Consider the following 56,119-nt stretch of genomic DNA (forward strand, 5'->3'; position numbering starts at 1 on the left):
GCAATGGGGCCAGCCGACGCCATGGTAACCGACAGGCAGGCGGCTTACAACCGGTGCCACCGCCCATGGTCTACCATGCGGGGCTTGGCCGCCGGCACGGAGCCGGAAGGCATAAAAACAAAGGGAACCATGGACTCCGCAATGACCACCACAGAAACCTATTTGATCGCCATGGCGCTCATCTTCGCGGTGCCCTACCTGATCTGGCGGGTTCTCAGGACCGACTACTACGCGCCGCTGGTGGTGGTGCAGATGATCGCCGGCATTTTGCTGGGCCCGGGCATCCTGGGCAAGGTCTACCCCGACTACTACGCCTTTGTCTTCAGCGCGCCGGTGGTGCAGTCGCTCAACGGCATTGCCTGGTGGGCCGTCATGGTCTTTGTCTGGATCGCCGGCATCGAGCTGGACCTCAAAAAAACCTGGGAACACCGGCGCGAAAGCGGCATCACCGCCGGCCTGGCGCTAAGCACACCGCTGGTGTTGGGCTGCGTCGTGGCCGCAGGCATGCTGATGTACCCAGGATGGCTGGGCGCGCAAGGCATGCCCTGGCAGTTTGTGGTGGGCGTCGGCATGGCCTGCGCCGTCACGGCGCTGCCCGTGCTGATCCTGCTGATGGACAAGCTCGCCATCCTGCGCCAGCCGGTTGGCCAGCGCCTGATCCGTTACGCCAGCCTCGACGACATCGCGATCTGGGGCGTGCTGGCGCTGATCCTGATGGACTGGAAACGGGTGGGCACCCAGGTCGGTTTTCTCGTGGCGTTCGGCGTTGTGAGCTACGCCTTCCGCAAGCTCATGGTGTGGTTGCCCGAGCGTGACCGCTGGTACGTCGGGTTGATCTGGCTGATCGTCTGCGCCTTCGGTGCGGAATGGGCCGGGCTGGACTACATGATCGGCGCTTTCCTGGCCGGCGCCGTCATCGACGGCGAGTGGTTCGACCAGGAACACATGGACCTGCTGCGCCATCATGTGCTGCTGGTGATGATGCCGGTGTTCTTCCTGAGCGCGGGGCTGCGCACCAACTGGTCCGTCGGCGGAGAGGCCGTTTTTATCGCCGCGGCGGTACTGCTGGTGGCTTCAGTCGGCGGCAAATTGATGGGCACTTACATCGCAGGCAAAGTGCTGAAGTGGGCGCCCGGTGAAGGCTCCATCATCGGCTGGCTGCTGCAGACCAAGGGCCTGATCATGATCATCTTTGTCAACATCCTGCTGAGCAAGAAAATCATCACCAACGAGACCTTCACCGCCCTGCTGTTGATGGCCATTGCCAGCACCATGCTGACGGTGCCGATGACGGCACCCCGGCTTCAGCGCATGAAAGAGATCATCTTTCGCTCGAAGTAACCGGCGTAATCGGAGTAATTGGCCTTCTGGCGGCCTTCCAGCGGGCCAGCACGAACTCCAGCGCCAAAACCAGCAGGAATCCGCAGGCATAGGCCAGCACGTCCATCCAGTCGGCTACCGAACCCAGCAGAATCTTCAGCACCCGGTTCTGCACGTGCCAGCCATTGACGCTGGCCACATACTGGGCCAGCTCCACGAAGCAACCCACCGCAAATGCCACCAGCGCCAGGCCGCGGGTGTTGGCCTTGATCACGGTCTTGAGCAGAAGGTACACCCACACCACTGCCAGCACGTCGCCGACAAAACCGCGCACCCAGAGGTGGTGCGACCACACGGTTGCGATCAGCACTTCAATGATGAAGACAAGGATTGCCCAGAGTGCTGCTTCGCGGTCAAAGCGCAGCTTCACGCGGGAAGCGCCCGTCTCAGTCGGGGACATGGATGCGCGCCTTCACATGCTTCAGGTTGGCCACGATGGTGAAGGTCATGACCACCAGCAGCGACCAGGAACTCCATTTGCCCACATGGACAAGGGACCAGGCGCCCAGCTGGTTGGGGTAATGCCAGAGGCTGAAGAACGTGCTGATGTTTTCCGCCACCCAGATAAAAAACCCGATCAGCAAAAAGCTCAGCAGCAAGGGCATGCTCCGGTCCCGGTCATAGGGCCGGAAGATCACCGTGGACCTGGCGTACAAGCCGCCCAGGCAGGCGGCGATATACCAGCGGTAGTCGCCCAAAAAGTGGTGCGTGAAAAAGTTACCGTAAATCAGCACCGCAATCACCACACCCATCCAGTAAGGCGGGTGATGCCGGATGCGCAGGTCAAACAGTCGCCATGCCTGGATGATGTAGCTGCCCACCGCCGCATACATGAAGCCGGAAAACAGCGGCACGCCAAACACCTTGGTATAGGCAAAGTCCGGGTAGCTCCAGGACTGGATGGACCCGGAGGTCTTGAAGACCTCCAGCGCAAACCCCACCACGTGAAAGAGGCAGATGGCTTTCAGCTCATCCAGGGTTTCCAGCTTGGCCAGCACCATCCAGCCTTGAATCAGCAGCGCAATCAAAAGCAGCAGGTCGTAGCGCGGAACACCGGCCACACCGGCCCGCGGCACCAAAAACACCGCCGCAAAGAACAAGCCCGCAAAGAGGCAGGCCCTGGCTTCCTTGAGGCCGAAACAGCCAAACTCCACCAGAAAGCGGCGAAAGCCCGACAGGCCCGCGTGAGATTTCGTCTGGATCAGCCAGTTGTCCAACGCAAGCAACGCCATCGGCATCTACCTTTTTTTGATTGTTTTTAGCCGGTTTGTTTCGGCGACCGCTGCGATTCTACGTTCGCGGAACTGATACGAATATCGGCATGCCTGCAGGCACAAAAAAGCCCGGGCACACCGGGCTTGACGCAAAGGGGCGGCAGGAAGCCCGCTTAAATCGCCACCAGCTGCCGTACGCCGTTGGTTTCCATGTCCTTGCCCTGCCCACGCGCAATGAATTCACCGCGCTCCATCACCAGGTAGTCGTCGGCCAGTTCCTGCGCGAAGTCGTAGTACTGCTCCACCAGCAAAATGGCCATGTCACCGCGGTCGGCCAGCATGCGGATCACGCGGCCGATGTCCTTGATGATGCTGGGCTGAATACCTTCGGTTGGCTCGTCAAGAATCAGCAACTTGGGTTTGGCCGCCAGAGCACGCGCAATGGCCAGCTGTTGTTGCTGCCCGCCCGACAAGTCACCGCCGCGCCGGTTCAGCATCTGCTTGAGCACCGGAAACAGCTCATACAGCTCGGCAGGAATCGGCGTGCTGGCGCTTTTGTAGGCCAGGCCCATGCGCAGGTTTTCTTCCACCGTCAGGCGCGCGAAAATCTCGCGGCCTTGCGGCACAAAGCCCATACCTGCACGGGCGCGCTCATACGGCGTGTTGCCCTGGACAGGTTTGCCGTCGAATTCAATCGTGCCGGTCTTGATGGGGATCAGGCCCATCAGTGATTTGAGCAGCGTGGTCTTGCCCACGCCGTTGCGGCCCAGCAGCACCGTAACCTTGCCCAGGTGAGCGTCCAGGCTCACGTCCCGCAGGATGTGGGAGCCGCCGTAGTATTGGTTGATGTTTTTTACAGTTAGCATGCGCACGGTACTCCCAAGCCAGTGACCGCGTGGAACCGGCTTCGCCGGGCCACAGAGGTCGCCCCCCAGTGGGGGGAGGCGGCAAAGCCGCATCGGGGGGCGTCTTTATCTGCCAAGATACACCTCAATAACCCGCTCATCCGCCTGCACCTGGTCCAGCGTCCCCTGCGCCAACACAGAGCCATCACACAGCACAGTCACGATCTCCGAAATCGTCTTGATAAAGCTCATGTCGTGCTCCACCACCATCAGCGAATGCTTGCCCTTGAGCGTTAAAAACAGCTCCGCCGTACGCGCCGTTTCTTCATCGGTCATGCCCGCCACGGGCTCATCAAGCAACAGCAGCTTCGGGTCTTGCATCAGCAGCATGCCAATCTCCAGCCACTGCTTTTGCCCATGGCTCAGGTTGCCCGCCATGCGGCCCACGCTGTCGGCCAGATGAATCGTCACCAGAATCTCGGCCAGGCGGTCGCTTTGTGCCGAGTCAAGCTTGAAGAACATCGAGTGCTTCACGCCCTTGTTGGTCTTCAGCGCGAGCTCCAGGTTTTCAAACACCGTGAGCTGCTCAAACACCGTGGGCTTCTGGAACTTGCGGCCTATTCCCAGCTGGGCGATCTCGGCTTCCTTGTGGCGCAGCAGGTCTATCGTGCTGCCAAAAAATACCGTGCCTTCATCGGGCCGGGTCTTGCCGGTGATGATGTCCATCATGGTGGTCTTGCCGGCGCCATTGGGGCCGATGATGCAGCGCAGCTCGCCAGGCGCAATGTCCAGGCTCAGCTTGTTGATGGCCTTGAAGCCGTCGAAGCTGACGCTCACATCTTCCAGGTACAGGATACGGCCGTGGGTAACGTCTACCTCACCGCTGGCGTGGGCAATGCGGCGGCCACTGGCGCTGCGGCCACCGGACTCGGTGTTGATCTTTCCAGCTTCGAGTGCAGCCAGGCGTTCTTCAATGCGGCGCGCGCCCTGTTCAAGAAGGTCGGGGGTCATTTCGCACCGCCTTTGCGTAGCTTCTTGACCAGGCCCACCACACCATCGGGCAGGAACAGCGTGACGCTGATGAAAAGTGCCCCCAGAAAGTACAGCCAGAATTCGGGATACGCCACCGTCAGCCAGCTCTTGGCGCCATTGACGATGAAGGCGCCCACAATCGGCCCGATCAGGCTGGCGCGTCCTCCCACTGCGGCCCAGATGGCAATTTCAATTGAGTTGGCCGGGCTCATTTCGCTCGGGTTGATGATGCCGACCTGCGGCACATACAGCGCACCGGCCACACCGCACATGATGGCCGAAATCACCCAGATGGTGAGCTTGTAGCCCAGCGGGCTGTAGCCCGAGAACATCACACGCGTTTCAGCATCGCGAATAGCCTGCAGCACGCGGCCAAACTTGCTGCCCACTAGCCATTTGGCAAACAAAAAGAAGCCCAGCAGCGTGAGGCCCGTCATGATGAACAGCGTCATGCGCATCGACGGCGTGGCTATCGGGATGTTGAGAATGCGCTTGAAGTCGGTAAAGCCGTTGTTGCCGCCAAAACCGGTTTCATTGCGAAAGAACAGCAGCATGGCCGCAAACGTCATGGCCTGGGTGATGATGGAAAAGTAAACGCCCTTGATGCGCGAGCGAAACGCAAAGAAGCCAAACACAAACGCAATGATGCCCGGCACCGCCACAATCAAAAACAGGGTGGCGGCAAAGCTGTCGCTGAAGGTCCAGTGCCAGGGCAGTGTCTTCCAGTCAAGGAACACCATGAAGTCAGGCAGGTCGCTTTTGTAATTGCCGTCACGGCCAATCTGGCGCATGAGGTACATGCCCATGGCGTAGCCGCCCAGCGCAAAGAACACGCCGTGCCCCAGAGAGAGGATGCCGGTGTAGCCCCAGATCAAGTCCATGGCCAGCGCGCAGATGGCGTAGCACATGATCTTGCCCAACAGCGCCACGGCGTAGGTGCTCATGTGGAACATGCTGCCTTCGGGCACCCACAGGTTGAGCATGGGTGCAATGGCGCAGACGGCGATCAGCGCCATCATGAAGGCGCTCCAGCCACCGCGCGTGAGCAGCGGGCCTTTGGCCGGAAGGATGACAGGCATAGGTTTAAACACAGACTCGGTATTCATGACGTTTTGCCAATTCGAGGGTAGCCGTGGAACCGGCTTTGCCGGGCCACTGGCTGCGCCCCCTTGAGGGGGAGGTGCCGCAGGCGCTTCGGGGGCGTACTCATACTTCCGCACTGCGGCCCTTCATCGCGAAGATGCCCTGCGGCCGCTTCTGGATGAAGATGATGATGAACACCAGCACAGCAATCTTGGCCAGCACGGCGCCCGTCCAGCCTTCCAGGAATTTGTTGAGGATGCCCAGGCCCATCGCGGCATACACCGTGCCCGCCAGCTGGCCCACGCCGCCCAGCACCACCACCATGAACGAATCCACGATGTAGCCCTGGCCCAGATCCGGCCCCACGTTGCCCACCTGGCTCAGCGCGCAACCGGCCAGGCCGGCAATGCCCGAACCCAGCGCGAAGGCATACGTGTCAACACGGGCAGTGTTCACCCCCATGCAAGAGGCAATCGGCCGGTTTTGCGTGACGCCGCGCACAAACAGGCCCAGCCGCGTGCGGCTGATCAGCCAGGCCACGCCCAGCAGCACCGCCACGGCAAACACAATGATGACCAGCCGGTTGTAAGGCAGTGAAAGGTTGCCCAGCACCTGCACGCCGCCGCTCATCCACACCGGGTTTTCAACACCCACGTTTTGCGCGCCAAAAATCGAGCGCACCAGCTGCTGCAGCATCAGGCTGATACCCCAGGTGGCCAGCAATGTCTCCAGTGGCCGGCCATAGAGGAAGCGGATCACGCTGCGCTCCAGCGCCGCGCCCATCAGCGCCGAAGCCATGAAGGCCACCGGCACCGCAGCCAGCAGATACCAGTCAAATGCGCCGGGGAAGTATTTCTGGAACACGCCTTGCACCACGTAGGTGGCGTAGGCGCCAATCATCATCAGCTCGCCGTGCGCCATGTTGATGACGCCCATCAGCCCGTAAGTGATGGCCAACCCCAGCGCCACCAGCAGCAAAATGCTGCCCAGGCTGATGCCGCTGAAAATGGCGCCCAGCTTGTTGCCCCACTCCAGTGAGGCCTCAACTTTGGCCAGCGCGGCCTGCAGGGCCACCTTCACGTCGGCGTCCGCCTCGGTGCCCAGGCGCTCTATCAGCACCGTCTTGGTATTGGGGTTCTTGCTGCCGGCCAGCTGCGCGGCGGCTTCCAGGCGCTTGGCCTTGTCGGTGCTGCCCAGCATGATGGCGGCGCGCATCAGCTCGAGCTGGTTCTTCAGCTCAGGCACGGTTTCAGCCGCGTAGGCTTTTTCAATCAGCGGCAGGCGCGCTTCGTCGTTGTCGCCGCCCAGCGTCTTGATCGCATCGCGCCGCTGCTTCTCGTCTTTGGAAAACAGCTTCAACGCAGCCAGCGCGTTGTCGATCTCGCTGCGCATCAGGTTGGGATTGATCACGTCTTCGGCATCAGCCGGCAACGGCACCTCAGCGCCAGTGATCGGGTCAAAGGCCTTGTCGTCTTTCACAACAAAGACTTTGTCACCCTTGGTTTTCACCGCATCGTCAGACAGCGCCTGAATGAACGCAGCCGTCTTTTCGTCAGCCTTGGCGGCGGCCTTGCCCAGGGCCTCGACACGTGCCTCCGTCTCGCCAATTGACATGCCTTTTACCTCCTCAGGGCTTAAGGCATGGGCGCGAGCAGCTATCAAAAGCGTAGCAAGAAAGAGTAGGCGGAGAAGTGGGTAACGGAGCATAGGGGAAAGAACCTGTAGGTTGGGCACAGCACGCAACCGTGTTGCGCCCAGACTGCAACTTCCTGAGGGGCACCGGTCTTCTCCATGCAAGAGCAAGAACCGGACCTAAGACACCACAAAGGTGTCAAGACTGGAAGAAGCGTAGCGAGCGGACCGAGGTGGGGTTCGAGGAGCGGAACCGTACACCAGTACGGTGAGCACCACAGAGCCCCAGATCGGTTCGCGCAGTAGCTTCTTACTTCTTGACAGGCTCGTCGGGTTTCTTGTCGTTCCCTTCAATGTATGGGCTCCATGGCTTGGCCTTCACAGGACCAGGCGTCTTCCACACTACATTGAACTGGCCGTCGGCCTTGATTTCGCCGATGAAGACCGACTTGTGCAGGTGATGATTTTTCTCATCCATCTTGCTGACGATGCCGGAAGGCGCGTTGAAGGTCTGGCCGGCCATGGCGGCGATGACCTTGTCGGTATCGGTGGACTTGGCCTTTTCAACAGCCTGCTTCCACATGTTGATGCCGATGTAGGTGGCTTCCATCGGGTCGTTCGTCAAAGGCTTGTCAGAGCCAGGGAGCTTCTTGGCTTTGGCATAAGCAGACCACTTCTTGATGAACTCGGTGTTGGCCGGGCTCTTGATCGACTGGAAGTAGTTCCAGGCAGCCAGGTGGCCGACCAGCGGCTTCGTGTCCACGCCGCGCAGTTCTTCTTCACCCACGGAGAAGGCAACCACTGGCACGTCTTTGGCCTTCAGGCCGGCATTGCCCAGCTCTTTGTAGAAAGGCACGTTGGAGTCACCGTTGATGGTGGACACCACAGCCGTCTTGCCGCCTTGCGAGAACTTCTTCACGTCAGCCACGATGGTTTGGTAATCGCTATGGCCGAAGGGGGTGTATTTCTCGTCGATGTCTTTGTCAGCCACGCCCTTGCTCTTCAGGTAAGCGCGCAGGATCTTGTTGGTGGTGCGTGGGTACACATAGTCGGTGCCCAGCAGAACCCAGCGCTTGGCGCCGCCGCCGGCCTTGCTCATCAAATAGTCGACCGCAGGAATAGCCTGCTGGTTAGGCGCCGCGCCCGTGTAGAACACGTTCTTGGAGAGTTCTTCGCCTTCGTACTGCACGGGGTAGAACAGCAGGCCGTTCATTTCTTCAACCACTGGCAGCACCGACTTGCGGGAAACCGACGTCCAGCAGCCGAAGATGACGGAAACTTTGTCCTGGCCGAGCAGCTGCTTGGTTTTTTCAGCAAACAGAGGCCAGTTGGAAGCCGGGTCAACCACCACGGGCTCGAGCTTCTTGCCCATCACGCCGCCCTTGGCATTGATCTCTTCGATCGCCATCAGCACGGTGTCTTTCAGGGTCGTTTCAGAAATTGCCATGGTGCCCGACAGGCTGTGCAAGATGCCAACTTTGATGGTGTCCTGGGCAAAAGCCGGCATGGCGCCAAGGCCAGCCAGTGCGACTGCGGCGGTCATCGCCTTGAGGGTAAATCGACGTTGTTGCATGTGAATCCTCGCTCCGGTAGATAGGTAGGTGAATCGCGTTTCGCTGCGCCAAAACCAGGGGAAACCAGGGCTTTTACACAGCGATGAACCGATTCTGGGGACCGGAGGGGGATTGGGGAATACGCCGGGTGGCGTATGCGGGGTGGCCTTTATGCTGTGGGGTGCCGGTGAGGGCCGGCATTACAGGGAGGTCACTGCGCCCGCTGACCTCTCTTCCATATCAAACTAAAAAACGAGGACTCTCTTATATGAACGCGCTGGTTTCCCGCTCTTCACACCTGGTCATCCTTGCCTTAACCGCCGCAAACCTCGCAGGGTGCCAGACCACCCAGCCTGGCCCAGGTGCAAGCAACCCCGAGCCCAAGATTGTTTCCGTCACCCGCGTAGGAGGAAAAGGCATCCCCAACGGCCGGTCAGATTCAACGGCGCCCTATCTGCGCGTCATCAAGTTGCAAACCGCCACCGACCCTGGCTACGGCTACTCTGCCGCAAACGCCATCAGAACAGGCCCTTACGGCACCCGGCTTCATCTTATGTACCTCAACTCGTTGCGCGGACCAAAAGGCGAACCCATAACATACGAGCGCCGGGGCGCCTGCTGCGAATACGAGGACAAATCGATCCCGACGGGTAGCGGGCTCCCCTCAGGTGGCGGGCTGCTGGATGTCTATGACATTCAGGTTGACGGAGGCAGCAAGACCGTCACAATTTACGTGGACATGTATCGAGCGGGACCGCCGCAACTGCCGGTTGGGTTTACGGCTCGGTAGTGATTAGTCTGCTGAATCCAGCAAGCCAGGCATCGAGGCCGCTGCCCATGGTTAGATGCCCGTGAAGCAAACCGAGTAACGAGTTAACAACAGGCACCAATCGGGGATCAACGAATGAAATTCGTACGCTACGGGCCTGATATTCCCGAACGTCTATTGCAGTTGCATGAAGATGGGCGAGTGGTATTCTTTTGCGGCGCTGGAATTTCCTACCCGGCGCGACTCCCTGGCTTTGGCGGGTTGGTGGACATGCTGTACGCGGAGCTCACCGTCATCCCTAATGCCGTGCAGTTAGCAGCCATAAAGGCGGGTCAGTTCGACACAGCTGTTGGACTGTTAGAGGCAGGGGTGATGGGAGGACGGGAGATGGTGCGCCGTGCGATGGCTTCGGTACTCAAGCCAGATTTCGCAGCGCCCAACGCCATCGCTACGCATGAAGCCTTGCTAACGTTGAGCCAGAACCGGACTGGCCGGACGCGGCTCATCACAACAAACTTTGACCGTCTTTTTGAGCACTTGATCGACTCCCAGTCGCTCTCGCTGCAAACCTATCAAGCCCCATTGCTTCCGGTGCCTAAAGCAAGGTGGGACGGCTTGGTCTATCTGCATGGCCTGTTATCAGCCGCGCCAACGTCGGCAGAGTTGGACCGCTTGGTGATTTCTAGCGGGGACTTCGGTTTAGCGTACTTAACGGAACGCTGGGCAGCACGTTTCGTAAGTGAGTTGTTTCGCGGCTATACGGTTTGCTTTGTCGGTTACAGCATTAATGATCCGGTTCTGCGGTACATGATGGATGCGCTGGCGGCAGACCGGTTGCTGGGAGAGTCGCCACCAGAGATGTTCGCGTTTGGCAGCTATACGAACGGAAAGGAAATTGACAGAGCCAACGAGTGGAATGCCAAGAATGTCACCCCAATTTTGTATCGTGAACGAAGGGGCCACGACCACTCCTATCTGCACAGCACGCTTCGCGCTTGGGCTCAGACATATCGCGACGGGGTTCGCGGCAAAGAGAGAATTGTTGTGGAGTGTGCGATAGGGCGCCCCCTCGCGGCGACGAAACAGGATGACTTTATCGGCCGCATGCTGTGGGCGCTAAGTGATCCGCATGGCTTGCCCGCCAAGCGATTTGCGGAACTGGACCCGGCACCGTCGCTTGACTGGCTCGAACCCCTGAGTCAGGATATCTATCGCCATGAGGATTTGGGACGTTTTGGTGTTCCAGCATTGGTTAATGCCGACAAGAAACTCGAGTTCAGTTTTACTCGACGCCCCGCACCTTACACAAAGGCGCCGTGGATGGCGTTATCTGATAGCGGGAACCGGGGCAGCGAATGGGATGCGCCAATGCATCACCTCGCTTGCTGGCTAGTGCGACACCTTGATGATCCGAAGCTGCTACTGTGGCTCATCAAACGCGGCGACAGGTTGCACCACCAGTTGACATGGCTCGTAGAGCGGCGCCTCAACGAGTTAGCCAAACTTGAACGCTCGAGTGATGCGAAGGAACTTGCGCGTATTCGCAACACCTCTCCCAGAGCAATTCCCCGAGCCGCAATGCGCACGCTATGGCGTTTATTGCTGAATGGGCGCGTAAAGGCCGGGACGCATAGCTTCGATCTCTACAGATGGAGAGAACAATTTAAACGGGATGGGTTAACTGCTAGCGTGCGATTCGCGTTAAAGGACGCCTTAGCGCCCTGTGTTGTGTTGCGCGAACCGTTTCACTGGTCCGACGAAACAGTAGCGAACGACGCTGCAGACGAAGTCAAGAATATCGTTGACTGTGAGTTGGAGCTGGCATCGGATCACGTGCATTCTGCATTGAGCGACATCCGTGAGGATCGGGCTTGGCTGGATGCTCTGCCTCACTTGCTGCTGGACTTTAATGTGCTTCTGCACGACGCACTGGATCTGATGCAGGAGTTAGGCGATGCAGATGAGCGGCGAGATCACAGCTATTCTCACCAACCCTCTATATCCAAGCATCCGCAGAACAGGAACTTTCATGATTGGACTGCGCTAATAGAGTTAGCTCGTGATGCTTGGGTTGCGACTTCGTCTCGTGCGCCCGAGCAAGCTCGAGCTGTGGCCGAAACATGGGCGCACGGGCCCTATCCTGTTTTTCGTAGATTGTCATTCTTCACGGGTACGCACGTTGATGTCATTCCACCGACGATGGCTTTGCGCTTCCTCGTCAATGATGAGAGTTGGTGGTTATGGTCAGTGGAGACTCAGCGTGAAGCCCTGCGTTTACTCGTTGCTTTAGCGCCAGTGCTAGCCCGAGAGTCGCTAGATAAGTTGGAAGCGGTCATTCTCATTGGACCGCCGCGCGAGATGTTCCGAGACGACATTGATGCCGATCATTGGATGCATCTAGCTAATCGGGAGATATGGCTAAGGTTGAAAAAGCTGGCGCTTGCCGGCGCCGTCTTGGGGGAACTTGCGCGCTCCCGGCTGAGTGCGCTATCCGAAGCGAATCCAGTTTGGGATCTTGAGGGAGATGAGCGCGAGGAGTTTCCGTTCTGGATGGATAGCGGCTGGGTAGGCAATCGAGACCCGTGGAGGACCTTCACGGCAGTGCCGCGCAGTCGTCGAGGCGTACTTGACTACCTGTTGGCGCACCCCGAGCTAGCGCCAAACGAGCAGGATGACTGGAGACAACGATGTTCAGAAAGCTTTCAAGCGACCGCGTATGCGCTGTATCAACTAGTGAAACGTAAGGGAGCCTGGCCTGTTGAACGTTGGAGAGATGCGCTCCAAGCGTGGTCAGAAGAAAAGCTACGAACGCCCTCGTGGCACTTCATGGCTCCGCTCTTGGCCATAGCGCCTGAATCGCTGCTCCAAGCGACAGCCCACGGGGTGGGTTGGTGGCTGCAGTCAATTGGGAAGACGTTTGAAGGCCACCTTGATCAATTCGTGACGCTAGTCACACGCGTCCTTCAACTTGAGTTCGATGTCGACGACAAGATCGATGAGCCAGTCTTTCATGCCATCAATCATCCTGTGGGCCACGTAACAAACGGTCTTCTAGATTGGTGGTATCGCGATGAACTCGAAGACGGTCAACAGCTACCGCAGGAGCTTAAATCTATATTTACCGACTTGTGTGACACAACTAATGCCAGCTTCGTAAATGGAAGAGTATTGCTGGCGACGAACGCGATTACTTTGTTCAGAGTGGACCCGGACTGGGCTGCGCGATATCTACTCCCGCTGTTTGACTGGAGGCGGTCTGCAACTGAAGCGCGCTCGGCGTGGGAAGGTTATTTATGGTCACCGCGCCTGTATCGGCCGATGATGCAGTTCCTTAAACCCGCCTTCCTAGACACGGCAAATCACTATGAGCAACTTGGGAAGCACGGCAGCCAATACGCATCGCTTCTGGCGCTCGCTGCACTCGATCCCGGCGATACGTTCAAGAGCGCAGAGCTAGCCAGTGCAGTTCGTTCATTGTCGGCAGAGGGCCTGCGCGATTTGGCTGAGGCGCTGGTCAAGGCAGTCGAAGGCACTGGCGACCGGCGCGAAGAATACTGGAGAAACCGCGTTAGCCCTTTTTGGGACAAAGTCTGGCCCAAGGCACGGGATCGAGCCCAAAACGTCGATGGCTCATCAGTCGCAAGACTCTGCATCGCGGCTGGTGGTGAGTTTCCTGCGGCGGTCGAGCTGCTGGGAAATTGGCTTAGCAAGATTGAGCATCCTGACTATGTCATTCACCGCCTACACGAAGCGGACCTCTGCACCTCGTTTCCGGAAAGTGCACTGCAGTTTCTAGACCTCATTCTTTCCGAACAGTCATCTTGGCTTCCACCGGCACTGCGACAATGCTTGAACGCAATCCTGCAGATATTGCCGAATTTGCGCCAAGATCGACGCTTCATGCGGGTGGATGAAATAGCGCGGAGAGCTGGCCTTTGAAATCGAACAGCCGACGTGTGTGCACGAAGAACCAGTGTTCTTCAGACGGCTCCCAACCGCACCACAGGCAGGGGCCGCCTGGATCCCGAGGCAGAAGGACCGGGCGAAAGCCTCCTCACCCCCGCAGCACAGATTGCATCCATTCCTCAAACAGCCGAATACTCCGCTCCTCCCGCCGCTGAGGCGGATAAGTGAGGAAATACGCGTTCCCGCTATCGACCTCGATATCAAAGGGCTTCACCACTTTCTGTGAGGCAATCAGGTCGGTAAACAAGGCGGCGTCTGCAATCGCAACGCCTAGGCCACGCTCTGCGCTTTGCACGCACATGTCCACCGTATCAAACAGCTGCTCACGCGCGCCCTGCAGATCGGGCACGCCAGCGCCTTGCAGCCATGTCAGCCATTCGTGCCGGTTGGCTGTGGCATGCAGCAGGGTCTCGCTGGCGAGATCGCTCGGCTCGCGCAGGCTGGCGGCTAGCTGGGGCGTGCACAGGGGCACGAGCCGTTCGCGCATCAGCGGCACCTCGACCAGGTGGGGCCAGCCGCCTTTGCCATGGGCAATGATGGCGTCGGCATCGGTGTTGCTGAAGTCGGGTGCGTCCGTCCAGTGGGTGGCTACGCGAATCTCCAGCCCGGGCAGTTCGGCCTGCAAGGCCGGCAGTCGCGGCAAGAACCACCTGACAGCCATGGTCGGCGGAAACTGGATTCTGAGGACATCGCTGCCGCGCCGCACGCGCGCGCTGGCTTCAGACAGCATCTGCATCGCTTGCCGCACCGGCGCAATCAGCTCCTGACCTTCGGCCGTCAGCGTCAAGCCGCGGGCCTGCCGCACGAAGAGTGGGCAGCCGTAGTATTCCTCCAGCAGCTGAACTTGCCTGCTCACTGCGCCCTGTGTCAGGTTGAGCCGGGTGGCCGCGCCTGTGAAGCTGCCGCAATCAGCTGCAGCCAGAAATGCCTGCAAGGCATACAGGGGTGGCAAGGCCGGCATGGCTCAGGCGTGAGAGGCGGTGTTGTTCATCTGACCAGTTTATCGTGGCGGCCCGCCGTGGGACTACCCAATAGCAGCCATGCGTGCCGCACATGGCTGCCCCCAAAAACTTTCGTTGGTGCTTGGTCGCTTGCGCTCCTACGATGGGCCCCCTATTCACTCCAACAGATCGCCCCAAGCCATGGTCATCAGCTCGAACGCACTCGCCTACATAGACGTCATCAACAAATACTTGGCCCTGCTGGCCGCGGGAGACGTGCGGGGCATCGTGTCGCTGTTCAGCCCGCAGGGCATGGTGCACTCACCCTTCCTGGGCGTGCAGCCGGCGGGCGCGTTCTTCGACCAGTTGAAGGCAGCCACGCGGCGCAGCGTGCTGGAAGACCCTGAAGTGTTCGTGAGCGGGGTCGGCTCGCGCCGGGCTACCGTCTGTTTTACCTACCAGTGGGAGCTGGCCGACGGCTCGCACGTGAGCTTTCGCTGCGTTGACCTTTTTGATTTCGACGAACAAGGTTTGATTGAAACCATGACCATCATTTACGACACAGCGCCCATACGCGCGGAAGTGGGCGACAAGTACCGCCGCGTGGAAATCCCTTGATTCACCCCTGATTCCCCCCTGATTCATTCACCCCAACCTGAGCAAAGGAGCACTCCCATGTCACTTGTTCGCGTACAACATGTCTCGATCTCGCTCGACGGTTTCGGCACCGGCGAGGGTCAAAGTCTCGATGCACCGTTCGGCCATGCCGGTGAACGGCTGCACGAGTGGATGTTCGAAACCCAATGGGGCCGCCGGATGATCGGCCAGTCTGGTGGCACATCCGGCGTTGACGATGCCTTCTTGCGTCTTTTTGACCAGGGCATTGGCGCCGAGATCATGGGTTCCGGCAAATACGGCTACCCGGGCTGGCACAAGAACCCGGAGTGGAAGGGCCACTGGGGCCGCAACCCGCCCTTTCACACACCGGTGTTTGTGCTGACCCATCACACACGCCCGCCCATCGAGATGGAAGGCGGCACCACCTTCCACTTCATCGACGCATCGCCAGCAGAAGCAGTCGAGGTGGCGCGCAAGGCTGCGGGCGGCAAAGACATACGCCTGGGCAGGGGCCCGACCATGCTTCGCGAATTTCTCAAGGCCGTGCTGGTCGACCACATGCACATCGTGGTGGTGCCTATCGTGCTCGGCCGCGGTGTGCGGCTTTGGGACGGCCTGGAGGGCCTGGAGAAGAACTACAACATCGAGTTCGTCTCAACACCCGTCGGCGTCACGCATATGACCTTCACCCGTGCGGTGAGTCATTGATCACCCATTCCCTCTAAACCAACCTCAAAGGAGAGCCACCATGCCCAAGATGATTTTTGTCAACCTGCCGGTGAAAGACCTCGCTGCTTCGACGCGCTTTTACAAGGCAATCGGCTGCGAACAAAACATGCAGTTCAGCAACGAGCAGGCCGCGATGATGGTCTGGTCGGAAACAATCAGCTTCATGCTGCTGACGCACGACTACTTTGGCACTTTCACTACGAAGCGCATCGCCGATGCGCAGCAGACCTGCGAAGTGTTGCTGGCCCTTTCACGTGACAGCCGCGAAGACGTAGACGCCATCACGCAAGCCGCGGCGGCTGCCGGTGGCAAAGCCGATGTTCGCCCACCGCAGGACATGGGCTTTATGTATGGCCGCGCCTTCCAGGACCCGGACGGCCATGTGTTCGAGCCGGTGTGGATGGACATGGCGGCGGTGAACGCCACCGCTTAAGGCTGCTGCCTAGGTCTCACGTACCGGCCTACGTAGCCGGACTTTGTCGAATTCTCCAAACCCGCTCGTCGTAACAGGTAAGCAAGCGAAAAAGCCCCATGGGCCTCTTTTCTGTTTCGCTTGTTTCCCTGTTTATTAACCCAAGGAGAAATCGATGAAGTTCCTGCACACTCTTTTCGCCCCGTTGCTCAGCGCCGCGGTGGCGGTTGCCACCATCGTCCCGGTCGCTTCGCACGCCCAGGACAGCAAGCCGGTCAAGACCGGCTACCTCAAGGTTAATGGCGTCAACTACCACTACCAGGTCCACGGCAAGGGCGAGCCGCTGCTGCTTTTGCATGGCGGCCTGGGCGACTTCGACATGTTCGGGCCGGTGCTGACGGCGCTGGCCCAAACCCGCCAGGTCATAGGTGTTGACCTGTACGGCCACGGCCGCACGGCGCTGACAGAGCGGGCCATGAGCGTGGTCGACATGGGCGACGACATGGCGCAGATCGTGCAGCAGCTGGGCTACGGGCAGGTGGACGTGATGGGTTATTCGTTGGGCGGCGGTGTCGGCTTTCGCATGGCGGTGCAACACCCCGAGCGCGTGCGGCGCCTGGCGCTGGTGTCGGCCGGCTACGCACAAGACGGCTTCTTCCCGGAAATGCTGCCGATGCAGGCGCAAGTGGGGGCGGCCATGGCCGACATGATGAAGGACAGCCCGATGTACAAGTCCTACGCCGCGGTGGCACCGCGCCCGCAGGATTTCCCCAAGCTGCTCGACCAGATGGGCGCCTTCATGCGCAAGCCTTATGACTATGCAGAGGACGTGAAGAAGCTGGCGATGCCGGTGATGCTGGTCTTTGGCGACAGCGACATGTACCGCCCGGAGCACATCATGAAGTTCTACCAGCTGCTGGGCGGCGGGCTAAGGGACGCGGGCTGGGGCCGGGAGCACATGGCGAAGAACCGGCTCGCGATATTGCCGGGGTCCACGCACTACGACCTCTTCCTGGCACCTGGCCTGGTGCCGACGGTGCTGCCTTTCCTTGACGGGAAGGAAAATACGGCCAGGTGGGGACAGCAGGGCGAAGCTCGCAAGTAAGCGGTGGTGAGTCCTGTCGCTGGCAAAGGGCTCTATCTGTACGGCGCTACCGGGGGGGACGAGCACTTCAGCTATCCCTGCACCGGGCCCACGCACACAAGCCATGAATAAAAAGGTATACGTTCCGCCTGTGTAACCACCGCACAAAGACAACCAAAGACGACTCGCCCAACGCCGCCAACACTGGCAAGATCAGCACACGGCTGGCGGGGCAAAAAAGCAAAACTTACACACCCCGGCTGCCGTGAAGCCAATGGAATACGGCGCAACGCCAAACAGGCGCGCCGCAATCCCTGCTACCCCGCAAAGAAGGCCTTCTTGAAGACCTCCCCAAGCGAAGGCAAGGTGGATTTCCGTAAGCCAAATAATAGGTAGAAGCCCCACTCCCGCCTCCCTTCTGGCCGCGCTGCGCTCAAGGGAAAATCACTGATATTGCTGTTGCCCACACCCTGCCCCGCTCACGGAAGAATTCCCTCTCAATGACGCCCATCCTGCCAGCAGACACCGGAAGCGGCCATCGATGAGTTCGTGCGAGGCCTGGGTGAGCACGCAGCTGGCCCGCACATTTATACGGAATGCGCGGCCTGCGCTGCATGCGGGCGTGCTCGTCATTCTGGTGGTGGTGGTGATGCTGCACGGGCATGTGGCCCCCTGGGACCTGTGGGTGTGGGTGGCGGCCGCGGGCTCGGTGACGCTGCTGCGTTATGCCATCGTGCATGCTTACCTCCACCGCCTGGCGGAGGCCGACGGGGTGGCGCTGCGGGAATTCATGTCGCTCTACGGATGGGCCTGGCCCTTGAGCGCGGTGATCTGGGGCTCGCTGATGTTTGTGGTCTACCGGGCACCTGTCGAGATGCAGATGGTTTGCATGCTGATTCTGTCATGCATTGCGGCGGTTTCGGTGGCTTCGTCCCCGCCGAATTTGCACATCTTCTCGGCGTACTGCAATGGCCTGGGCGCCTCGGTAATGGCGGCCCTGGCCTGGCGCACAGACCTGACGGAGGGCGCGCCCTGGGTGCTTGACACCGGCGCCGGGATGGGGGTGGTGCTGGTCTTCCTGTGGGTGGCCCATGTAACGGGCCGGCGCATGCACCGGGCCCAGCACATCAGCCTGGAGCGGCAGTTTGACCGCCGGGAACTCATCAAGGCGCTTGAGGAGCGCAAACAGATCCTGGCTGGGGCCGAAGCCGTACGCAGCCGTTTTATTGCCAGCGCCGCGCACGAGCTGCGCCAGCCGGTGCAGGCATTGGGCCCATATGCCGACTGGCTGACCAAAGAGCCGGAGTTTGCGGTGCAAATTGCGCGCAAGATTTCTGATTGCACGCACAAGATCGACGAAATTTTCGAGTCGCTGTTCAGCCTCGCGGGGCTGGACCCGGAGTCGCTGAGCGTGCACCTGCAGCCGGTGGACCTGCGCGCGTTGATCCACACGCTGGCGGGCGAATACACGCCGATGGCGCACGAGAAGCACCTGCGCCTGCGCACGCGGGCCGCCGCGGGGCGGGTGCTGTCAGACCCGGTGCTGCTCACGCGGCTGGTGGGTTGCCTGCTGTCCAATGCATTGCGCAACACGCATGGCGGCGGTGTGTTGCTGGCCGCGCGGCCGCGCCAGGGCAAGTGGCGCATCGAGTTGTGGGACACAGGCACGGGCATTGCCCTTGAACGCCAGCAGACTTTCTCTGAAGGCATTCCGCAGCAGGACATGGCCGAGGGTTTTGGGCTGGAACTGGCGGCCATTTACCGCCTGAGCCAGCTGCTGGGGCACCCGGTGGGCATGACGGACCGCCGGGGGCGCGGCAGCGTCTTCTGGGTAGAGCTGCCCCGGTATGAGGAGGCTGAGAAGAGCGGAAATGCTCCCCGGGGGCCTACACCTCCACCGCAGGTAGCGCCTTCCGCAACCGCCCGGGCGAAACGCCATACAGCTGTTGAAAGTGCCGGATGAAATGCGAGGCGTCCGCAAACCCGCATTCATAGGCGATGGTGCTCACCGGTGAATCGGTTGAAGTCAGCAGCCACCGGCCGTATTTGAGCCGGGAGTTGCGATAAAACTCCGAAGGCGAAGCGCCCGTTTCTGCCAGAAAAACCCGTTCAAGTTGCCGGCTGCTGGAATCCACAATTTTGGCGATGACGGAAATTTCAAGCGGCGTGGTGATGTTCTTTTCCATCAGCACAATCGCTTGGCGGAGCTTGTCGTTGTCGGCACAGACATAACCCAGGGCGCGCCGGCGCGCGACGTGCGAGATGGCGGATTTTCGGGTTACCGTCATCTGGTGCACAACCTTGGCGGCACGGTCCGGGCCGCAGTGCAGGCGAATCAGCTCGGTGGCCAGCTCGATGATCGAGATACCGCCCGCGCAGGTGATCCGGTCGCCGTCGAAGACGTAGTCGCAGTTGGTGGTGAAGGGTAGATCGGGAAAGGCTTCTTTCCAGTCATTGACATGGAAGGGATGAACACAGGCCATTCGGCCTTTCATGAACCCATGCCGCGCGAGCGCAAAGCTGCCGGTGCAAATGCCGATCAATGGCACACCGGTTTTTGCGGCATGGTTCAGAAACTTCACACCTCGAGGGTCGGCCGTTTTCATGAAGGGCAGCAAGCCCCCGATCACAGCTACGTAATCAAAATTGCAGTCCGACGAAGCCGCGGGCAGCGTGGCCACTTCGACGCCGCAGCTGGAGGCCACGGTCTCGCCGGCGGCGCTGAGCACCGCCCACGTGCAGCGAAGCTGCCGGCTCTGGTCGCCCAGGTCTGCGGCGTGGCGCAACGCATCGCACAGCCCCGCCAGCGACAACAGGGGAAAACGCGGGCACAGAAAAATACCGACCCGCAGTTCCACACCGGTTTTGGGAGGCGTTTTGGCCTTGGCCGCGTCAAGCCGGTCCACCAGCTGGTTGCCCTCATCCTGTACGCCGGCCGCCCTGTTGGTCTTCGCGGGTGCACGCTTTACGCGCTTTGCCGCCGCAGCTTTGGGCGCAGAAGTGCCCTTGGTTGGTAATTTTCCCGAATGTCGCATACGTTCAATTTACACGCCAAAGCTTCCTATGACAAGTTGACGGCGCTTCATACCATCCACCCCGTCAGTGAGAGTTTCGTTAAACCACCATCAGGAGTTTTCATGAAAAAAACATTCGCCGCACGCCTCTTGTGCATGCTTATCGCCGCGGGGGCGGTACTGCCGGCTGCCAACGCCCAGGCCTTGCAAACCGTTGAAAAAGACGCTTTGAAGATCGCCTTCACCGGTGACATGCCGGGCACGGGCTACCAGGACGGCGCCATGATCGGCTACGACGGCGAGATCCTCCAGCGCGTGGCCGAGGCCGTCAAGCTCAAGGTCAAGCCCGCCCTCATGGAATGGTCGGGCACCATTGCTTCGGTGCAGGCCAAACGTGTCGACGTGATGGCCGGCACCATGGGCTGGACCGAGCAGCGCTCGAAGATCATGACCCTGAGCGACCCGATCCATTACTTCAAGAACGGCATCACCCAGTCGAGCAAGACCAACTGGTCGCACCTGAAGGACCTGGAAGGCAAAAAGGTCGGCACGATCACCGGTTTTTCGTTCATTCCGGAGCTTCGCAAAATCACCGGCCTGCAACTGACGATGTATGACACATCCGACGCGGCAGTGCGCGACCTGCTGGCCGGCCGTATTGACGCCGTCATCGGCGACCCGCCCGTGATGCAGTACGCCATTTCGCGCAACCCGCAGTGGAAGCTCAAGTTCAACGCTTTTGTTGACAACAACCCGGACTACCCGCTCCTCACCGGGCTGGGCCAGGTGGTGTTTGGCCTGAACAAGGACAACCCGGAACTCGCCAAGGCCGTGAATGCGGAAATCGCCAAGCTCTGGCAGAGCTGTGAGCTCAAAAAGATCGGCGGCAAATACGGCCTGGTGCAGGACGTCTGGTATGTGCCCGTGGGCCAGAACTTCCGCGCCGGCGTAGACCGCCCTGCCGACTGGAAACTGCCGTCCTGCAAGTAAGCCCTTAGAAGCATGGATACAGGCGAACGTGTGTGTGCACATGCGTTTGCCTGCATCAAAAAACTGAACCCCATGAACAACACACTGCTAAAAGTCGACGGGCTGAAGAAAAGCTACGGCCCGCTCGAAGTGCTCAAGGGAATTTCCTTTGACCTGAGTAAAGGCGAAACCCTGTCGTTGATCGGCCCCAGCGGATCCGGAAAATCGACCTGCCTGCGCTGCCTGAATTTTCTGGAACAGCCGGGCGAAGGCTCGGTCGTGCTTGACGGTGAACGGATAGGCCAGGTGCCAACCCGGCACGGCGGGTTCCGCTTCATGAATGACCGCGAACTCGCGCCGCAGCGCCGCGAGATCGGCATGGTGTTTCAGTTGTTTTATTTGTGGCCGCACCTGAACGTTCGCGACAACGTGGCCCTGGGCTCCATCAAGGCCGGCGGCATGTCGAAACCCGAAGCCTATGAACTCGCCGACGCCATGCTGGAGAAGGTTCACCTTTCCAGCAAGGCAGATGAATACCCGGAGCGATTATCCGGAGGGCAACAGCAGCGCGTGGCCATTGCCCGGGCCCTGGCCCAGCAGCCCAAGCTCATTCTTTTTGACGAGCCGACTTCTGCGCTTGACCCGGAGCTGGTCGGCGAGGTGCTCACCGTGATTCGTGAGCTGGCCGAAGAGGGCCGCTCGATGATCCTGGTCACACACGAAATCCGCTTTGCCAGGGACGTGGCCGACCGCGTGATCTTCATGGACGGCGGCCACATTGTTGAGCAGGGCCCCGCTGTCGATGTCATCAACAACCCGCAGCTGGAACGCACCCGCAGCTTTCTGGGCCAGGTGGCTGACAACCCGGGGCTGGCCAGGTGATGGAACAGCTTGGAATTTTCGGGGGCATCCTCGCCGTGCTGGTGGGTGGCGCAGTCACTGCCGCGGTTGTGGCCCTGGGTGCTTTCGTCATTGCGCTGGCGGGCGGAATGCTGCTGGCAATGACAGTCACTTTCGCGCGCTTTCGTTTGCTGAAGCTGGCCATTGCCACCTACATCGAATGGATGCGCAACGTTCCGGCATTGGCCCACCTCTTTGTGATCTATTTCGGGCTGGCGGCTGTGGGCATACGGCTCTCGCCGCTGGTGGCAGCGATTTTGGGCCTGGGGCTGGTTGGCGCAGCGGTGTTGTGCGATGTATTTGTCGCCGGGCTCAAGTGCCTTCATGCCGGCCAGCGCGAGGCCGCCCTTTCGGTCGGAATGACACCGCGGCAGGCGCTGATTCACATTCTTCTTCCACAAATGCTGCGGGTGACGTGGCCATCCCTCGGCAACTACACCAGCCAGTTGCTCAAAGACACGTCTATCGCTTCTGCGATTGCCGCGCCGGAAATCATGTTTTTTGCCAGGAACCTGGTGACCTCTACTTTTGAAACCACTTTGATCTACCTTGCCGCCATGCTGTTGTATGCGGCCATGGTGCTGCCGGTCAGCTGGGGATTTGCCAAGGCCGAAAGCCGCATGGAGAGCAAGCGATGAACAGCTTTTTTGCAGTCTTCCTGCAATACTGGCCCGAGTGGGCGCCCCGCCTTGCCGAGGCGTCCAAAGTAACGGCAAAGCTGTCATCTGCGGGCTTTGTGATGGCGTTGCTTTTGGGTGCCGCCCTGGCGGCCATGATTCGCAGCGGCCGGCCGGCCCTGCGCTTTGCCGCCAACTTCTTCATCCAGTTCGTGCGCACCGTGCCCCTGCTCGCGCTGCTGCTGGCGCTCTACTTTGCGCTGCCACCGCTCGGGCTCACGCTGCCGGGCTTCTGGGCCGGGGTGATCGGGCTGGGCCTGCACGGTGCGGCGTATGTTGCCGAGATTTTGCGCGGAGGCCTGCAGTCAATTCATCGCGGGCAGCGCGAAGCAGCCCTGGCCGTTGGACTGGCGCCGCACCAGGTGTTCATGCATGTGGTGTTTCCCCAGGCGCTGCGCGTCATGCTGCCTCCGCTGCTGAACACCTATGTGGCGCTGTTAAAAGACAGCTCACTGTGCGCATTGATCGCCACGGACGAACTCATGCTGACGGCGCGGGCCATGTCCAGCGAGTTCTTCCTGCCCCTGCACATCTTCCTGCTGGTGGGCGCCTTTTACTTTGCCATTGCTTTCCCTTTGTCAATGCTTTCGCGCGCGCTGGAAAAGCGCCTCTCGCGCGGCCGGCGGGTGATGGGTGCTGCATGACCGACACCGCCCATACCTCCCATATCTCCAACACCCCGCTTGCCTACGCCTCCATGGAGCAGACGCTCGAAGCGCTTGCCAGCGGAGAGACCAACAGCGAAGCGCTGGTCGAAAACCAGCTCTCGCGCATAGACGCCTTTGACGCCAAGCTGCACGCCTATGTAGACCTCTATGCAGATGAAGCCTTGCAGGCCGCGCGCGGCCTGGACAAGCTCAGGCAGGCCGGCTTCACGGTGGGCCCGCTGCACGGTGTGACCATCGCCGTCAAGGATCTTTTTGAAATTAAAGGCCATGCCATCACCGCGGGTTCCAGATCGCTCCCGCCGCGCACCTCCACCATCACGGCGACGGTGGTCGACCGGTTGAGGGCAGCCGGCGCCATCGTGCTGGGGAAAACACACACGGTGGAATTTGCCTTTGGCGGCTGGGGGACCAATACCTCCATGGGCACACCCTGGAACCCCTGGGACCTTGAAACCCACCGCGTGCCCGGCGGCTCCAGCAGCGGCTCGGCCGTGGCGGTTTCAGCGGGCATGGCCAGCGCAGCGCTGGGCACGGACACCGGCGGCTCTGTTCGCATTCCGGCCGGGCTCTGCGGGCTGGTGGGGTTGAAGACGACGCATGGGCTGATCAGCCGCTACGGCCTGATTGACCTGTGCCCCACGCATGACACGGTGGGCCCCATCACACGAACCGTGAAGGATTGCGCGACGCTGCTGGACGTGCTGGCGGGGCCTGACCCGCAGGACGCGGCATCCCGCTTTTCGCCCTCGCGTTCGGTTTCAAAAGAAATTGAAAAAGATGTCAGGGGAATGCGGGTCTGGACCCTGCCCAGAGCTGAGCGCGAAGACGTAGACCCGGAAGTCCTGAAGGCTTATGACAGGTCTCTTTCCGTGTTCACCGGGCTTGGCATGACGCTGGTGGACAAGCCGCTTCCGCAAAGCCTGGCGCAATCCATGCGCATTGCGGGCAGCCTGATGAGCGCCGAAGGTTATGCCAATCTCGGCCCGCTTTTTGAGCGCAATGAGCTGAAGTTTGACCCGAACATCAAGCGGCGGATCATGCTGGGCCGGGACATCGGCGCGGCCCAATACATCAGCCTGCTGCGCGACCGCGAGTCTGCGAAAGCCGCGATGCTGGACGCCATGGACGGCGTCGACGTTTGTGTATTTCCGACCAATGCGATCACCGCCATACCGGTGAGCGAGGTTGACGAGCTGGCCACGCCGCTGTCGCGTTTCGGCCGTTTTGTGAACCTGCTTGATTTGTGCTCGGTGGCCGTTCCTGCGGGGCTTTCTGCCACCGGCCTTCCGGTTTCCATTCAAGTGATCGGGCGGCCCTTTGCCGAACCCACGATATTGCGCGCAGCGTTTGCGTTCGAAAAAGCCACGCCGTGGAACCGCCTGCATCCCGCAGGCCTTGAGCTGGAGCGCTGAAGGGCTGCACTGCAGCGTGGTGGGCCGCCGTCGGTTTTCGCCTACAAAAATCAGCGCCAGCCTCGCTGGAGTTCCTTTTGAGCCTTGCTGAAAATGCATTGATCATGCCCAGCACTGCGGCTCACCTTCCCGACAGCACGTCCCCGGCAGCCGCAACGTCGCTGTGGCCGCGCATCCGCCGCTGGGTGTTTCCTGCGCTGGGCATCGTCGTCCTGGGTTTGCTGGTTTCCCATGCCCACAAGGTGGACTGGGAAGGCGCCTGGCAGACGCTGCGGCGCTACTCGCCTCTTTTGCTGCTTGCCGTGCTGGCCCTGGCCACGGCCAGCCATGCGCTGTATGGCTGCTTTGACCTGATTGGCCGGCAGCATACGCGCCACAAGCTGCCGCGCCTGCAGACCTGGGCCATTGCGGTCACCAGCTACGCCTTTAACCTGAACCTGGGTTCGCTGGTCGGCGGGGTGGCGCTGCGGGCGCGACTGTATGCGCGGGCGGGGCTGGACGAGGCCACCATTGCGCAGATCGTGGGCCTGAGCCTTGCGACCAACTGGCTGGGTTATGGCCTGGTGGCGGGGAGCCTTTTTGCCGCCGGCGCCATTGCGCCGCCCAGCCAGGCGCACATTGGCGCCGCGGCGCTGCGCCTGCTGGGCGTGGTGATGGTGCTGATTGCACTGGGCTACGTGGTGGCGTGCGCGTTGGCGCGCGGGCACGTGTGGCGGGTGCGCGGGCGGCGGCTGAAGCTGCCTTCTGCGCAGCTGGCCCTGGTGCAGCTGGGCATTTCAGCCAGCAACTGGGCGCTGATGGGCGCGGCCATGTATATGCTGCTGGGCCAGCAAGTGCCCTACACCACGGCACTGGGCGTGCTGATGGCGGCATCCATCGTGGGGGTGATCATGCCGATCCCCGGCGGGCTGGGTGTGCTGGAGGCGGTTTACCTGGCGCTGCTGTCGGGCAGCGTGCGCCAGGGGGCGCTGATGGGTGCGGTGCTGGCCTACCGCGCGCTTTACTACCTGTTGCCGCTGGCGGGCGGGCTGGTGCTGTATGCGCTGCTGGAGCGGTATGCGTCAACCCACGCTGAAGCCCATTAGCCGAGGTACCGCTTGGTGATCGACATGGCGGGCATGACGGTTGTTGCCCTCCCCTGAATTGCTATCAATAACGTAGCTGCTTGCGCCCGGTCATAAAGGGCTGCAGGCCAAAATGATGCCAAATCGGCCCGGCCAGGCACCGCGCGCACTACCTGAATATGCGCGAGCCGATCAGCACGCCCAGCTTTCGGTAGCTTTCCCACTGCGCTTCGTCAAAGAACTGGTCAAACGTGGTTTGCTGCGGGAACGACGGCTTTTTGGTCTGGTATTCAAACAGGTCAAGGGGCGCGCCCTTGATCAAACGCGGCTTGAGCACCAGCAAAATACTTTCAGAGGGCTTGCCCGGCTGGCTGCTGGCATAGCGCACGCGGTAGAGCAGCGCACACTTTTCGTCGAGTGGCGCCAGCGGATCGGTTGCCGGTCGCAGTTCAGATTCGTCGCGGGCGAAATAAGGCGCCAGTGTGGCGGCATTGGGTGCAAGCCGGGGCACCGCGCCTGGCCCGACACATTCAAACTCGGCCCCGAAATCGATGCGTGCCAGGCGCATCAGGTTGGCAAGGTCTTCAAAGCTGTAGTTCGGGTCTGCGCCGCAATCGCAGCAGACGATGAAGTCCACCCGCCTGCGCAGCAGCTCGAAAACGCCGGTGTTCTCAAAGTGCCCGCCGTCGCTCAGGTACCAGTGCGAGCCGTCCGTGCCCAGGAAGCGGGCGCGCAATTCGCGCTGCAGGTAGGTCTGGTTGCGCCACAGGGGGAATGGCGTTTTGGGGTCGGATTTTCCGGAGTTCCACCACCAGCCGAGGCGTATGTTGGTGATGGTGAAAAGCATGGCCTGCCCCAGCGAGGTGCCGCGGCCCAGCCCTGTCGAAAACGCCGCGCCGGACACACCCACCCATTGGCCGATGGACAGCTCGGGCGGCGCCCGCCTGGCGGCTTTGGCTTGCATGCCTGCGAAATTGCCGGTCTTTGCATTCCAGAGCCTGCCGTCCACGGTGACGCCCGCAGGCGTGACAGCCAGCGGCAGGCCCTGCCTGTCCCGCTGGGTCAGCTGGTCGCCGGTGCCCGTGGTGGCATTGATGGTCACGTTGATGAGGTGGGCCGGGCCCAGGTGGTCGTTGCGGTAGTAGGCCTCGCGCGTGAAGTCGTCGCTCGCATCGGCTTCGGTCACGTCCATCCTGGGGCGTTCCGATTCAAACCGTGCCTTGTTGGACGCCCCCAGGTAGGCACGCGTGAGGCGCGCACCGTACATCACCTGCAGGCTCGACAAATTGATGAACCCCAGAAAGTAGCCCGCCACCGCCACAGCCAGGAGGCAAAAGACAATGGAGATGACGGGGTAGAAGTATTGCCAGACCCATGATGAATCCTGGCCAAAACGGACCGTGGTGAACATGGATTCAATCATCAGCTGCCCGAGCCCCGGCAGCGGCGGCTGCATGCCAAACAGCAAGGCCGCGGCCGCGCAGTTCCAGGCCACGGCCAGCAGCAGCGCCAGCGCCAGCCCGACCGCGCCAAGCAGGGTGTTGAGCGGCAGCCTGCTGAGCAGGCCGTCTTTTCCGGGCTGGGCCAGCACCGGCGCAAACTGCTTCACGGCCGCCACCAGGGCCGCGACCACGCCGGCCACGCTGAAAACAGTGAGCGGTGTTGACTGGCTTGTCGCCAGCCAGAGATACAGCGTCTGCCCCGCGGTTTCAATCAGCGCCAGCACGGCAACGATGAATGCGTACGTCAATACCCTGGAGAGCCACCGTGTGATGCGGTTGCGAAACAGCCCGGGTGATTGCTGTGGAAGGTACTTCGCCACAAAAAACACGCCCAGGGAAAAAGCCAGGATGACATCGATCAGCACCAGCAGCAAAACAGGCACCGGAACAGCCTCAAACAGTGACCCGGCGCCGGCGGCCGGCGGCGCTACCTGGCTCCAGAGGACACAGGCAGCCAGCACACCCGCGGCCAGCAAGCCGGCAGCCGCAAGCGCCGGTGCGGGAATGGCCGGCAGAGGCGCTTTCTTTGCGCCGGCTGTACCGGCACCGGAAGGTGAGGTGTCCTGGTCGAGCCAGTAGGCCGCGCCGCACGGTATGACCGCAAGCACGAGCCAGATGCCCAGCACCCCGAACCACGGGCTGAGCCAGATGTCTCCGCCCTTCAGCGGAGGCCTGGGCTGCATCATGGATTCCAGCGCAAGCCCCAGCGCATGAAACCCCTCCCATGGAATCTGCAGGCTGCCGTAACGCAGGGCAAACATCAAAAGGAAAATGGTCAGCAAGGTCACGCCGATCACGTAATGCACCGCACACAGGTTGCGGATGGCGATGGCGATGTCGTAGAGAAAGTCACCGGTGTTGTTCGGTGCCAGGTAACGCCCGTTTTCACGCAGCCAGCGCAAGGGGCGGTCGGGCATCTGGGTGAGCGCGGTCTGGACCTTGCTCAGCCTGCCGGGCGGGTCGGTCGCGAGTGCTTCGTAGGCTTCGATGGCCAGCACTTCGGGTGCGGGCGGCGCAGGAGGTGCATGGGTCGCCGCAGGTGTGAGGAGATCGCGGGGGCGAAACAGGGCCGAGAAAAAACTGCCGGTGTACCCGCCTCCGCTGACGGTGGAAAGGAAGTCAAAGCGGGCCAGTAGCGGCCAGGGCTTTTGCCTGTCGTTAGCGCCTCTTCCCGGGCCGCTTCCCGGGCCACTTCCCGGACCACTTTCTCCCGGCAGGTTGAACCCGGCTTTTGCCAGCGCCTGCAACACGCCAAGGCAAAAGGTGGCGCTGCGAATGCCGCCGCCGGACAAGGCCAGGCCCCACAACTCCCGGGGCGCCGTGCCGCTGGCATAAATAAAACTCCGCCGGAAATCAATGGCCTTGCGCTCTTCTTCTTGCGCCCCCTCCTGCGCCTGTTCCTGCGCCTGTTCCGGTGTGAGTGGGTTTCCAGTGCCTGGCTCGGTCATATCTCGCCTCCTTGGGCAAACAACACAGCTACCGCATGGGCTTTGAAGACGGCTCCGGCGTTGCCATGAAACGCGACGCCCTGCAAAGACTCAGACGAGCTTAGGCAGACGGTGCGGGAAAGACAAGGCTCTTATTCCCACAAATCGTATCGAAGCAATGCGCAGGGGGTGGCGCCAGCGAAACCTGACAGCTTTATCATCCGAACCGCTATCAATAACATAGCTGCTCGCGCCCGAACATAAAGGGCTGCAGGCCGAAATGACGCGCAAATCATTGCCGTGGAGGCCGCTGGAATGCCCTGGGGCCCCTGCCCCGCGCAGCTTCATGTCCAATACAGGCATGGAACCGATGAACGACACACCCCAAACCGACCAGCGCCTGACGGCGCTGGAGATCAAGGCCAGCTTTACCGAAGACCTGCTGGACCAGCTCGACAAGGTCATCGTGCGGCAGCAGCAGCAAATTGATGCGCTGGTGCGCGAAGTGGCAGAACTGAAAGCCGGCCCGGTGCGCGACGGCGACGTGACGGTGGGCCGCAGCCTGCGCGACGAGCTGCCGCCGCACTTCTAGGCCCGGCGCAGCTCAGACGCCGAGATGGGCGCCGAGCTGGTCGAGGGTGCCGCCGTAGCCTTGCGTGAGCGATGGCCTCAGCTCTTCGAAGTACTGACGCTCAGCCGCCAGCTCACCGAAGGGTTGTGCGCGCAATGCCACGATGGTGCTTCCGTTTTTTTCGGTGAAGGTCACGGTGTTTTCAATTTCCAGGGGGCAGGCTTCGCTGAACGGTGCACGCGCAATGCCGCAGTGTTCATTGGCAAACGAGTTCAGCCACACGATGCGTTCACCCGTGGCTATTTCACGGTAGTTGAACCGGCCCCACATCGTGGGTGCGCCCGGAAACTTCATGGCGTAGTGAAAAAACCCGCCGGGCCTGAACTCGAAACGCAACAGGTCGACGGAGCAGCCCTTGGGCCCCCACCATTGCTGGATGTTGCCGGCTTCGCTCCATGCTTTCCAGACGCGCTCACGCGGGGCCTTGAACACGCGGTCGATCAGGAACGGGGAAGCCATGGCTGCCTTGCTGTCATTTGCGGACATGTTTCTTTCCTTTTTTGGGGGTTGATTGAGTTGACCGGGTTGACGAGGCAGATGTGTCCGGCTGCAAAAACGCGTCGAGCCTGTCAAAGCTGTCTTCCCAGACATTGCGGTACAGCGCCATCCAGCTGGCGACTTCTTTCAGGGGCGCAGCCTCCAGGCGGCACGGCCGGGTTTGCGCCGCACGTCCGCGAGAGATCAGGCCTGCCCGTTCCAGCACCTTCAGGTGTTTCGAAATGGAAGGCTGCGTCATGTCGAAGGGCGCGGCAAGTTCATTGACCGTGGCTTCGCCGGAAGCCAGCCGGGCGACGATGGCGCGGCGGGTCGGGTCTGCGAGGGCGGCGAACGCCTTGTTGAGGGTGTCCGGGGTCATTACATGGCCAATCGTTTATATAGCTGTTTGGCTATATTAAGGCGATCGAAACAGGACGTCAACGGCTTGCGTCTTGGGCTCAACTACCAGAGGTTCTTGCCGTCGATCACCGTCACAGGTGCTTCGGCCGCGTCGAACCCGTCAAAGAGGCGGGCGTTGACGCCGATGCGGCGGGTGGTGCCGTCCCAGCTGCCGTCCATTTCAAAAGCCGGGCTGTCTGAATAGGTGGACACACCGCATTCGGCGCAGAAGTGGTGGTCTACCAGCTTGGTCTGCCAGCGGTAGATGGCATCGCCATCCGTGGGCGTGGTGACGTGGAACTGATCGGGCGTGTAGTACGCCAGCAGCGCACCGCGCCTGGCGCAAAACGAGCAGGTGCAGCGCGTGAGCTGCGCGGGGATTTCGCCGTCAATGCGAAAGGCGTTTTTGCCGCAATGGCAGCTTCCTGTGATCGTCATGCGCCACCTCCCCGAACTGTTGCATCGCCATCTTCTTCATCTGTTTCATCTTCTTCATCTTCATCGACCACGACGCCGGCAATTTCCTCTGCACCGCCTGCGGCCCAGGTACCTTCGTCCTCCTCGTCCCCTGCTTCCGGGTCTTCATCGGCGCCTTCTTCCAGGAAGTCGGCCTCGTCCATCGCGCGGTCGGGCAGGATGTCGGCGTCCGGGCGCTCATCGCCGATGACACCGGCACGCTCGCCGGTACCCGCAGCGTCGCTGTCGCCGGCCAGCTCTTCGTCGCTGTAGGCACCTAGCGTGTCGCTGCCGGTGTCTGAACTGTCGCCCGGGCCGAGCGACTGTGTGTCTTTTCCGCGCATCCACTGTTCGGGCGGAATGCTGCCACCCGCAATGCTGCTTTTTGCCATGCTGTGCCTTCTTTCTGCTTGTACCGGCGCGAACCACGCGCAATGATGGCGGGCAACCCGCCATCGGTTTTATTCTGCAAAGCCGCAGCCGGCGCCGTTGTGGGACAAAACCGCTTCCTGGTTGTCAGCAGGTGCATTCCCCGGCGCATCTGCAGTGATCAACGGCAAGCGCCCAAGGCGTCGAAGGGCGAATCCGGCTTGCCAGATGTCCTACAAGGGCCGGGCAACGCAACCGACACCTTGCGCCACCGGCGTTTCCTTAAATGATGGCTCGGCGTGCCTTGCTGATCTTGCTGATGAATGCCATGTTTGAACTCAACGTCTCCTGGTGGGAGCTGCCCCTGCGGGCGGTCATCATCTACCTTGCGCTGCTGGCCATGGTGCGCGTTTCGGGGCGGCGCACCGTGGGCCAGTTCACACCGTTTGACTTGCTGGTGGTGATGCTGCTGAGCGAGTCGGTCTCCAGCGCACTGAACGGCGGGGACGAATCTGTTACAGGCGGCCTGCTGGCTGCCATCACGCTGGTGGCACTGAATGTGCTCGTCGCGTTTATTACCTCGCGCAGCCGCCGCATGCAAACCGTGCTGGAAGGCCGCCCCCTGCTGGTGGGCCGCAACGGCGAGGTGTTTCTGGAGGTGCTGAAGGCGCAGCGCGTGCCCCTGTGCGATGTGGAGCAGGCGTTGCGCGAAGCCGACTGCGACCGGTCGGACATGCGGTTTGCCTTCCTGGAGGCGGACGGGAAAATCAGTGTCCTGAAAGAGTCGTCGAACGATACGTCCCCGGTCAAGGAGCGCGTCATTGCAGGCTGACGGGCGACCGCGGTCCAGACCGGTTTTGCCTGTATCGCAAGCCATGGCGCCATGGCACGTCTCCTAGGGAAAAAACGAATGCCACGACGGCAAGCCTGGGTTACCCTGTTGCCAAAACCCGTCAGGCAGGCAGTCCGTCTTTGCGCTGCCGGCTGACACCTCAGGTGCACGCCATGTCACTTCCACCGGATTTCAAACCTTCCGATTTTTCCATCGGCTCCATCAGCGACCGCCAGCTCGTGAACCTGGCCAAGCTGGCCGGCGCCATGACGGAAGGCGACGCGCTGACGCCGGAGCTGCAGGAGTTCACCCTGCTGATCATGGAAAAGTGCGCCGACATCGGCGACAAGTACAAAAGCCAGAAACACGGGCGCACTGCCGGCGACGAAATTCGCGCCCTGTTCGGGGTTTACTGACCACCCTGCGGGTGCCTGCCCTGGCTGGGTGCGGCCGGCCGGCGCCGCCAGCCTCGTTTAATTTGCTACCAAATTAATAGCGGCTTGCGCCCGTTCTTATTGGGCTGAAGTCCAGTTTTATGCATAAACCAGCCGCGGCTAGCCGCCGGCTTCCGTTGCCGGGTGCGCACCCGGCACTGCCGCGCCCGTGCGAAGCAGCACGGCGCCCAGCAAGGCGGCGCAGGCCGCAAACACCGCACCGATGACAAACGCCAGCTGGTAGCCGCCGTTGAGCGCCACCACGGCATCGGCACCCGCGCCAGCCAGCGAACCGGTACGCGCCGCCGCCAGGCTGGCCAGCACCGCCAGCCCCAGCGCGCCGCCCATCATGAAGGAGGTATTGACCACACCCGAGGCAATGCCCGACTCGGCCGGGTCCACGTCGCTCATGGCGGCCAGCAACACGGGGTTAAAGGCCATGCCGGCCCCCAGCCCCAGCAGCAGCATGCCGGGCAACACGTCGAGCGCAAAGCTGCCGCCCACCGGCGCACGCGCGAACAGGGCCAGGCCCAGGGCGGCCAGCAGCAGGCCGGCAGACAGCGGTGCGCGTATGCCGAAACGCATGACGATTTTGGCCGACAGGCCCAGCGAGAACGCGGCCATGATCAGGTTGGCGGGCAAAAACCCCAGGCCGACCTGCAGGGCGCTGTAGCCCAGCACCAGTTGCATATACAGCGCCGAAATAAAGAACCAGGCAAACATGGCCGCGGCCCACAGTACGCCGACCACGTTGGCGGTGGCGACGTTGCGCAGGCGGAAAAGGCCCAGCGGCACCAGCGGTGTCGTGACCCTGGCCTCGATGGCCAGGAAGATCGCCATCAGCACCACGGCAACACCCAGCAAACCGAGCGTCTGGCCCGACAGCCACCCTGCTTCGTTGCCGTTGACGATGCCGTAGACGGCCAGCATCAGCGCGGTGGTGACGGTGACGGCGCCCCACACGTCAAGCCGCGCGCCGGTGGCCTGCCCCTTGCCGCCGGGCAGCAGAAACAGGCACAGCGCAAACACGGCGCCGCCTATGGGCAGGTTGACCAAAAAGATCCAGTGCCAGTTGAGCGAATCGGTCAGCACGCCGCCCAGCAGCACACCGATACTGCCGCCGCCGGCACAGACAAAGCCGTAGACACCCATGGCCTTGGCACGCTCGGCCGGTTCGGTGAAGAGGTTCATGATGAGCGACAGCGAAATCGCCGACACCACCGCGCCGCCCAGGCCCTGCACCGCGCGGGCCACCACCAGCAGCACCTGCGAATTGGCCAGGCCGCAGGCCAGCGAGGCCACGGTGAACAGCGTGAGCCCCGCCAGGAACAACCTGCGCTGGCCGTACAGATCGCCCAGCCGGCCGCCCAGCAGCAAAAAGCCGCCGAAGGTCAGCATGTAGGCGTTCACCACCCAGACGAGCGAGGTTTCGGTAAAGCCGAGGTCGGTGCGGATGGAAGGCAGTGCCACATTCACGATGGTGGTGTCGAGCACGATCATCAGCACGCCCAGGCAGAGCACCACCAGTGCCCACCAGCGCTTTCGGGTTTCCATGTTGTGTGTCATCTGCGGTTTCTCCCCGGTTCAATGAAGGTCGATCGGTGGCATTCAGCGGGATCAATTCAAGAATTCATCAGGCCCGCCTGGTTCGCAAACCCGGATGCTATCAAATCAATAGCTGGTTGCGCTGGTTCAAATTGGTCCGGAGGCCCTTTTTATGATGAACCACACAAAGGAGCGGGGCGAGGTGCCTGTGTCCTACAAGTGCAGCCGGATTTGGCGGATAGAAGCCGGGCATTCGGCTGGCTAATTTAGCTGTCAGGAAACGGGAGCACCGTGGCCCTCCCGACACCCTGGCACCCCACACAGGCCGCAGACTTTTCCCATGGGACTTCTCATGCTTTTGACCGCACCCCCCGGCCGGGCAACCCGCGCCGCCAGACTTGCGGGCCTCGCCATGCTGGGCGGCGCCGGCCTCGTGGCCTTGCCGGCACTGGCAGACCCTTCGCCCGCGCTGGACCGCGCCAGCCTTTCGATCGGCGCCTTCCATGCAGACCCGACTTTCAACGCGGCGGTGAACACCCGCTTCGGCCGGCTGGACTCCGGCGATGTGAACCGCAGCAGCGTGACCATGCCGCGCATCAAGGCCGACGTGCTGCTGTTTGATAGCCAGGGGCTGTCGCTGGACTACTACCAGTTCAAGCGCGGCTACTCGGATTCGCTGGTCAGCAACACCAATGTGGGCAGCGGCACCGTGACCACCACGGGCACCGCCAACCTTGACGTGAAGCTGGACTTTGCCAAGCTGGCCTACAAGTGGTGGCTGGGTTCGGGCAACACCGTGCTGGGCCTGGGCGCGGGCGCTGCCTACTACCGCGCCAGCCTGGATTTGCGCGCCACGGCAGCCGTCGGCGGAACCACCGGCGCCATCGCAGAAACCTACAGCGACGACGCCGTGGCGCCGCTGCTGGAAGTCGGCCTTCGCCACGCCATCAGCCCTGACCTGCGGCTGTTTGCCGACGCCTCCGGCGTGAAGAAAACCGGCGGCAACGTGCGCGGCGAGATCTACAACGCCGCGGTGGGTGTGGAATGGTTTCCCCTGAAGAATGTGGGCGTGGTGCTGGACTACGGCCTGACCGACATCGACCTGCACCGCGACGACAGCAACGCCCGCTTTCGCGTCAAGCTCAAGGGCCCCTCGGCTTTCCTGAAAGTGCGCTTTTAGCAGTTCTCCATGCCGCGCCGGCCTCGGTGCGGCGGAAAGCAGGCGCCGGCTGGATCAACGGTTGAGAATATGCAGGATGTTGCCGTCCGGGTCCTTGAACCAGGCGCCCTTGAAGTCGCCCGCAACATGCGCGTCGCCTTGCCGCGTCATGCCGGGCATGTCGTAGTGCTCAAACACCACGCCTTTGGCCTTGAGCGCCTTCAGGATGTCGTCGAACTCGTCGCCCACGCTCCAGGTGGCGGATGTGGCCTTGTTGGTGCCGGCGAAAGACGAGACATACACCACCACGATGGCGGTGCCGCTTTGGTAGGTGAGCACGCCCTCTTCGGCAGTGTCCAGCGGGGTGAGGCCGAGTGTGCCTCCATAAAATTTCTTCGCCGCCGCAAGGTTTTTGACGGCGATGGTGGCCATGGCGTTTCGGTTGGCAAGCATGATGGCTCCTTTCAGTTGCCATGTTTGTGGCCGTGCCGGGACATGTCAACCCTGGCCCCGCGGGAAAAATGTGTCCTTGTGTGCGTGCACCGGATTCCGCATGCAAAGAAATGTATCTGCGCTCCACCGGCAGGTAAACCGGCGCAACACCCTGCAAGAACACTGGTATTGGGTACGGGGATAGCATCCAATGGTGACTGACCACACCCTCAGGAAGCCCATGCACGCGACAACCAACACCCCCACCCATACGCTTTCCAGCCTGGACCGCCCCCGCATCTGGATGCCGGTCTCCTTGCTGGCCCTGGCCACCGCGGCGGCCTTGCTGGCCGCGCAGGCACAAGCCCAGACCGCTGAGCCGGCCACGGCAGCTTCCACACCGGCGCCGTCAACGGTCACCTATTACGACCCCAAAGACCTGGAGCGCGCCTTCAAGTTCATGGACAAAACCGGCGACGGGAAGGTCAGCCGCGACGAGGCATCGAACTTTCGCGGCGTCTCCAGACACTTCGACGAGGCCGACGTCAACAAGGACGGTTTTCTCTCGCGTGAGGAATTCGACAACGCGATGAACCGCAGCAAGGCGCGATAGTCCGATCCCGGACCACCTCATACACCACGGCGGCCACAAGCGGCACGGGATTGCCGTGAACGCTATTTCTTCCGGTAAACATACCAGGCCGCGAAGGCAGTGAAGACGCCAATGATCCCCACGATCACCATGAAGCCGTGAGGATGCCCGGCCAGGGGAATGCCGCCCACATTCATCCCCAGCAGGCCGGCAACAATGTTGATGGGCAGTGCGAGTACCGTGACCATCGTCAGGATGAAGACGCTGCGGTTGGTCTCCTCGCTGACCTGTGCGGCAATTTCCTCTTGCAGGAGCTTGATGCGCTCCTTCAGCTCGGACATGTCCCGGATGGTCAATGAAAACTCTTCCGTCGCCTGGCGAAGCTCCTCCAGGTCGTGCTCGCTGACCCATGGCGGCGGCAGCCGCAGCAAGCGGAACAGCGCACCGGGCTCCGGCGCGAGCAGCCGCTGCAGCCGCACCAGCACCCGCCGCAGCTTGCCCAGGTCGGCCCGGCGGTTGTGCAGCCGGCCGATCAGGAATTTGTCCTCCACCACGTCCACCTGAACAGTGGCGTCACGCACGATGCGCACCAGCACATCGCCCTGCTCGCGCAGCAGCTGGTTCAGAAAAGACACCGATGACGCCAGCGGCTTGCCGTTCTTGATGGCGTCACGCATGCGGTCGATGGAACGCAGGGGATGGGAGCGCGCGCTCAGCGCCATATGGGGCGCCACGTTCAGCCACAGGCTGGACATTTCAGCCGGGTCAAACGCGAATTCATACGCCACGTCGTTGACGACAGCAATCAGGGTGTCGTGCGCATCTTCAATGCGGGTGGACCTTGAACCGGCGTGCAAGGCCTCGAAAAATTCGGGTACGGCGTGCAGATGCTTGCGGATGCTCGCCTCTGCCGCGGCGTCACTGAGGTTGAAGTGCAGCCAGACAAAATCTGATTTTCCCTTGGGGCGTTCGTCCTGCAGCCAGGCGGCCGCCTCCAGGAGGTCCACCGGTATGCCGGGCGCGCCGTTTTCAAACCTGTAGCCGCAGAGCAGGCCGGTTCTGTCGGCGCCGTAAGTAATATCCATTCAGAAGTGGCGTGAAGTGGTCGGGAAGTGGGGTGAATCGGACACAACAGGCACCGGCGGCCGGTGTCCGATCCGGTATTCGGCAACCTGCCTCGAGCAGTGATGGCCATACAGTGTGTTGCCTTTGCATGACGGTTCAGTGACAGTGGCGTGACCGCCGTCTTCAGACGCCTGGCCTGGCGGTGCATTCCCGTTGCATATTGGGCTGACACTGAGTCCCAATGCGCTTCATAATTTCAAGACGGGCCGGCAGCACCTCAGGCCCCGCTTGATTCCTTCACATCACCGCCGGAGACGATATGGCCACCCACGAACTGTTTGCCTACCTTCATGTCAAAAATGCGGCAAAGGCCATGGCGTTTTACACCTCGGTTTTTGGTGCTACGGAAAAATTCCGGCTCACGGAACCCGATGGCCGCATCGGCCATGCCGAACTGGACTTCGACGGCGCCACGCTGATGGTGTCGGAAGAATTTCCGGAGTACGGCACCCGGGCGCCCGATGCCGGCGCGCCGGCCACCGTCACGCTGCATCTGCATGTGGACAACTGCGATGAGGTGATTGCGCGCGCGCTGAAAGCCGGCGCCACGCTGGAAATGGCGGCGCAAGACCAGTTTTATGGTGAACGCTCGGGCAGCTTTCGCGACCCGGCAGGCTACCGCTGGAGTGTGGGGCACAGCATTGAAACCGTGTCACCAGAAGAAATGCAGCGCCGCTATACCGCGCTGCTGGCCACGCCTTCCGCGTGAATTTGCTATAAAAAATATAGCTGCTTGCGCCCGTCAGTAAAGACCAAGGCGCGAATTTAACCACTGGAGCAGAACCCCGTGGCCTGCCGCGGGCCCGGTACAGGTTCAGGCTTCGTCCGTCGGCGATTCCGCAGAGTTGCTTTGCCCGAGCACGCGCCGCAAGGTTTCCAGGAGCTCGGTGTTGGAGGTTTTGGCCTTGACCAGCACCGCGGCTGCCCGCGTAGCCTGAAGCCTGTCAACCTCCAGCGCCGAGAAAATCACCACCGGCGGCGGGCCGTCCATGGCCTCAACGTCCTTGAGCAAATCCCAGCCCGAGCCGCCCGGCAGGCTGAGGTCCAGCAGGATCAGGTCAAAGCGCTGCTCCTTCAGCCGGTCGCGTGCTTCCTGCACCGTGTCGGCAAAGACGAAGGTCGCAAACCCCTGGGCAATGGTCGCTGCAATGCGCTGGATGTCCGGATCGTCTTCAACATGCAGGATGACGGAGCGGGCTTCGACAGAACCCGCAATGGCGCGCCGCACGCCCAGCACGAGCATGTTCTCGTCGATGGGTTTTTCCAGCCAGTCCGATACGGTCAGGGACTGCTCGTTGAACTGGATCCGCCCTTCAGCCGCGGAGGCCGACACCACGACGATGGGCACATCACGTGTATGCAGCTGGGCGCGCAGCGCCCTGATCAGCGCAATGCCGTCCTGGTCGGGCAGCTTCAGGTCTATCGTGACGGCGGCGTAGCGCCTTTTTGCCAGCTCCGCCACGGCCTGCTTGGCCGTGTACACCATTTCGGTGTCAAAACCGCCCTTGTCGAGCATCATGCTGATCAGGCGGGAAATGTCCGGGTCGTCCTCGCAAACCAGGACGCGCGGCCGCTGTTCGACCAGCGCCGAGAAACCGGAAGTACGCTCCGGCGAATCCACCCATTCGGGCAGCTCAAAGAAGAAGGTGGTGCCGACCCCGGCGTCAGTATGAAACCCGATGCTGCCGCCCAGGCGCTCGATGATGGCCCGTGAAATATTGAGGCCCAGGCCCGTGCCGCCTTTCTGGCGCGTATCGGAAGAGTCCGCCTGGGAGAATTTCTGGAAGATACGGTTGCGGAATTCCTCCGGAATGCCGGGCCCGTGGTCCCGCACCTCAACGCGTATGCCCGTCTCACTGCGAGCCACGTGAATATCCACCGTGCCGCCTTCGGGGGAGAACTTCATCGCATTGGACAGCAGGTTGGTCACCACCTGCGTCAGCCGGTCGCTGTCGACCCTGACCTGCAGGTCCTCGTCGGGAAACTCAAGCTGCAGGTGCACATTCTTCGCCGCGCCGTAGCCTTCGTTGGCGGCCAGCGCCTGCTCCAGCAAAGGCCTGAGTTCGACGGCCTGAAAATCCAGGGTCATCTTGCCGGACTCGATCTTCTCGATGTCCAGGATGTCGTTGATCAACCGGATCAGGCGCTCACAATTGGTCTTGGCGATGCCCACCAGCGTCTTGACGGCGTCGGGCAACTGGCCGGCAACACCGCCGGAGATCAGGCCCAGCGAGCCCCGGATCGAGGTGAGCGGCGTGCGCAGCTCATGGCTGACGGTCGAGACGAATTCACTCTTCATGCGGTCAATGCGCTTGAGTTCGGTAACGTCGTTGGCCAGCGTGTAGAAGCCGATCACCTTGCCATCGTCGGCGCCTTCGCCGTAGCGCGGGAAATAATTGATCACGTAGTCGCGCGTGCCGCCGCGGGCGGTTTTCTGCGATCGCTCATAGACCACCGGGTAGCCCTGCAGCACCTCTTCCACCCTGGGCTTGACCAGCGCGTACATCTCGTCGCCCAGGATTTCCCGGATGGTCTTGCCTTCGAGCTGCTCCTGCGTCATGCCGAAGACTTCCTCGTAGGCCCGGTTATGGAAGCGCAGACGCTGATCGGCGTCAGCGTAAGTGATCCAGGCCGGCACGGTATCGGTGATTTCGCGCAGCTGCGCTTCGCTGGTCCGCAGGGCCTCGGTGACACGGCGGATTTCGGTGGTTTCGCGTCCCGTGCCGCGGTAGCCGGTGAATTTTCCGTTGGCGTCGAATTTGGGCACGCCGCTGATGCTGAAGTAGTGCAGCCGGCCCTTGGAGTCGCGCCGTGTACTTTCAAGGTCGCGGAAAACCTCGTGCCGGGCTAGTTTGGCCTTGTACTCGGCCAACGCACCGGCTTCGATGTTGATGTAGTCGAGTTCCCAGGCAGTCTTGCCATGGGCCGCTTTCGGGATGCCCGAGGTGCTTGGGGCTTCGCCGGGAACCTCGACGAAGCGGAAGTTCTCGTCCTGCTCCCAGAACCAGTCGGAGGCCAGCGAAGTGAGCGCGCGAAAGCGCTCCTCGCTTTCACGCAGAACCTGCTCGGTCTGCTTGCGCTCGGTAATGTCCTGGATCTGCGCGATAAATTGAAGCGGCTTTCTGTCTGCATCGCGCACGAGAGAGCAGCTCATGTAGCCCCAGACAGTGCGGCCGGACTTGTGGATGTAGCGCTTTTCGACGTGGAACGATTCGATTTCGCCGGCCAATGCCCTGCGGCGTTGCTCCAGGTCCCATGCAATGTCGTCGGGATGCGTCAGGTCATGGATGGTGCGCGACAGCATTTCCGCCTCTGAATACCCCAGCATCTGGCAAAAAGCGGTGTTGACCTTCAGCCGGCGCGAGTCGATGCCGATCAGCGTCATCCCGATGGCCGCATGTTCAAACGCATTGCTGAACTGCTGGTCACTGACCGTGAAGACATCGTTGTCCGTGCTGATGGGGCCGGCCCCCTTGGGGTTTACTTCTCCGGCATCTTCGAACGCACTTGCGCCGCCGTCCGTCAGCGCAACGCCTGAATCGTCGAACACGTCCCCTTCAGCCGGCATGGCCCCGGCCTGCTCGCCTCCGAGCGTGAAATAAAAGGTACTGCCCTCACCCACTGCCGACTTGGCCCAGATTTTTCCGCCGTGACGGGTAATGATGCGCTTGACCGTGGCCAACCCGATGCCGCTGCCGGCAAATTCTTCCGGTGAATGCAGCCGCTCAAAGGTGCCGAAGAGCTTGTCGGCATACGCCATGTCGAAGCCGGCACCGTTGTCCCGCACAAAGTACACCACCTGGTCCTCGGGCCCTGCTTCTTTTCCGACCAGGATTTCGGTGTGCGGTTTTTTCGAGGTGAACTTCCATGCATTGGCGATCAGGTTCTCCAGCACCTGACGCAGCAACGCAACGTCCGCCCGGCCCCACAGGTTGGGCTCGACGGTGATCCGCACCCGCCGGTCTGGATCGTTTTCCGTCCACTGCTTGATGATCTTGGCCGCCTCGGTGCTGATGTCGACAGACTCCCAGTTCAGGCTGGTCCGCGACAACTGGGCCAGGGACAGCAAACCGTCGGTCAGCTCACCCATGCGGCGCACACTGCTGCGTATGCGGCCCATGAAGTGATGCGCGCGCTCCCCCGACTCAGGTGGAACCGCTTTTTCAAGCAGCGCACAAAATCCGTCGATGGTGCTCAATGGTGTCCGCAAGTCATGCGCCACGGAGTATGAGAAGGCCTCGATCTCCCGGGTGGCGACTTCCAGCTGGGCGGTCCTGCGCAGCACGCGTTTTTCCAGGTTGACGTTGAGCCGGACGATTTCCTGCTCAGCCTGCCGGCGTTTGCTGATGTCGGTAATGGTGCTGACATACCCAGATGGAGCGCCGTTCCCGTCCACCAGGGGCTGCACGTTGATCAGTGCCCAGAACTCACTGCCGTCGGGCCTGCGATGGCACACCACACGGTTCAGCTGTGGCTGGCCGGTACGCACGGCGACAACACTGGGCCACTCTTCCCTGGGCATGGGCGTGCCGTCTTCGCGGAACCGCTGCCATTCCGGCTCGACCGAAGTCTGGCCTTTCAGTTGGGCCAGGGGCAGGCCGAGGATGCGCTCCGCACTGGCATTGCAGTCAACGATATGCCCCTGGGCGTCCCGCAGGATCACACCTTCGGCCAGCGCACCCACAACCGCCCGGAAGCGGGCCTCGCCGACCCGCAGCGCGATCTCCACTTCCTTGCGCGACGTGATGTCGGCGCCCACACCCCGATAACCCGCAAAGGTTCCATCGTCGCCAAACACCGGTTCCCCGCTGACGCTGCGGTAAACGACACTGCCATCCTCCTTGGTCAGCCGGTATTCAAAATTGCGGAACGGCAAATGCGCCTGTAACACCGCCTTGTGCTCTTCCCACGTACCGACAAGCGGCGCAGCGTTGGGGAGGTCCCATCGGCATTGCCCCTCTCCAATGACCTGGGTTCCCAGGGCGAAGCGTTGCGGATCATTGGAGACAAAGACGTTGCGGAAATTTGTATCCTGTTCCCAGTACCAGTCGGACGAAAGACCGGTGAGGCTGCGAAAGCGCTCTTCGCTGCGACGCAGTTTGGCCTCGGCCTCAAGCCGCGCGGTGATGTCGCTACCCACGCCCCGGTAGCCGGTGAAGCGGCCTTTGGCATCCACCATCGGCTCTCCGCTGATGGACAGGGTCACACGCGTGCCGTCTTTTTCGATGCGTTCGTATTCAAAATTCCGGAAGACTTCGTGACGCTCCAGCAGGGCATGATGGCGGGCCCACATCTCCTGGTTGAGCGGGCTGTGGTCGATCTCCCAACGTGTTTTCCCGATATGCTCGCTGATCGCGCGCCTGGCCTCTTCCGTCTTGCCGCCGGACAGTTTGGTGAAGCGGAATTTGGTATCGGTTTCCCAATACCAGTCGGACGAAAGACTGGTCAGGCTGCGGAACTGTTGCTCGCTGCTGCGCAAGCGCTCTTCGTCTGCCAGCTGCTGGGTGATGTCCTCCGCCGTAACCAGGACGTGCGTGACCACACCACTGGAATCCTTCAGCGGAACCTTGCGCATATGCACGCGAATGACGCCCTTGTGCTTTGTCTGGACAAGGCGGTCGGGGAAATCCTGCATTTTGCCGGCAGCAATCAGGGCGAGATCCGAGGCATGCATGTTGTGGGCATGGGCTTTGGGCCACAGATCATGGACGGTATGGCCCAGCGCTTCCGCTCGCGTGAAACCATAAAGTTCTTCAGCGGCGCGATTCCATGCAACGTAACGGTGGTCTGTGACGGCTTTCAGGTTCATGGCGATCGGAATGTTCTCAACGATGTCGTCGAGCAAGCGGGCGACTTTGCGTTCTTTTTCCTCCGCACGCCTGTTGGCCGTGACATCGCGCGTAATACCCCGATAACCCATGAACTCCTGATGCTTGTTGAACACCGGCACGCCGCTAATGGAGAAATAATGCGCGACACCATCCTCCAGCACGCGTATGTATTCGAAATCGCGAAAGGGCTTGCGTTCCGCCAGTACGGCGCGGTGGTCTTCCCATGACATGGTGACCGGCAGGGCGCCAGGCAGTTCCCAGCGGCATTTGCCGACGGAACTGTCGAGATCCTTATCCTGTGACCTGTTGCTAAACTCAGCCGTGAAGTCGGTAAAACGGTACTCTGCGTCCTGCTCCCAGTACCAATCCGCCGAGACGGTGGCCAAGCTGCGCAAGCTGCTGATGTCGTCCCTGAGCGATTCGACCAACCGCTGCTGCTCAACGATCTCAAGCTTCAGCGCATCATTGGCGGCCGCCAGCGCAAGCGCTTCAGCATGTGTGCGCTGCTGGGACTGCTCTGCGGTCTCGTCGCGTTTCATCGCGGCACCTGAGTGGTAACCGTGCCGGGCCGACGCGGAAGGGGCACGGGCGCCCCCATCAGGCCAGGCTCACGGTGGACTGCGGTGAATGCGCTTGGCAAACTGGGGTTCATCCGCCGGTGGTGACTTTCTTTGCAAAGGTGCGCGGCTCTATCAAGACCCGCTTTCCGTAGCTGCCGCCCTGCAAGTGTGTAATGCTGCATTTAATTGCGCTATAGGACAACACCCTGATTTCTTTTGACCGTGCCTTCGATTAGATTGGTCTGGTTTTTGCATACTTAAGACCTCCTCTCATAGCAATCAATAGGTCCTCGGAATTACATGAATTGCCGTTTCGGTATTTGGCAATTATTACCACCACTCTACTCAGGCAGTCTGGGGGTATTCCAGCGCCAGCCCGGCCGCTTGCCAGGCGTCGATACCGCCATGCAACGGCCTGACATTGCTGAACCCGGCCGCCATCAGGCGCCTGGCCACCAGGGCTGCAGAAGCATCGTTGGGGCAGGCGCAATAAACAACCACGGCGACATCATGCGGGATATCAAGCGATGCCCGGGTTCGGTCCAGGTCCGACCAGACCAGAGCCCCCGGAATGATGCCGCCGCCGGCACGCGCCAGTTCCGTGCGCACGTCCAGGATGACGGCAGGCTTGTTCTGCTGCGTGAGCTGCAGCAGCTCCTGCGGTGAAATGCGGGCCATGCGCAGCTGCCGGTAAAAGCGCTGCCGCTGCCACCATTTGTGCGCCAGAAAGAGAGCAAACGCAGCCAGCAGCACCATCAGCCCGATGCGCCCCATCTGCTCGAAAATCGCCAGCACATCTGCCACCGCGTCGTGAAAAACCATACCGATCCCCACACCTGCACCGGCATAAAGCGTTGCGCCCAGCGCATCAAAAACCAGAAAGCGGCCGAAGGGAATGCCGGTGCGTCCGGCCAGCGCCGTGGCGAGCGAAGCAAACCCGGGAATGAACTTTGCCAGGATGAGCGACTTGACACCCCAGCGCGTGAAGATGGATTCGGTTTGCCGCACGCAGGAGTCGGGTGACAGCGAAATGCGGCACAGCGTTTTCAGCACACGGCTGCCGTACCGGTGGCCGGCCCAGTACCAGACGCTGTCCGCGGCCAGGCAAGCCAGCACAGCGGTCAGGATGAGGCCTGCTGCGGAGTATTGGCCGTTAAAGCTCAACGCGCCGGTGAGGATCAATACCGGATAAGCCGGTATCGGCAAGCCGAGCTGTTCCAGCCCGACATTCAGGAAAACGGCGGCAAGCCCGTAGTGCTCGAGCCACACAATGATCTGTTCCATGGAGTCGCGTTACTTTCTGCGGGGGTCGTTGCGGGCTGCAAAGCCGTTTGGCCCCGCTTTTGTTGCCCCGTTCATGCAATGTAGACGGCCGCGGCGCAGCGGTAAATGGTGGCCCGGCCAATGTTCTTTTTCCATAGGAAGAACAATTCGGACAATTTGGGTTATTTGGGCTGATTCTGAGGGGCGGTGCCCGGCGCCTGCGCTACCATGAACCCTTCCCCGTTCACGTGACTCAGAGAGCGACTACCGATTGAAATACCTTGTGGCTGTCCGGGCCCTGTGCGAGTTCACGGCCAAGCATGGCGACCTGGACCTGCGCTTTACGCCGTCACCCTCCGCACTGGAAGGCATGGCTGGGCACGCCATGGTGGCATCGCGCCGTGCAGAGTCATCAGAGTCCTATCAGGCCGAAGTCAGCCTGGAGGGCGAGTACAAGACCCTGAAGGTGCGCGGCCGTGCCGACGGCTACGACCCTGAACGCAACCAGCTTGAAGAGGTCAAGACTTTCCGGGGCGACCTGCACGCCATGGCCGACAACCGCCGCCACCTGCACTGGGCACAGCTGAAGATTTACGGCTGGCTGCTTTGCGAAGCCAAAAAGCTGCAGGACATCAACCTGACACTGGTGTACTTTGACGTGGCCAGCACGCAGGAAACACCGCTGACCGAACATTTTTCCGCCGCGTCGCTCAAGGAGTACTTTGAAACGCAGTGCGAGCGCTTCCTGGCATGGGCCAACCAGGAGCTGGCGCACCGCCAGGCGCGTGATGCTGCGCTGGCCACGCTGGCATTTCCGCACCCCGCATTCAGGCCGGGTCAGCGCGAACTGGCCGAAGCGGTTTACAAGACAGCCCAGGCCGGCACCTGCCTGATGGCACAGGCGCCCACGGGCATCGGCAAAACCATCGGCACGGTGTTCCCGCTGCTCAAGGCTGTACCGAAAAAGCAACTCGACAAGCTGTTTTTCCTGGCGGCCAAAACGCCGGGCCGCAGGCTGGCGCTCGATGCGCTGGACCGCATCAAAGGCAGCACGGCGGCCCTGCCGCTGCGCGTGCTGGAGCTGGTGGCGCGTGACAAGGCGTGTGAACACCCGGGCAAGGCCTGTCACGGTGACGCCTGCCCGCTGGCCAAAGGCTTTTACGACCGGCTGCCCCAGGCGCGCAGCGCTGCGGTGCAGCATGCCGCCGCACAGGGCCCGCTCGATAAGGCGGCGCTGCGTGAACTGGCGCTGGCCCACCATGTGTGCCCCTACTACCTGAGCCAGGAACTGGTCACCTGGTCGGACGTGGTGGTGGGCGACTACAACTATTACTTCGACACCAGCGCGCTGCTGCATGGCCAGGCCGTGGGCAACCAGTGGCGCGTAGGCGTGCTGGTGGACGAAGCGCACAACCTGGTGGAGCGCGCGCGAAAAATGTACTCGGCCACGCTGAGCCAGGCGCAGGTGCAGCAGGTGCACGCCACCGCGCCCCGCGCCGTTCGCGGCGCGCTGGAGCGGCTCAACCGCGGCCTGCTGGAATTGCAGGAGGCGCAGCAGGCGCGCGGCGAGGTCTACCAGGTCCACCCCGAGCTGCCCGTGACTTTTCTGAAAACCCTGGCGCAGGCTCTGACCCAGATCACCGACTTCCTTTTGGCCAACCCGACCCGCATGGACGGCGAACTGCAGGATTTCTATTTCGAGGCACTGCACTTTTCGCGCATGGCTGAAGACTTTGGCGAACACTCTCTGTTTGACGTGACGCTTCAGCAGGAAGCCGGCCGCGATGCGCTGGGCCAGGTACTCGGCCGACAGCTTGCGGTGCTCAACATCCGCAATGTGGTGCCTGCGCCATTCCTGGCGCCGCGTTTTGCCGCCGCGCAGTCAACGGCACTCTTCTCCGCCACGCTGAGCCCGCAAAACTACTACGCCGACACGCTGGGCCTGCCGGCCGGCACGGTGTGGACAGAGGTGGAATCGCCCTTCCTGGCCGAGCAGCTGCAGGTCTCGGTGGTGAGCGACGTCTCCACGCGCTTTCAACACCGTGACGACTCGCTTTCGCCCATTGTCGACCTGATGGCGCGGCAGTATGAGGGCCGGCCCGGCAATTACCTGGCGTTCCTGAGCAGCTACGACTACCTGCAAAAGCTGGTCACACTGTTCCGGCGGCGCTACCCGCATATTCCCGTGTGGGAACAGACGCGCGGCATGGAAGAAGCCGCGCGCGACGCCTTCCTGGCGCGCTTCACGCAGGCCTCGCAAGGCATAGGCTTTGCAGTGTTGGGCGGCTCGTTCGCCGAAGGCATAGACCTGCCAGGCGACCGGCTGATAGGCGCATTCATCGCCACACTGGGCCTGCCGCAGGTCAACGCCGTGAACGAGCAGATCCGCGAACGCATGGGCATCAACTTCGGCGCGGCCCAGAGCTACGACTACACCTACCTTTATCCCGGTCTGCAGAAAGTCGTGCAGGCGGCCGGACGGGTCATACGCACCACCTCGGACCGCGGTGTGGTTTATCTCATGGACGACCGCTTCACCCGGCCCGAAGTACAACGCCTGCTGCCGGGCTGGTGGAAGGTGGCGCGGCTACGCGCCAGGCGGCGGGAGCCGGCCGCGGCGCTGTCGGAGCCCCACTCGTTGAATCACTAAAGCAAAAGCCCGCGTCTGCGGGCTTTTGCCTGCACGGCCATGAAGGCCGCTCACCATGCGGGGCCTAAAACACGCCCAGCAGCATGAGGATAAGAACCACACTAAGGGGAACACCCAGTAACCAGGCAATAAGAGGCATTTGATTCTCCTGAAAGTTGTCAAATTGAAGACAACTTCAATGTAGATTGCGTCCGGGGGCGGCCATGCCAGCCTGAAGGCTTGCTGCAAGTAAGGAATCGCTGACGCCCGTGTAGTTGTGCGGCTCGCCCCCCTGAAGTCCAGCAGGGAAACGCCCTGAATTCAAGGAAAATCGGTCTGCAGGTCAATCGGGACGGGCGCAAGCAGCTCCGGAAATGATAGCAACTCCGCCACCCCAATCAGCAGGGAATACAGTCCGCCATTCTGCAGTTGCCACAAATCACAGGCCAGGGGCCTGCAGCATCCAGGCGCGCAGAGGCGTTGGCGAAGCTGTTGATAGGGATTTAGCGCTGGCTGAATTGCAGCGCGCCCAGCATGCGCTGCACTGGCTGGGTTTCAGGCAGGACATACACCACGCCATGGCTTTTCCCCAGCACGGGATTCACGACGGTCTCGTAGAAATTGACGGGCACTACGACACACCCGAGCGAAATTCGGTTGTCGTCAGGTGTTTCAGAAGCCAGCCGCTCGGCGCGGCGTTCTGCCGCAGCCGCAGGGCGAAGACGGTGGATTGCCAGCTTGGCCGTGTAGTCGATCCACACGATGGCCTCGCCGTGAAGGTTGTGGCCGGGCTCGGAAACAAAACGGCCTGCCGGCGTGGTGCGTTCGTCTGCGCGCAGGCTGGCGACGTTGCGCTGCTCCATGCCCGGCACCGTGTGGTCGCCGGGTGTCAGGCCGGTCAATGCCGGCGATGCGCCACGCAATTGGCCGGTGGCGTCAAACACAAAAATGCGGCCGCCTTTTTTATCGACCACCACAAATGGCAGGCCCTGGTTATCGCGTGCGCTCATGATCCAGCGCAGGGCGTAACGTGCATCGGCCGATGCCGCGACCAGTGTCATGTCGGCGGAACTGCCGGCGCCCGGCACCGCCATCACAGGTTCCGGGCCGCGTACCAAGGGCGGATCTACAGGAATGGCAGATGCCCACAGAGGAATCGCAGCGAGAAAGGCAAGGGCCGCCGTGCAGACGGTTTTTGCGCGCAGTGCCTTTCCTTTGAACAACATCCTGATCCTGGGTTGAATTCATTGCCTGTGCGGAGCACATGAAAAAGCCGGCCTCGAACCTTTGGGGTAGGAGCCCGGCTGTGGTTGCACCATGTTAGCGATGCAAGCAAATGTTCACAACGGAAAAACCCTGGAATACCCTGGATTATTGCTATCTTTTTAATAGCAATCAATCGTTTACTGCATTGGCAATGCTTGCTTTTTTTGCAGCCGAATTTAGCTATTCAGTAATTTGGTAACAGCGGCCACATGTGGGCATTTTTCGCATTGAAGATGCGAGCGCGCAACAGTACGTCAGGGGTTGTTACAACTCACTCTGCGCGAGCGGTGATCGAAGGAGCGAACAGGCGGGTCAGGCCGCGGGGCGCAGACCCTGTTTTGCGGCAAGCGCGTGGGCGGCAGGAAAAACCTCAGCCAGTGGTTTGATTTCCGGCAAAACGTAAATCACGCCATAGCTCGCATTGAACGCGGGCTTGAGTACATCTTCGAAAAATGCCACGGGCATGTTGATGCACCCGTAGGAAATACGGTTGTCCTCGGTACCGGGAGACGCAAGCCGTTCCAGCCGATGCTCTTTGGGCTCCAGTGTCCGTACGCGGTGCATGGAAACAGCCGCCTCGTAATCCACCCAGACAACATCTTCGCCCAAGGTGTTGCGGCCAGGCTCCCCCATAAACCGGCCCGCCGGTGTAGTGCGTTCGTGGGGTTGCACCTGCGCAATGGGCCGCCCGCCGATACCGGTCACGGAATCATCGCCGACCGCCGCACCGATCAGCACGGGCGTGGCGCTGCGCAACTTGCCGGAGGGTTCGAAAACAAATACCTTGGTATTTATCTTGTCGAGGATGACAAAGAAAAGCCTGCGGTTGTCCCCGGAGGCAACTACCCAATTGGCGACCTGCCGCGCCTCATCCGACGCGGTCTCTTCACCAAAATCGGCAAAGCGCAAAGCCGGTGCCAGCTGCAAGGTGCTGGAAGGAACAGGGTTCAGGGCCGGAGAGGAAACCGGACGGGCATGAAAAAGCGGCAATGTCAGGACAAGCAGTGCCGCGCCCAGCAAGATGCCTTGCTTGATGCCGTCGAGGACGTCTGCACGACTGGTGTCGGGCCCATCGCCGGCCGGGGGCGTGGGCGACGCAAACACGTTCATGAAAAGACGACGCATGGCCTGTGCTAAAACAACAAGGACGATCCGGCCGCCATGTGAAAACGCTCCGGAAGCCGTGCCTTAAAAGACATGGCAAACCGGAGCGGCGTCACACCAGGGCGCATGACGGTCTGGGTTTAATTGCGGTCAGCTTGTGCTGGACGCTCGGTCTGGAAGCCAGCCGTGTTGCTTTCTGTCGTGGTGGCGGGTGCCGCACTGCTAGGGGTGGTGGTGTCCTGGTTTTGCATGGTCTGGCCGGACGATTCTGCAGGCGCAGCCGGTGCCGTGGGGGTTTCGGTCTGGGCATATGCCAGGCCAATGGTGCTCACGACGGCGGCGGCGGCTACGGCAGAGGCCAGGGATTTGGAAAATTTCATGTCTTGCTCCTTAAGTCATGCCCGTCACAGGCAATCAGGGTTGGTAAATGGCTGGCCGTATTGCCAGCTAAATCCAATTTACGGGGGGAGAGTGGTGCGCGGCGTCGGTCCGGTACGGCCTGTCATGTAGGACAAGCGAGGTCACAAAATGCTACGCACCGAGCCGAAACAAACACCCTTGCCCTGATTCACGGACCGGATGCCGCCAGGATTTTCTGCGCGTGCCGTACCTGGGATATGCCGTGACGGTTCAGCACTATTCGTTGGGGTTGTTGCCCTTGAGGCCGTGCCCGGCCTTGATGGCCAGCTGAATTTTCTCAAGCTCATTGATGAGCTGATCGATGCGTGGAAAATCCTTTACCGGTGCCTCCTGCAAGGCTTTAAGCTGTGCGCGGAGCCGCACGTACTCCGCTTGCAGATCGGGTTTCACGCAGGCACTGCACCGGGCTTGATGCCGGCGTCCCTTGCAGGGCGGATTTCCGGGCTGCCGGCCGCCATATTTTTCTTCACAGAACTGGCCGCACCGAAAAGATCGACCTGTTGCGGCTGGTCGCTGCGCGGGCCGTATTGCAGGTCGGGGCCAACCAGGCGCTGCAGTTCGCCGTAACCGGTGGCCAACGCAGTGTCATATGCGGCAAAACTGATCTCGGAGCAGGACACCGATTCAAACACCAGGGGATCCGCCTGACTCTCCAGAATGCGCCAGCAAAATTCACCCGGGGCGCGCTCTTCGACTGTCAGGGCAAGGGAACGCAAGGGGGCATTGAGCTGTGCATTGACCAGCGTGGATTGGCTCATAAATATCCTATAAAAAGGCCGTGATGGCCGGGCATGACGTTGTTGCGCAGTTGATAGCGCAGCCGAAAAATATCAAGGGAATGAAAGGTAACTTTCAGCATCGGCACCTGCTCAGATGCAAGCACGATGTGAGCGGGAAGAAGACCTGAGTCGGGGTTCATGTCAGCGCTGGGCTTGAGACTGTCGGGGTTGATTGATTTCTTTGGGAAGCAGCAATGGGCAGTGGCATCACTGCGACAGTAGTTTAAGCACGAGACAGTGACACATCGCAGTGATTAGTACCGCAAAAATGTAGGAGAAGACCGACAACCCCTGGCGAGGTGCGTCATGCGAAATGGTTATATTGCAGGCTAGCCAGAAAAATGCACCGTGCGCAACGCGCCCGTAACGAAAAGCCAACGAAAAGCCCATGAAAAGCCCATGAAAAGCCTCTATAAATATTTCTTTCGTGGCCTCATCACCATCCTGCCGGTGGCATTGACGGTATACCTCCTCTATATCTTCCTGGCATGGATGGAAACTGCCGCCCTGTGGATACTGCGCCCTCTCATCGGCGGCTTTTATATACCCGGGATGGGCCTGGCGTTCGGCATCCTGACCATCCTTGCGATCGGCTTTCTGGTGTCGCAGCAAAGTGTGCGCAAAGTGCTGTCTTTTGCGGAATTGCCTTTTACCAATTTGCCGGTGGTCAAAAGCATCTACTCGTCTCTCAAGAGTTTTGCCGACTACTTTTCACCTTCGGGAAAGCAGGGCGAGCAAAGCGTGGTGATATTGCGCATGCCTGGGCATGCAATGGAAATCGTGGGCCTGATCACACGCCGCAGCTTTGCCGACCTGCCTTCCGGATTCCTTCCGGGTGAGCGTGTTGCAGTTTATTTGCCCATGGGTTACATGATCGGCGGCTACACGGTGTTTGTGCCGACGGAGTGGGTACAGCCCATCGACATGTCGGTGGAAGAAGCCATGCGCTCGTCACTGATTGCGTGGATGTCCCGCCCGCCGGCCGCGGGCAGCGGCAGCGGCAGCCCGGCCGGCTGAGCTTACGCCGCGGCGGCGTAAAGATTTGTTATCTGTGGTTTCCCACATGGACAAATCGCGTGGCGGGGCTATATTGAACCCGTCTCCCACAACCCGCGCATTCGCTGATGCGACCCGGCCATGACAAGCACAACGACAACGAAGACAAGCCGCAAGCCCCCCCTTTACAAATCGCTCTACTTCCAGGTGATCTGCGCAGTGATCGCCGGTGTACTGCTGGGGCACTTTTACCCTGAGGCCGGAAAACTCATGAAGCCGCTGGGCGACGGCTTCATCAAGCTCATCAAGATGATGATCGCACCCATCATCTTCTGCACCGTCGTGATCGGCATCGCCGGCATGGAAGACATGAAGAAGGTCGGCAAGACCGGCGGCCTGGCGCTGCTGTACTTTGAAGTCGTCAGCACCTTCGCGCTGATCATCGGGCTGGTCCTGGTCAACGTGTTCAAGCCGGGCGAAGGCATGAATGTCGACGTGTCCACGCTGGACACCAAGGCCATCGCGGCCTATACCGGCCCCGGGAAGATGGTCGGTACAACCGACTTCATCATGAACATCATTCCATCCACCGTGGTGGATGCCTTCGCCAAGGGTGAAATCCTGCAGGTGCTGCTGATCGCGGTGATGTTCGGCTTCGCGTTGCACCGTTTCGGCGGACGCGGCACGCTGGTCTTCGACTTCGTCGAGAAAACCTCGCACGTGCTGTTCACCATTGTCGGCTTCATCATGAAGGTGGCACCCATAGGCGCTTTCGGCGCAATGGCCTTCACCATAGGCGCTTATGGCGTGGACAGCCTGGTGTCGCTCGGCAAGCTGATGGCGGCTTTCTATGCGACCTGCCTGATCTTCATCTTCGTGGTTCTGGGCACCATTGCGCGCATTCACGGCTTCAGCATCTGGAAGTTCATCAAGTACATCAAGGAAGAGCTGCTGATCGTGCTGGGCACCTCGTCGTCTGAGTCCGTGCTGCCGCGCATGATGGAGAAGATGGAGAACCTGGGCGCAAAGAAGACCACTGTGGGACTGGTGATCCCGACCGGTTATTCCTTCAACCTGGACGGCACCTCGATCTATCTCACGATGGCGGCGGTGTTCATCGCACAGGCCACCAACACGCCAATGACCCTCACGCAGGAACTCACGCTGCTGGCGGTGCTGTTGCTGACTTCGAAAGGCGCTGCAGGCATCACCGGTAGCGGCTTCATTGTGCTGGCCGCCACGTTGTCGGCGGTGGGTACCGTGCCTGTGGCCGGGCTGGCGCTGATTCTGGGGATTGACCGCTTTATGTCGGAAGCGCGGGCGCTGACCAACCTGATCGGCAATGGCGTAGCCACGATAGTGGTCGCCAAATGGACGAATGAGTTGGACACCGAGCGGCTGAAGGCCGGGCTCAACAACGAGAGCTGGATTGAAGCCCAGGAGCCCGAGGTGCTGCTGGACCAGAAGACCGAGCACATGGCAGCCAGCCGCCACTGAAACAAATCGCAAACCACAAACAACAAAGCCCGGCAGGCGGAGAAACTCCACCTGCCGGGCTTTGTGTTTGATGCTGCGGCTAGTCGCCGTTTTAGCGGGCCTGACGCGGTGCCGGGCCTGGGCCGCGACCTGCGATATGGCGGAAGGTGATGCGGCCTTTGCTCAGGTCGTAAGGCGAGAGCTCCAGCGACACCTGGTCACCCGCAAGAATGCGGATGTGGTTCTTGCGCATCTTGCCCGAGGTGTAAGCCACGAGCTTATGGCCGTTGTCGAGCGTGACGCGAAAGCGCGAATCAGGCAACACTTCGTCTACCAGCCCATGCATTTCAATCAGTTCTTCTTTGGCCATGATGTAACTCCTAGGGAATTGGAAAAATTGTCAGTGATGTCTGTTGTAAGGGCTGGCAAGGCTTATGCGCAGGCCGGCGTCGAACGCTCGTGGATCCAGCCGAGGGCATGTTCCGTCGCGTAATGCACGGCCGCAGCCGCGCTGTCAAAGAGGCCGCTGAAGCGCATCACGCGGTCATGCGTGGCGCTGCCGCGTCCGGAGCGGATGGAGACCGATGCAGCGTAGCGTTCGCCTTGCTGCTTGGCCAGTGGTGAGACAAGGTACTTGCCCACCGCGATTTTGGTGTGATCTACGTTCATAAAAATTCCGTGCCGGGTATGTGTCCCGGCTTGATAAATAAGGAGTAATCGGCTTGCGAGCAAGCCGGCGGGTGTTCGGTGTCCACCCACCTGGCCCTTGTCAGGGGCTGGGCTGGTTGAGCCATGCGTGGCACTGTCGGGAATAGTGCTCGCTGGAAAAACGGAACAGTGTTGAGAGGGTTCAGGGCTGTATGGGCACTGAAAACACTGTGGATTCGGGCTCTGGGAAGCGCCGCAATTGAGAAGGAAGCCTGTTGGGAAAAGGCCTCGATGAAAAAAGCTGATGCTTTACCGAAGCTCTTATTGTAACCGCCCGGCGCGAATCACGCTTTTTACCTGATACGGCCATCGCAAACCGCTCTTCTTGGCAAGCAGGGGCCGCAGGCGCAGCGGCCCCGGGGGGCAGAGAGTTACGCGCAGCGAACGAACGCGGGGGGGCTCCATTTTTGCCCCTCATGCAGCGCCAGGCAGCCCTTCTTCTTGCAAGCAGGGGCCGCGGAACCGGCTTTGCCGGGCCGCAGGCGCAGCGGCCCCCTTGGGGGGCAGGAAGCTACACGCAGTGAGCGACCGTGGGGGCCATATCTAGCCCTCAAACTGCGGGTGCAGCTGCCGTATGCGGTTCATCGCCATACCCGCGGCAGCGGTGCGGGTTTCCACACCCAGCTTCGCGTAGACCCGTTCCAGGTGCTTTTTCACCGTCGCCGGGCTGGAACCCAGGATATCGCCGATATCCCGGTTGGTTTTGCCCTTGACCACCCAATACAGCACTTCGGCTTCGCGGGCAGTGAGCTTGAAGCTCAGGCTCATGGCTTCCACCACTGCGTCGTCGGAAATTTCGCGCATGACAATCAGCCAGTCACCGCCGCGGTCCCCGTCGCCGGTCTGCTGGTGCAGCCGGAAGGTCAGGCGCCGCGGGCCAAGCTCCACCGCCAGGCGCGGCGGCTCGACTTGTCGTTCGGCCTCTGCCATGTGCCTGCGCAGCCAGTCAAGTACCGGCTCGGGTGTTTGCGGCGCGGACGTGCCGTAGTAGCGCATGAGCAGGTCGCGCGCCAGCGGCGTCTGCCAGATCAATTTCCCGTCTGCCTCACCGCCCATGCGCACCGTGATGCTGGCGTAGCCGAAAGCGTCCAGCGCGTTGCGTGCTTGCCCCGCCTGCCGCGCTTCCTGCCTGGCACGGCGGGCGCCCTGCAAATGCACGCCCATGCGCGCCATCACTTCCTTGGGCTTGATCGGCTTGGTGACGTAGTCCACCCCCCCAGCTTCCAGGGCTGCCACGAGGTATTCGGTTTCCGTGAGGCCGGTCATGAAAATAATGGGGATGTGCGCCGTTTCAGCCATGGCCTTCAGGCGCTTGGCAACTTCGAAGCCGTCCATCCCGGGCATCATGGCGTCGAGCAAAACGATGTCGGGCAAAGCCTGCAGCGCACGCTGCAGAGCTGCCTCGCCACTGGTGGCCACAAGGACGGTATAGCCTGATTCATCGAGCGCATCGTGCAGGACCGACAGGTTGTCGGGCACGTCGTCCACAATCAGCACGATATCGCTGTTGGCCCGGTCCAGTGTGCGGTCCAGTTTTCGATCCAGCGTTGGTCCATCGTCAAGCACGCTGCTCATGGCCCGTCTCCTTGTTCGCTAGCTGGCGGCCCATGGCTTCAAACTGAAATTGCCGCGCCAGCACGCGCATTTCGTCCACAAAGGCCGCGGCCTCCGGCCGCTGCCTTTCAATCTCTGCCAGGTTGTTCATGATGCCCCGGTAAAACCCGAGATTGACCACCTCGAGCAGC

The 56,119-nt window shown here is 61.1% G+C and carries 52 protein-coding genes (1 of these 52 cut by a window edge); 23 read left to right on the plus strand and 29 right to left on the minus strand.

Features of this window, described 5'->3' with window-relative positions; all coding sequences use genetic code 11:
* Window positions 1-141 precede the first annotated feature (141 nt).
* The gene (locus AC1D11_RS11215) at window positions 142-1,341 is read left to right on the plus strand and encodes a cation:proton antiporter (RefSeq protein WP_477649742.1); all 1,200 of its coding nucleotides are present in this window, start codon (window positions 142-144) and stop codon (window positions 1,339-1,341) included.
* On the opposite strand, the gene AC1D11_RS11220 is transcribed toward AC1D11_RS11215, so the two are convergent.
* The 7 genes from AC1D11_RS11220 to urtA form a co-directional block, all read right to left on the minus strand.
* Window positions 1,322-1,780, minus strand: a complete 459-nt coding sequence (locus AC1D11_RS11220; RefSeq protein WP_477649743.1) for a ribosomal maturation YjgA family protein — start codon at window positions 1,778-1,780, stop codon at window positions 1,322-1,324. The genes AC1D11_RS11215 and AC1D11_RS11220 overlap by 20 nt on opposite strands.
* Window positions 1,767-2,612, minus strand: a complete 846-nt coding sequence (locus AC1D11_RS11225) for a DUF817 domain-containing protein (RefSeq protein WP_477649751.1) — start codon at window positions 2,610-2,612, stop codon at window positions 1,767-1,769. The genes AC1D11_RS11220 and AC1D11_RS11225 overlap by 14 nt, the downstream gene beginning before the upstream one ends.
* 155 nt (window positions 2,613-2,767) lie before the next feature.
* Window positions 2,768-3,460 carry an urea ABC transporter ATP-binding subunit UrtE gene (gene urtE, locus AC1D11_RS11230; protein ID WP_477649744.1) on the minus strand — a complete coding sequence of 231 codons (693 nt, stop codon included), beginning with the start codon at window positions 3,458-3,460 and terminating at the stop codon, window positions 2,768-2,770.
* 105 nt (window positions 3,461-3,565) lie between these two features.
* Window positions 3,566-4,450, minus strand: a complete 885-nt coding sequence (urtD, locus tag AC1D11_RS11235) for an urea ABC transporter ATP-binding protein UrtD (protein ID WP_477649745.1) — start codon at window positions 4,448-4,450, stop codon at window positions 3,566-3,568.
* The gene (urtC, locus tag AC1D11_RS11240; protein ID WP_477649746.1) at window positions 4,447-5,577 is read right to left on the minus strand and encodes an urea ABC transporter permease subunit UrtC; all 1,131 of its coding nucleotides are present in this window, start codon (window positions 5,575-5,577) and stop codon (window positions 4,447-4,449) included. Before urtC ends, urtD begins: the two co-directional genes overlap by 4 nt.
* A 100-nt stretch (window positions 5,578-5,677) precedes the next feature.
* Complete coding sequence (urtB, locus tag AC1D11_RS11245) at window positions 5,678-7,261, minus strand: urea ABC transporter permease subunit UrtB (RefSeq protein WP_477649747.1); 1,584 nt, start codon at window positions 7,259-7,261, stop codon at window positions 5,678-5,680.
* Between the two features lie 235 nt (window positions 7,262-7,496).
* Window positions 7,497-8,759, minus strand: a complete 1,263-nt coding sequence (gene urtA / locus AC1D11_RS11250) for an urea ABC transporter substrate-binding protein (RefSeq protein WP_477649748.1) — start codon at window positions 8,757-8,759, stop codon at window positions 7,497-7,499.
* Between the two features lie 248 nt (window positions 8,760-9,007).
* On the opposite strand from urtA, the gene AC1D11_RS11255 reads away from it, so the two are divergent.
* Entirely contained in the window at window positions 9,008-9,529 is a 522-nt protein-coding gene (locus tag AC1D11_RS11255) for a hypothetical protein (RefSeq protein WP_477649749.1), read from the plus strand.
* A gap of 114 nt (window positions 9,530-9,643) precedes the next feature.
* Entirely contained in the window at window positions 9,644-13,447 is a 3,804-nt protein-coding gene (gene dsr1, locus AC1D11_RS11260; protein ID WP_477651443.1) for an anti-phage defense-associated sirtuin Dsr1, read from the plus strand.
* Window positions 13,448-13,562: 115 nt separating this feature from the next.
* Here dsr1 and AC1D11_RS11265 read toward each other — a convergent pair whose 3' ends face one another.
* On the minus strand, window positions 13,563-14,435 hold the full coding sequence (locus AC1D11_RS11265) for a LysR substrate-binding domain-containing protein (RefSeq protein WP_477648968.1): 873 nt from the start codon (window positions 14,433-14,435) through the stop codon (window positions 13,563-13,565).
* A gap of 181 nt (window positions 14,436-14,616) precedes the next feature.
* On the opposite strand from AC1D11_RS11265, the gene AC1D11_RS11270 reads away from it, so the two are divergent.
* The 5 genes from AC1D11_RS11270 (at window position 14,617) to AC1D11_RS11290 (ending at window position 19,221) form a co-directional block, all read left to right on the plus strand.
* Entirely contained in the window at window positions 14,617-15,033 is a 417-nt protein-coding gene (locus AC1D11_RS11270) for a nuclear transport factor 2 family protein (protein ID WP_477648969.1), read from the plus strand.
* 57 nt (window positions 15,034-15,090) lie between these two features.
* A complete protein-coding gene (locus tag AC1D11_RS11275) occupies window positions 15,091-15,741 on the plus strand; it encodes a dihydrofolate reductase family protein (protein WP_477648970.1) in 651 nt (216 codons plus the stop codon).
* Window positions 15,742-15,781: 40 nt separating this feature from the next.
* On the plus strand, window positions 15,782-16,195 hold the full coding sequence (locus AC1D11_RS11280; RefSeq protein ID WP_477648971.1) for a VOC family protein: 414 nt from the start codon (window positions 15,782-15,784) through the stop codon (window positions 16,193-16,195).
* Between the two features lie 154 nt (window positions 16,196-16,349).
* Complete coding sequence (locus tag AC1D11_RS11285) at window positions 16,350-17,279, plus strand: alpha/beta fold hydrolase (protein ID WP_477648972.1); 930 nt, start codon at window positions 16,350-16,352, stop codon at window positions 17,277-17,279.
* 520 nt (window positions 17,280-17,799) lie between these two features.
* Window positions 17,800-19,221, plus strand: a complete 1,422-nt coding sequence (locus AC1D11_RS11290) for a sensor histidine kinase (RefSeq protein WP_477648973.1) — start codon at window positions 17,800-17,802, stop codon at window positions 19,219-19,221.
* Here AC1D11_RS11290 and AC1D11_RS11295 read toward each other — a convergent pair.
* Window positions 19,145-20,293, minus strand: coding sequence for a GlxA family transcriptional regulator (locus AC1D11_RS11295; protein ID WP_477648974.1), 1,149 nt, complete (start codon window positions 20,291-20,293; stop codon window positions 19,145-19,147). The genes AC1D11_RS11290 and AC1D11_RS11295 overlap by 77 nt on opposite strands.
* 102 nt (window positions 20,294-20,395) lie before the next feature.
* On the opposite strand from AC1D11_RS11295, the gene AC1D11_RS11300 reads away from it, so the two are divergent.
* The 6 genes from AC1D11_RS11300 to AC1D11_RS11325 all read left to right on the plus strand — a co-directional run bounded on the left by AC1D11_RS11300 (window position 20,396) and on the right by AC1D11_RS11325 (window position 25,983).
* A complete protein-coding gene (locus AC1D11_RS11300; protein ID WP_477648975.1) occupies window positions 20,396-21,262 on the plus strand; it encodes a substrate-binding periplasmic protein in 867 nt (288 codons plus the stop codon).
* Between the two features lie 72 nt (window positions 21,263-21,334).
* Window positions 21,335-22,123 (plus strand): amino acid ABC transporter ATP-binding protein, encoded by a 789-nt coding sequence (locus tag AC1D11_RS11305; RefSeq protein WP_477649010.1) that lies wholly within the window; start codon window positions 21,335-21,337, stop codon window positions 22,121-22,123.
* Complete coding sequence (locus AC1D11_RS11310; protein WP_477648976.1) at window positions 22,123-22,779, plus strand: amino acid ABC transporter permease; 657 nt, start codon at window positions 22,123-22,125, stop codon at window positions 22,777-22,779. The genes AC1D11_RS11305 and AC1D11_RS11310 overlap by 1 nt, the downstream gene beginning before the upstream one ends.
* Window positions 22,776-23,462, plus strand: coding sequence for an amino acid ABC transporter permease (locus AC1D11_RS11315; RefSeq protein ID WP_477648977.1), 687 nt, complete (start codon window positions 22,776-22,778; stop codon window positions 23,460-23,462). Before AC1D11_RS11310 ends, AC1D11_RS11315 begins: the two co-directional genes overlap by 4 nt.
* Entirely contained in the window at window positions 23,459-24,898 is a 1,440-nt protein-coding gene (locus AC1D11_RS11320; protein ID WP_477648978.1) for an amidase, read from the plus strand. The genes AC1D11_RS11315 and AC1D11_RS11320 overlap by 4 nt, the downstream gene beginning before the upstream one ends.
* A 77-nt stretch (window positions 24,899-24,975) precedes the next feature.
* Complete coding sequence (locus AC1D11_RS11325) at window positions 24,976-25,983, plus strand: lysylphosphatidylglycerol synthase domain-containing protein (protein WP_477648979.1); 1,008 nt, start codon at window positions 24,976-24,978, stop codon at window positions 25,981-25,983.
* Between the two features lie 148 nt (window positions 25,984-26,131).
* Here the strand turns inward: AC1D11_RS11325 and AC1D11_RS11330 are convergent, their stop codons facing one another.
* Window positions 26,132-28,912: a hypothetical protein gene (locus AC1D11_RS11330; RefSeq protein WP_477648980.1), complete on the minus strand. Its 2,781-nt coding sequence runs from the start codon at window positions 28,910-28,912 to the stop codon at window positions 26,132-26,134.
* Window positions 28,913-29,261: 349 nt separating this feature from the next.
* Between AC1D11_RS11330 and AC1D11_RS11335 the strand changes: the two genes are divergently transcribed.
* A complete protein-coding gene (locus tag AC1D11_RS11335) occupies window positions 29,262-29,483 on the plus strand; it encodes a SlyX family protein (protein WP_477648981.1) in 222 nt (73 codons plus the stop codon).
* Window positions 29,484-29,495: 12 nt separating this feature from the next.
* Here AC1D11_RS11335 and AC1D11_RS11340 read toward each other — a convergent pair whose 3' ends face one another.
* From AC1D11_RS11340 to AC1D11_RS11355, 4 genes are all read right to left on the minus strand, one after another.
* Complete coding sequence (locus tag AC1D11_RS11340; protein WP_477648982.1) at window positions 29,496-30,008, minus strand: SRPBCC family protein; 513 nt, start codon at window positions 30,006-30,008, stop codon at window positions 29,496-29,498.
* Window positions 29,995-30,378: an ArsR/SmtB family transcription factor gene (locus AC1D11_RS11345; protein ID WP_477648983.1), complete on the minus strand. Its 384-nt coding sequence runs from the start codon at window positions 30,376-30,378 to the stop codon at window positions 29,995-29,997. Before AC1D11_RS11345 ends, AC1D11_RS11340 begins: the two co-directional genes overlap by 14 nt.
* An 83-nt stretch (window positions 30,379-30,461) precedes the next feature.
* Window positions 30,462-30,836 carry a GFA family protein gene (locus AC1D11_RS11350; protein WP_457282121.1) on the minus strand — a complete coding sequence of 125 codons (375 nt, stop codon included), beginning with the start codon at window positions 30,834-30,836 and terminating at the stop codon, window positions 30,462-30,464.
* Complete coding sequence (locus AC1D11_RS11355; protein ID WP_477648984.1) at window positions 30,833-31,246, minus strand: hypothetical protein; 414 nt, start codon at window positions 31,244-31,246, stop codon at window positions 30,833-30,835. Before AC1D11_RS11355 ends, AC1D11_RS11350 begins: the two co-directional genes overlap by 4 nt.
* A 305-nt stretch (window positions 31,247-31,551) precedes the next feature.
* Here AC1D11_RS11355 and AC1D11_RS11360 point away from each other — a divergent pair, with 305 nt between their 5' ends.
* Window positions 31,552-32,055 (plus strand): DUF421 domain-containing protein, encoded by a 504-nt coding sequence (locus AC1D11_RS11360; protein ID WP_477649011.1) that lies wholly within the window; start codon window positions 31,552-31,554, stop codon window positions 32,053-32,055.
* Between the two features lie 173 nt (window positions 32,056-32,228).
* Window positions 32,229-32,471, plus strand: coding sequence for a hypothetical protein (locus AC1D11_RS11365; protein ID WP_477648985.1), 243 nt, complete (start codon window positions 32,229-32,231; stop codon window positions 32,469-32,471).
* A gap of 138 nt (window positions 32,472-32,609) precedes the next feature.
* Here the strand turns inward: AC1D11_RS11365 and AC1D11_RS11370 are convergent, their stop codons facing one another.
* Complete coding sequence (locus AC1D11_RS11370; protein WP_477648986.1) at window positions 32,610-34,055, minus strand: DHA2 family efflux MFS transporter permease subunit; 1,446 nt, start codon at window positions 34,053-34,055, stop codon at window positions 32,610-32,612.
* A 331-nt stretch (window positions 34,056-34,386) separates the two neighbouring features.
* On the opposite strand from AC1D11_RS11370, the gene AC1D11_RS11375 reads away from it, so the two are divergent.
* The gene (locus tag AC1D11_RS11375; protein WP_477648987.1) at window positions 34,387-35,214 is read left to right on the plus strand and encodes a hypothetical protein; all 828 of its coding nucleotides are present in this window, start codon (window positions 34,387-34,389) and stop codon (window positions 35,212-35,214) included.
* A gap of 54 nt (window positions 35,215-35,268) precedes the next feature.
* On the opposite strand, the gene AC1D11_RS11380 is transcribed toward AC1D11_RS11375, so the two are convergent.
* Complete coding sequence (locus AC1D11_RS11380) at window positions 35,269-35,646, minus strand: VOC family protein (protein ID WP_477648988.1); 378 nt, start codon at window positions 35,644-35,646, stop codon at window positions 35,269-35,271.
* A 220-nt stretch (window positions 35,647-35,866) separates the two neighbouring features.
* On the opposite strand from AC1D11_RS11380, the gene AC1D11_RS11385 reads away from it, so the two are divergent.
* Complete coding sequence (locus AC1D11_RS11385; RefSeq protein ID WP_477648989.1) at window positions 35,867-36,238, plus strand: EF-hand domain-containing protein; 372 nt, start codon at window positions 35,867-35,869, stop codon at window positions 36,236-36,238.
* A gap of 62 nt (window positions 36,239-36,300) precedes the next feature.
* Here the strand turns inward: AC1D11_RS11385 and AC1D11_RS11390 are convergent, their stop codons facing one another.
* Window positions 36,301-37,302: a transporter gene (locus tag AC1D11_RS11390; protein WP_477648990.1), complete on the minus strand. Its 1,002-nt coding sequence runs from the start codon at window positions 37,300-37,302 to the stop codon at window positions 36,301-36,303.
* A 299-nt stretch (window positions 37,303-37,601) separates the two neighbouring features.
* Between AC1D11_RS11390 and AC1D11_RS11395 the strand changes: the two genes are divergently transcribed.
* Window positions 37,602-38,051 carry a VOC family protein gene (locus AC1D11_RS11395; protein WP_477648991.1) on the plus strand — a complete coding sequence of 150 codons (450 nt, stop codon included), beginning with the start codon at window positions 37,602-37,604 and terminating at the stop codon, window positions 38,049-38,051.
* 105 nt (window positions 38,052-38,156) lie between these two features.
* Here AC1D11_RS11395 and AC1D11_RS11400 read toward each other — a convergent pair whose 3' ends face one another.
* Together AC1D11_RS11400 and AC1D11_RS11405 are read right to left on the minus strand one after the other, a co-directional pair.
* A complete protein-coding gene (locus tag AC1D11_RS11400) occupies window positions 38,157-43,712 on the minus strand; it encodes a PAS domain S-box protein (protein WP_477648992.1) in 5,556 nt (1,851 codons plus the stop codon).
* Between the two features lie 366 nt (window positions 43,713-44,078).
* On the minus strand, window positions 44,079-45,017 hold the full coding sequence (locus AC1D11_RS11405; RefSeq protein ID WP_477648993.1) for a rhodanese-like domain-containing protein: 939 nt from the start codon (window positions 45,015-45,017) through the stop codon (window positions 44,079-44,081).
* Between the two features lie 250 nt (window positions 45,018-45,267).
* On the opposite strand from AC1D11_RS11405, the gene AC1D11_RS11410 reads away from it, so the two are divergent.
* Window positions 45,268-47,646 carry an ATP-dependent DNA helicase gene (locus tag AC1D11_RS11410; protein ID WP_477648994.1) on the plus strand — a complete coding sequence of 793 codons (2,379 nt, stop codon included), beginning with the start codon at window positions 45,268-45,270 and terminating at the stop codon, window positions 47,644-47,646.
* A 482-nt stretch (window positions 47,647-48,128) separates the two neighbouring features.
* On the opposite strand, the gene AC1D11_RS11415 is transcribed toward AC1D11_RS11410, so the two are convergent.
* The 6 genes from AC1D11_RS11415 to AC1D11_RS11440 form a co-directional block, all read right to left on the minus strand.
* Complete coding sequence (locus AC1D11_RS11415; RefSeq protein ID WP_477648995.1) at window positions 48,129-48,851, minus strand: hypothetical protein; 723 nt, start codon at window positions 48,849-48,851, stop codon at window positions 48,129-48,131.
* A gap of 352 nt (window positions 48,852-49,203) precedes the next feature.
* A complete protein-coding gene (locus AC1D11_RS11420; RefSeq protein ID WP_477648996.1) occupies window positions 49,204-50,016 on the minus strand; it encodes a hypothetical protein in 813 nt (270 codons plus the stop codon).
* Window positions 50,017-50,135: 119 nt separating this feature from the next.
* Window positions 50,136-50,375, minus strand: coding sequence for a hypothetical protein (locus tag AC1D11_RS11425; RefSeq protein WP_457282139.1), 240 nt, complete (start codon window positions 50,373-50,375; stop codon window positions 50,136-50,138).
* Window positions 50,376-50,631: 256 nt separating this feature from the next.
* On the minus strand, window positions 50,632-50,805 hold the full coding sequence (locus AC1D11_RS11430) for a hypothetical protein (RefSeq protein WP_477648997.1): 174 nt from the start codon (window positions 50,803-50,805) through the stop codon (window positions 50,632-50,634).
* Window positions 50,802-51,173 carry a hypothetical protein gene (locus AC1D11_RS11435; RefSeq protein ID WP_477648998.1) on the minus strand — a complete coding sequence of 124 codons (372 nt, stop codon included), beginning with the start codon at window positions 51,171-51,173 and terminating at the stop codon, window positions 50,802-50,804. The genes AC1D11_RS11430 and AC1D11_RS11435 overlap by 4 nt, the downstream gene beginning before the upstream one ends.
* Complete coding sequence (locus AC1D11_RS11440) at window positions 51,170-51,334, minus strand: hypothetical protein (protein WP_477648999.1); 165 nt, start codon at window positions 51,332-51,334, stop codon at window positions 51,170-51,172. Before AC1D11_RS11440 ends, AC1D11_RS11435 begins: the two co-directional genes overlap by 4 nt.
* 259 nt (window positions 51,335-51,593) lie before the next feature.
* Here AC1D11_RS11440 and AC1D11_RS11445 point away from each other — a divergent pair, with 259 nt between their 5' ends.
* Window positions 51,594-52,211 (plus strand): DUF502 domain-containing protein, encoded by a 618-nt coding sequence (locus AC1D11_RS11445; RefSeq protein ID WP_477649000.1) that lies wholly within the window; start codon window positions 51,594-51,596, stop codon window positions 52,209-52,211.
* Window positions 52,212-52,331: 120 nt separating this feature from the next.
* Entirely contained in the window at window positions 52,332-53,687 is a 1,356-nt protein-coding gene (locus tag AC1D11_RS11450; protein WP_477649001.1) for a dicarboxylate/amino acid:cation symporter, read from the plus strand.
* 91 nt (window positions 53,688-53,778) lie between these two features.
* On the opposite strand, the gene infA is transcribed toward AC1D11_RS11450, so the two are convergent.
* From infA to AC1D11_RS11470, 4 genes are all read right to left on the minus strand, one after another.
* Window positions 53,779-54,036, minus strand: coding sequence for a translation initiation factor IF-1 (gene infA, locus AC1D11_RS11455; protein ID WP_092132708.1), 258 nt, complete (start codon window positions 54,034-54,036; stop codon window positions 53,779-53,781).
* Between the two features lie 62 nt (window positions 54,037-54,098).
* On the minus strand, window positions 54,099-54,335 hold the full coding sequence (locus AC1D11_RS11460) for a hypothetical protein (protein WP_411879702.1): 237 nt from the start codon (window positions 54,333-54,335) through the stop codon (window positions 54,099-54,101).
* A gap of 582 nt (window positions 54,336-54,917) precedes the next feature.
* Window positions 54,918-55,949, minus strand: coding sequence for a response regulator (locus AC1D11_RS11465; RefSeq protein ID WP_477649002.1), 1,032 nt, complete (start codon window positions 55,947-55,949; stop codon window positions 54,918-54,920).
* On the minus strand, window positions 55,933-56,119 hold the 3' end of the coding sequence (locus AC1D11_RS11470; RefSeq protein WP_477649003.1) for a hybrid sensor histidine kinase/response regulator. The gene runs 3,356 nt beyond the window's last position; only the last 187 of its 3,543 coding nucleotides appear in the window; its start codon lies beyond the right edge, outside the window; its stop codon occupies window positions 55,933-55,935. Before AC1D11_RS11470 ends, AC1D11_RS11465 begins: the two co-directional genes overlap by 17 nt.

Source organism: Polaromonas sp. P1_E11 (genome assembly GCF_056405995.1).

What these genes read in the sequence shown, in the direction of transcription:
- AC1D11_RS11215 (WP_477649742.1), top strand. Translation starts at nt 142, where the DNA reads ATGACCACCACAGAAACCTATTTGATCGCCATGGCGCTCATCTTCGCG.
- AC1D11_RS11220 (WP_477649743.1), bottom strand. Translation starts at nt 1,780, where the DNA reads ATGTCCCCGACTGAGACGGGCGCTTCCCGCGTGAAGCTGCGCTTTGAC.
- AC1D11_RS11225 (WP_477649751.1), bottom strand. Translation starts at nt 2,612, where the DNA reads ATGGCGTTGCTTGCGTTGGACAACTGGCTGATCCAGACGAAATCTCAC.
- urtE (WP_477649744.1), bottom strand. Translation starts at nt 3,460, where the DNA reads ATGCTAACTGTAAAAAACATCAACCAATACTACGGCGGCTCCCACATC.
- urtD (WP_477649745.1), bottom strand. Translation starts at nt 4,450, where the DNA reads ATGACCCCCGACCTTCTTGAACAGGGCGCGCGCCGCATTGAAGAACGC.
- urtC (WP_477649746.1), bottom strand. Translation starts at nt 5,577, where the DNA reads ATGAATACCGAGTCTGTGTTTAAACCTATGCCTGTCATCCTTCCGGCC.
- urtB (WP_477649747.1), bottom strand. Translation starts at nt 7,261, where the DNA reads ATGCTCCGTTACCCACTTCTCCGCCTACTCTTTCTTGCTACGCTTTTG.
- urtA (WP_477649748.1), bottom strand. Translation starts at nt 8,759, where the DNA reads ATGCAACAACGTCGATTTACCCTCAAGGCGATGACCGCCGCAGTCGCA.
- AC1D11_RS11255 (WP_477649749.1), top strand. Translation starts at nt 9,008, where the DNA reads ATGAACGCGCTGGTTTCCCGCTCTTCACACCTGGTCATCCTTGCCTTA.
- dsr1 (WP_477651443.1), top strand. Translation starts at nt 9,644, where the DNA reads ATGAAATTCGTACGCTACGGGCCTGATATTCCCGAACGTCTATTGCAG.
- AC1D11_RS11265 (WP_477648968.1), bottom strand. Translation starts at nt 14,435, where the DNA reads ATGCCGGCCTTGCCACCCCTGTATGCCTTGCAGGCATTTCTGGCTGCA.
- AC1D11_RS11270 (WP_477648969.1), top strand. Translation starts at nt 14,617, where the DNA reads ATGGTCATCAGCTCGAACGCACTCGCCTACATAGACGTCATCAACAAA.
- AC1D11_RS11275 (WP_477648970.1), top strand. Translation starts at nt 15,091, where the DNA reads ATGTCACTTGTTCGCGTACAACATGTCTCGATCTCGCTCGACGGTTTC.
- AC1D11_RS11280 (WP_477648971.1), top strand. Translation starts at nt 15,782, where the DNA reads ATGCCCAAGATGATTTTTGTCAACCTGCCGGTGAAAGACCTCGCTGCT.
- AC1D11_RS11285 (WP_477648972.1), top strand. Translation starts at nt 16,350, where the DNA reads ATGAAGTTCCTGCACACTCTTTTCGCCCCGTTGCTCAGCGCCGCGGTG.
- AC1D11_RS11290 (WP_477648973.1), top strand. Translation starts at nt 17,800, where the DNA reads ATGAGTTCGTGCGAGGCCTGGGTGAGCACGCAGCTGGCCCGCACATTT.
- AC1D11_RS11295 (WP_477648974.1), bottom strand. Translation starts at nt 20,293, where the DNA reads ATGCGACATTCGGGAAAATTACCAACCAAGGGCACTTCTGCGCCCAAA.
- AC1D11_RS11300 (WP_477648975.1), top strand. Translation starts at nt 20,396, where the DNA reads ATGAAAAAAACATTCGCCGCACGCCTCTTGTGCATGCTTATCGCCGCG.
- AC1D11_RS11305 (WP_477649010.1), top strand. Translation starts at nt 21,335, where the DNA reads ATGAACAACACACTGCTAAAAGTCGACGGGCTGAAGAAAAGCTACGGC.
- AC1D11_RS11310 (WP_477648976.1), top strand. Translation starts at nt 22,123, where the DNA reads ATGGAACAGCTTGGAATTTTCGGGGGCATCCTCGCCGTGCTGGTGGGT.
- AC1D11_RS11315 (WP_477648977.1), top strand. Translation starts at nt 22,776, where the DNA reads ATGAACAGCTTTTTTGCAGTCTTCCTGCAATACTGGCCCGAGTGGGCG.
- AC1D11_RS11320 (WP_477648978.1), top strand. Translation starts at nt 23,459, where the DNA reads ATGACCGACACCGCCCATACCTCCCATATCTCCAACACCCCGCTTGCC.
- AC1D11_RS11330 (WP_477648980.1), bottom strand. Translation starts at nt 28,912, where the DNA reads ATGACCGAGCCAGGCACTGGAAACCCACTCACACCGGAACAGGCGCAG.
- AC1D11_RS11335 (WP_477648981.1), top strand. Translation starts at nt 29,262, where the DNA reads ATGAACGACACACCCCAAACCGACCAGCGCCTGACGGCGCTGGAGATC.
- AC1D11_RS11340 (WP_477648982.1), bottom strand. Translation starts at nt 30,008, where the DNA reads ATGTCCGCAAATGACAGCAAGGCAGCCATGGCTTCCCCGTTCCTGATC.
- AC1D11_RS11345 (WP_477648983.1), bottom strand. Translation starts at nt 30,378, where the DNA reads ATGACCCCGGACACCCTCAACAAGGCGTTCGCCGCCCTCGCAGACCCG.
- AC1D11_RS11350 (WP_457282121.1), bottom strand. Translation starts at nt 30,836, where the DNA reads ATGACGATCACAGGAAGCTGCCATTGCGGCAAAAACGCCTTTCGCATT.
- AC1D11_RS11355 (WP_477648984.1), bottom strand. Translation starts at nt 31,246, where the DNA reads ATGGCAAAAAGCAGCATTGCGGGTGGCAGCATTCCGCCCGAACAGTGG.
- AC1D11_RS11360 (WP_477649011.1), top strand. Translation starts at nt 31,552, where the DNA reads ATGTTTGAACTCAACGTCTCCTGGTGGGAGCTGCCCCTGCGGGCGGTC.
- AC1D11_RS11365 (WP_477648985.1), top strand. Translation starts at nt 32,229, where the DNA reads ATGTCACTTCCACCGGATTTCAAACCTTCCGATTTTTCCATCGGCTCC.
- AC1D11_RS11370 (WP_477648986.1), bottom strand. Translation starts at nt 34,055, where the DNA reads ATGACACACAACATGGAAACCCGAAAGCGCTGGTGGGCACTGGTGGTG.
- AC1D11_RS11375 (WP_477648987.1), top strand. Translation starts at nt 34,387, where the DNA reads ATGCTTTTGACCGCACCCCCCGGCCGGGCAACCCGCGCCGCCAGACTT.
- AC1D11_RS11380 (WP_477648988.1), bottom strand. Translation starts at nt 35,646, where the DNA reads ATGCTTGCCAACCGAAACGCCATGGCCACCATCGCCGTCAAAAACCTT.
- AC1D11_RS11385 (WP_477648989.1), top strand. Translation starts at nt 35,867, where the DNA reads ATGCACGCGACAACCAACACCCCCACCCATACGCTTTCCAGCCTGGAC.
- AC1D11_RS11390 (WP_477648990.1), bottom strand. Translation starts at nt 37,302, where the DNA reads ATGGATATTACTTACGGCGCCGACAGAACCGGCCTGCTCTGCGGCTAC.
- AC1D11_RS11395 (WP_477648991.1), top strand. Translation starts at nt 37,602, where the DNA reads ATGGCCACCCACGAACTGTTTGCCTACCTTCATGTCAAAAATGCGGCA.
- AC1D11_RS11400 (WP_477648992.1), bottom strand. Translation starts at nt 43,712, where the DNA reads ATGAAACGCGACGAGACCGCAGAGCAGTCCCAGCAGCGCACACATGCT.
- AC1D11_RS11405 (WP_477648993.1), bottom strand. Translation starts at nt 45,017, where the DNA reads ATGGAACAGATCATTGTGTGGCTCGAGCACTACGGGCTTGCCGCCGTT.
- AC1D11_RS11415 (WP_477648995.1), bottom strand. Translation starts at nt 48,851, where the DNA reads ATGTTGTTCAAAGGAAAGGCACTGCGCGCAAAAACCGTCTGCACGGCG.
- AC1D11_RS11420 (WP_477648996.1), bottom strand. Translation starts at nt 50,016, where the DNA reads ATGCGTCGTCTTTTCATGAACGTGTTTGCGTCGCCCACGCCCCCGGCC.
- AC1D11_RS11425 (WP_457282139.1), bottom strand. Translation starts at nt 50,375, where the DNA reads ATGAAATTTTCCAAATCCCTGGCCTCTGCCGTAGCCGCCGCCGCCGTC.
- AC1D11_RS11435 (WP_477648998.1), bottom strand. Translation starts at nt 51,173, where the DNA reads ATGAGCCAATCCACGCTGGTCAATGCACAGCTCAATGCCCCCTTGCGT.
- AC1D11_RS11440 (WP_477648999.1), bottom strand. Translation starts at nt 51,334, where the DNA reads ATGAACCCCGACTCAGGTCTTCTTCCCGCTCACATCGTGCTTGCATCT.
- AC1D11_RS11445 (WP_477649000.1), top strand. Translation starts at nt 51,594, where the DNA reads ATGAAAAGCCTCTATAAATATTTCTTTCGTGGCCTCATCACCATCCTG.
- AC1D11_RS11450 (WP_477649001.1), top strand. Translation starts at nt 52,332, where the DNA reads ATGACAAGCACAACGACAACGAAGACAAGCCGCAAGCCCCCCCTTTAC.
- infA (WP_092132708.1), bottom strand. Translation starts at nt 54,036, where the DNA reads ATGGCCAAAGAAGAACTGATTGAAATGCATGGGCTGGTAGACGAAGTG.
- AC1D11_RS11460 (WP_411879702.1), bottom strand. Translation starts at nt 54,335, where the DNA reads ATGAACGTAGATCACACCAAAATCGCGGTGGGCAAGTACCTTGTCTCA.
- AC1D11_RS11465 (WP_477649002.1), bottom strand. Translation starts at nt 55,949, where the DNA reads ATGAGCAGCGTGCTTGACGATGGACCAACGCTGGATCGAAAACTGGAC.